Origin of the sequence: Klebsiella sp. BIGb0407, assembly GCF_024807845.1 — a bacterium.
GTDB lineage: Bacteria > Pseudomonadota > Gammaproteobacteria > Enterobacterales > Enterobacteriaceae > JGM124.
This window is the reverse complement of the sequence record NZ_JANUEQ010000003.1, coordinates 346,030-403,700: the sequence shown is the minus strand read 5'-3', so window position 1 is coordinate 403,700 and position 57,671 is coordinate 346,030. Positions and strand designations below refer to the sequence as shown.

The window sequence follows — 57,671 nt, the reverse complement described above, 5'->3', positions numbered from 1 at the left end:
CGTAACGTTTCGTCCAGTTTACGCCAGGTTGTTCCGCGCGTATTCAGTAACGCTTCCCAGCCGAGCTCGGCGATAAAGCTGTCCAGCAGCGCGGCATCAAGGCCATCAGCACGATAATCATGGAACTGATAAGGAAAATTCTGCTGTTCAAGAAAGCGACGGGCTTTCTTAATGGTGTCGCAGTTTTTAATACCATAAAGCACAGGTAAAGCGTTTTTAAGCTTATCTGACATAAAAATACCACTTTTATCGGCGAATGAGAGCCAGTCAGTCGTTATCCTGGCCGTTGAGAGCAATGATAATACTGATTAAAGGGGGCTGATAATAACCTAATCAGGCATCAGTTCGATAACATATCCCCCGTGATACTTCATTTTATTCACAAATTATTTGATTCTCTTCTTCAGAAAGTTTCATTTAACAATTACGCACATCACGATAACAGGTGCATTATTGTACTGGGTATTGTTTAATGTATTGTTTTATAGGTTTTTTATATAACTTCCGGTTTTGGGGACTTATTGCGCGGGATTGTGATGAATACGTGGGTGTTAAAAAATGTTTAAAATTCTGGTTGACTGTTAATCACCGGATGGCGTATTAATTAGCCACTGAGCTGACAAGGGATTATCCCGGATAGACCACTGAAACAGACTCAGAGTGACAAATTTGTAATACTTGAGGCGTTTATGATTGATACTGAATTAGGGCACTGGAAAGACTTTATTGAGCAGATGTTGCGCAAATAAAAATCCAGAATGTAATATAAAACGTGATATGACAATAAATTTACTGACCGGTAGATTGAACAAATAAAGCGCCCTCAACAGGCGCTTTATTTTTGGATATTATTCAGGACGCTTATGTACCGGGAAGCGCCTGCGGACCAGAACAAAGAACAGCGGCACAAAGAAAATCGCCAGGAATGTCGCTGAAATCATCCCGCCCATAACCCCTGTACCTACCGCATGCTGACTACTTGACCCGGCACCACTACTGATAACCAGCGGCAGGACGCCGAAAATAAAGGCCAGTGAGGTCATTAATATCGGACGCAGACGCTGACGACAGGCCATACGCGTGGCTGCGACTAAATCCTGCCCCCGGGTATTTAAGTCATTAGCAAATTCGACAATCAGAATCGCGTTTTTCGCCGACAGGCCAATAACGGTGAGTAGCCCGACCTGAAAATAGACGTCATTTTCCAGCCCGCGTAGCCAGGTGGCGACCAGTGCACCAATGACGCCCAACGGTACAATTAACATAACTGAGAAGGGGACAGACCAGCTTTCGTATAATGCCGCCAGACAGAGGAAAATAACCAGCAATGACAGAGCATACAGGGCAGGAGCCTGTGCACCCGATAAGCGTTCCTGATAAGAGATACCCGTCCATTCAAGGCCAAAGCCGGTTGGTAACTGGCTCACCAGCTGTTCCATAATATTCATTGCCGTCCCGCTACTGACGCCCGGGGCCGCTTCACCGACAATTTCCACAGAAGAGAAGCCGTTATAGCGCTCCAGGCGTGATGACCCGGTTTCCCAGTGAGAAGAGGCAAAGGCTGCGAATGGCACCATAGCGCCTTCATTGTTGCGCACATACCAGCGCTGAAGGTCATCGGGTTGCATACGATATTGAGCATCAGCCTGAACATAGACCTTTTTGACCCGGCCTCTATCCATAAAGTCATTCACATAGCTTGAACCCCATGCTGTCTGAAGAGTGTTATTAATATCATCCACCGAAACGCCCAGCGCCTGAGCTTTACGCTGATCGATATCGATTTGCAACTGAGGACTATCATCCAGACCATTATGGCGTACTCGCGTCAAATCGGGATTGGTACCTGCCAGATTCAGTAACTGGTTACGCGCTTCCATCAGGCCTTGATGCCCGATACCTGCGTTGTCCTGTAATTCAAGAACAAACCCTGCCGCAGCGCCCAGACCACTGATCGCGGGAGGACTGCTGGCAAATACGCGAGCCTCCTTAATTTTCGATAGTTCTTTGGTCGCCCGGTCAATAATCGCCTGAGCACTTGCCGTGTTACTGTCACGCAGGTCCCAGTCCTTGAGGCGTACAAACAGGCGGGCAACGTTTTGCCCGTTCCCACCAGGGCCTGAACCAATAGTGGCGAAAACAGAGACGACATTATCCTTTTCCTGGGTGAGATAATACTGCTCTATTTTTTCAACCACTTTCAGGGTCTGCTGCTGCGTTGAGCCGCTGGGCAATTGCACTGAAGTGGAAAAAACGCCCCGATCCTCTATCGGTAAAAATGAGGTCGGCAGACGCATAAACAGGATGACCATTCCGACGATGAGTAACCCGTAAATCACCAGCCAGCGCAGGCTACGGCCAAGGATTTTACCCACCATGCCTTCATAACCGTGAGCCGCTTTATCAAAGTGACGGTTAAACCAGCCAAAGAACCCTCTCTGACCGTGTAATTCACCTTTACGCAGAGGTTTTAATAAGGTGGCACAAAGCGCCGGGGTTAAAATCAGCGCCACCAGGACTGAAAGCACCATCGCCGAGACAATGGTGATGGAGAACTGCCGATAGATAGCCCCGGTTGTGCCGCCAAAAAAGGCCATAGGGACAAAAACGGCTGACAGGACAAGGCCGATACCCACCAGTGCGCCCTGGATTTGCCCCATTGACTTCCGGGTGGCTTCTGCGGGGGAAAGACCTTCCTCACTCATTATTCGTTCGACGTTCTCAACCACCACGATAGCGTCATCGACCAGCAGTCCGATAGCCAGTACCATCGCGAACATCGTCAAGGTATTAACACTAAAACCAAAGGCATACAGCACCGCAAAGGTACCGAGTAGCACCACCGGGACGGCAATCGTCGGAATTAAAGTGGCACGGAAATTTTGTAAGAACAGGTACATCACCAGAAAGACTAGCAGAATGGCTTCCAGCAATGTTTTAACAACATCCTTGATGGATGCTTTCACAAAGGGGGTCGTTTCAAAGGCGACTTTTGCTTCCAGCCCGTGCGGGAAATAGCGTGACAGCTCGGTAATTTTATCTCTGACCAGTTTATCGGTGGCTATTTCATTGGCACCCGCGGCGAGCTTCACGCCGAGCCCTGAGGCCGGCTGGCCATTAAAGCGACTCAGAAAATCATAGCGTTCAGCGCCCAATTCCACCATAGCGACATCACCTAGCGTAATGACTGAGCCATTTTGATTAACCCGTAAGGCAATATCGCGGAATTGTTGTGGGGTCTGTAACAGCGACTGAGAATTAATGGTGGCGTTCAGCATCTGGCTGTCTATAGCGGGTGTTGCTCCTAACTGGCCGACAGCAATTTGCGCGTTCTGTGACTTAATCTTTTCAACCACATCCTGGGGGGTGAGCTGGTAACTGGTTAGCTTTATCGGATCAAGCCAAATACGCATTGCATACTGGGAGCCATAGGCATCCACATCACCCACACCCTCGATACGGCTTATCGGATCCTGGAGCTGGCTGGCGACATAGTCAGCAATATCTTGTTTATCCATGCTGCCGTCGGTTGAGACAAAGGCAATCATCAGGATATTACTGTCCCCGGTTTTACGCACATTGACCCCCTGTGCCTGAACCGGTTGTGGGAGTCTTCGGAGCGCGGATTGCAGCTGATTTTGAACCTGCTGCACCGCTTCGTTCGGATTGGTACCTGCTTTAAAACTTAAGGTGATTGATGTCTGACCCACCGCACTGCTCTGGGATGACATATACATCAGGTTATCAAGGCCAGTCATGCTTTGTTCAATGACCTGGGTAACGGTATTTTCGAGTGTCTGGGCAGAGGCTCCAGGATAGTTTGCTGTTATACGCACATTGGGCGGTGCCAGATCGGGATATTGCTCAACGGGAAGCGAAAAAATAGCCAGTGTTCCGGTCAGACATAAGACTATCGCCAGCACCCAGGCAAAGATTGGGCGTGAGATAAAAAAATTCGCCATGCGATGGAACCCCTTAAAAACACTTCTTTTTTATTAAAAACTATCCCACTGTAATCGCTCTTTAAGCTACAAACGTGGGGAAATTACGAAGATAATGTAAATTATTTCCATTCAGTCGACCTGTAGCGTGGTTATCTTTACATACAGGTCAGACATCAGTGGTACAAAATAAACCACACAATATCTGCCTGGCTGATGATGTTAATATGAAATAGGGTGTGATATCTGACCGGGTAACCTTATTTTCTCAGAACTTCAGCCACGTTGCTGATAGCAGAAACCACGTCATTAGAGCTGGAGTTTACCTCGGTCATGATCTTACCGGTATTTTCCGCCAGAGAAACACAATTGGCGACTTCGGTAAGGTTAAATTCTATAGTTTTTAATGCATTATCGGTAAGTGAATGGTTGTGTTTAACCTTGGTTTCTATCTCACTGGTGGCGATATTGATATCTTTTGATAAAGTCCGAACCTCATTCGCGACGACCGCAAAACCGCGACCATGCTGTCCGGCACGTGCTGCTTCAATAGCGGCATTCAGTGCCAGTAGGTTCGTCTGGTTAGCTATGCGACGAATATCATCAACTAAATCGCCAATACTGTCTGATACCTCGTTCAGTTCATTGATATCCGTAGAAATACCCTGAAGTTCATCGGCCAGTTTATTGATGGTTTGAATGCTTTTTTCTGTTACTGTTGCACCAAATTCAGTACGTTCACTGGTCTGCAAAGCAACCTGATAAGCGTGTTGTGCTGCCTCATGTTCATGCTGACTTTTTTCTACCTGAGCGGTGACATCAGCAGCCAGCTTCATCACCTTATACAACTCACCTGACTCATTGAAGACCGGGTTATAGGTCGCTCTTAACCACACCGAGTTACCCTGTTTAGTCAGACGCTCAAATTGCCCGGAAACAAATTCGCCTCTATTTAATTCTTGCCAGAACCGTTGATACGCTTCGCTATTCTTGAACTCGGGTAAACAGAACAAACTGTGGTGACGGCCCGTAATTTCGTCAGCACGGTAACCCATTAGATTGAGAAAATTGCTGTTAGCATCCAGAATTTCACCTTGTAGATTAAAAGTTATCTGTGCCATTGAACGATTGATTGCTGTTGCCATAGCCCGCTGTTCCTGGGCATCTGTGATATGACTGGTAATATCCTGGCCAAGTTTAACGATTTTAACGACCTGACCGCTGGCAGATTTTACCGGAACATAATGTGCTTCAAGCCACACGGCACGGCCATTTTTAGCCAGCCGCAAAAATTTGTCGCTAAAGCTTTCGCCGCGTCGCAGTCGCTGCCAAAACTCACGATACTGTGGGGAGTTAACATAGTCCGGAGTACAGAATATCTGATGATGCTGCCCGACTACTTCCGCGAGATCATAGCCCATGCGGTCAAGAAATAAGCTATTGGCAGTCAGTATTTCACCTTGCGGTGAAAATTCGATGGTTGCTATCGCATCATGTAATGAATTGAGCGTGATAGCGCTGTGCTGACGAAAACGTAACAAGAAATTTTTGAATAGCATTTTTGATGATCTTTTCTTTTTATGTGGTCAGAAAAACCGCAGGAGAGCCTGCATGCTATCATTGTTTTTTAAAAGCTATCGCCCTGTAAGTGGCGAAAAATGCCCGTAAATAAGCGTTACAATGTGAGTTAATCGTTTTGGGAAATTGCTCTTTTTCCATACTGAGGAAATGTTATGTCATTGGGTATTAACGTTATTAAGAATCAGCTTCTTTCTGATAACTATTTTATTTTGCGTAATGTCACTTATGAGCTTTTGCGTCGTAATGGGGAAACGATTCGTCACAAACGTGAAGTGTATGACCGCGGCAATGGCGCCACTATTCTGCTGTATAACAGTGAGAAGAAAACCGTTGTTCTGACCCGACAGTTTCGTGTCGCAACCTGGATGAACGGCAATGCTGACGGCATGCTGATAGAGACCTGTGCCGGATTACTGGATGCGGATGAGCCCGAACAGTGTGTACGCAAAGAGGCTATGGAAGAAACCGGTTATGAGGTGGGAGAGCTGGAAAAAGTGTTTGAACTCTATATGTCGCCGGGCGGAGTGACCGAGATGGTCTATTTTTACCTTGCGCCCTACACCGACTTACAGCGTAAAGATAGCGGCGGCGGAGTCGAGGATGAAGATATAGAAGTGCTGGAGATCCCCTTTAATGAAGCGCTGGATAGGGTTGCGCGCGGGGAAATCTGCGACGGGAAAACGGTGATTTTGCTGCAACAACTCCAGCTACGAAACATTATGTAAGTTGTCACCCAAAGTATGAGTCGTGAATACTTTGGATGGGCAGGGCAACAGGTGGGTATTACCCCACCTGCCGTAGCGCTATTTTTTACTCAGAACAATTTTCGCCTGTTTAACCACGTTTTCCACCGTGAAACCATACAGCGGGAACAGCTGTTCTGCAGGCGCTGAGGCACCAAAAGTCGTCATGCCGACAATTTTTCCTTTCAGCCCGGTGTATTTATACCAGTAGTCAGCAATCCCCGCCTCGACGGCAACGCGGGCGCTGATATCTGACGGCAGGACAGACTCACGATAGGCTTCATCCTGGGCATCAAATACATCCGTTGATGGCAGAGAGACGACGCGAACCTTGTGTCCTTCCTGAGTAAGCTGCTCTGCCGCATTGACGGTAATCTCGACTTCAGACCCGGTAGCTATCAGAATGATATCCGGCGTGCCCTGACTGTCTTTCAGAATATAACCGCCACGCGCAATCGCCGCTAACTGTTCGGGTGTTCTTGGCATCTGTGCCAGTCCCTGACGGGTGAGAATTAAGGCGGTTGGGCCATCGTGACGTTCAATCGCAGCTTTCCATGCCACCGCGGTTTCTACCTGATCGCAAGGGCGCCAGCTGCTGAAATTAGGTGTCAGACGTAAGCTGGCAAGCTGCTCCACCGGCTGGTGGGTTGGCCCGTCTTCACCCAGACCTATCGAGTCATGGGTATAAACCATAATTTGGTGGGCTTTCATCAACGCCGCCATACGCGCGGCATTACGGGCATATTCAACGAACATCAGGAAGGTCGCGGTATAAGGAATAAAACCGCCATGCAGCGCAATCCCGTTGCCAATCGCGGTCATACCGAATTCGCGCACACCATAGTGAATATAGTTTCCTGCCAGATCGTCCTTAATCGATTTTGAGCCTTTCCAGATAGTCAGGTTACTCGGTGCCAGGTCGGCTGAACCGCCAAGAAATTCAGGTAACAGGGGGCCAAAGGCATCAAGGGTATTTTGTGACGCTTTACGGGTTGCCACTTTTGCAGGGTTAGCCTGTAGCTGTTCAATATATTGTTGGGCCGCATCGTGCCAGGTTTCAGGTAGTTTACCGCCAAGGCGACGCGTGAATTCGGCACTCAGTTCCGGATAAGCCGCCGTATAGTCAGCGAATTGTTTATTCCAGCGAGTCTCTGCCTGGTTTCCTGCCTCTTTAGCATCCCAGCCGCGATAGATGTCGGCTGGAATTTCAAAAGGTGGATAGTTCCAGCCCAGTTCTTTACGCGCCAGCGCTATTTCTGCGTCACCCAATGGGGATCCGTGGGCTTTTTCAGTACCTTCTTTATTCGGGGAACCAAAGCCGATAATGGTTTTGCAGATGATAAGCGAAGGTTTATCGGTGACGGCCTGGGCTTCAATAATCGCTTGTTTAATCGCTTGTGGGTTATGTCCGTCTATCTCATGCACCACGTGCCAGTGATAGGCTTCAAAGCGTTTGGCGGTATCATCGGTAAACCAGCCATGGGTATCACCGTCGATTGAAATACTGTTGTGGTCGTAGAAACCAATCAGTTTACCCAGGCCAAGAGTCCCGGCAAGAGAACAGGCTTCATGTGAAATACCCTCCATCAGACAACCATCCCCCATAAAAACATAGGTATGGTGATCGACAATGTCATGTCCGGGCTGATTAAATTGTGCCCCAAGGGTGCGTTCGGCTATTGCCATCCCTACGGCATTAGCGATGCCCTGGCCAAGTGGCCCGGTGGTAGTTTCAACCCCTTCAGTATCGGTCACTTCCGGGTGTCCTGGCGTTTTGGAATGTAGCTGGCGGAAGTTTTTTAAATCATCAATCGTCAGTTCATAGCCGGTCAGATGCAGCAAGCTGTAGAGCAGCATCGAGGCATGACCGTTCGAGAGTACAAAGCGATCGCGATTGTGCCAGTGTGGATTGCCCGGGTTATGGATCAAAAACTCATTCCACAGCACTTCAGCAATATCCGCCATTCCCATTGGCGCGCCCGGATGTCCTGAATTCGCTTTCTCTACCGCGTCCATACTCAGGGCACGAATAGCATTCGCGAGATCTTTACGTGATGACATGATTTCCTCCAGCAAGGGTGAAATACGGTCTGAATTCACTGACTCAGACCTTTAATCCTGGCCGGCACCAGCCGGTGCGACCATCAGTGACGGGATTTTCTCTTAGTAAGCATAGCGTTTATCTGGAATATGTATTGCGGCGAGTCGCTATTTTTCGGTGTATGAGAGAAGAGGTGGCGGAATCTGCTGGGAATACATAATTTTACCACACAGCATGTCAATAGTTTGGGCTAGCTCACCGTTTATCCACCAGAGCCAAGGGATACTGTTTGACTGAAGCAGTCATTAATCCCCCCCGCTATCAAGGAATAACCTGATGGATGAACAATTGAAGCAAAGTGCCCTCGACTTTCATGAGTTTCCCATTCCTGGCAAGATACAAGTTTCTCCTACCAAACCCTTAGCGACTCAGCGTGACCTGGCTCTGGCTTACTCTCCGGGTGTTGCTGCGCCTTGTCTGGAAATCGAAAAAGACCCTCTGGCGTCTTATAAGTATACCGCCCGGGGTAATCTGGTTGGCGTTATCTCTAACGGTACTGCGGTACTGGGGCTGGGTAATATTGGTGCCCTGGCAGGAAAACCGGTGATGGAAGGTAAAGGGGTATTATTTAAGAAATTCGCCAATATTGACGTTTTTGATATTGAAATTGATGAAATGGATCCGGATAAACTGATTGAAATTATCGCCTCTCTGGAACCGACTTTTGGTGGCATTAACCTGGAAGATATTAAAGCGCCGGAATGTTTTTACATTGAAAAAAAACTCCGTGAACGCATGAATATTCCGGTCTTCCATGATGACCAGCACGGCACCGCAATTATCTGTACTGCGGCAGTACTCAATGGCTTGCGCGTGGTGGATAAACATATTGCGGAGGTCAGACTGGTAGTTTCCGGGGCGGGCGCATCCGCGATAGCCTGTATGAACTTACTGGTCGCGCTCGGACTGCAGAAGCGCAATATTATTGTCTGTGATTCTAAGGGCGTGATTTACCAGGGCCGCGAAGAGCCGATGGCAGAAACTAAGGCGGCTTATGCGGTGCCTGATACCGGGAAGCGTACCCTTGATGATGTGATTGAAGGTGCGGATATTTTCCTCGGTTGTTCCGGACCGGGAGTACTGACCCAGGATATGGTCAAAAAAATGGCTAAAGCCCCGCTGATCCTGGCGCTGGCAAACCCGGAACCAGAGATATTACCGCCGCTGGCTAAAGAAGTGCGGCCCGATGCGATTATCTGTACCGGACGTTCTGACTTCCCGAACCAGGTCAACAACGTGCTGTGCTTCCCGTTTATTTTCCGTGGTGCGCTGGACGTCGGGGCGACGGCCATTAATGAGCAGATGAAGCTGGCAGCGGTGCATGCCATCGCCGCTCTGGCTCATGCTGAGCAAAGTGAAGAAGTGGCTTCTGCTTATGGTGAAGAAGAGCTGAGTTTCGGCCCCGAATACATTATTCCGAAACCCTTTGACCCAAGGCTAATCGTAAAAATTGCTCCGGCGGTTGCTAAAGCGGCGATGGACTCAGGCGTCGCAACCAGGCCCATTGCTGACTTTGAAGCCTATAAAGAAAAGCTGACGGAATTTGTCTATAAAACCAATCTGTTTATGAAACCTATTTTCTCCCAGGCACGTAAAGAGCCGAAACGCGTGGTACTGAGTGAAGGGGAGGAAATACGGGTCCTGCATGCCACTCAGGAACTGGTCAGTCTGGGACTCGCGAAACCGATTCTGATTGGTCGTCCCAGCGTTATCGAGATGCGGCTAAAAAAACTGGGCCTGCAAATTCAGCCGGGTGTTGATTTTGAAATAGTCAATAATGAGTCGGATCCACGCTTTAAAGAGTACTGGAAAGAGTACTACAACATCATGAAACGCCGCGGTATTACCCAGGAGCAGGCACAGCGAGCGGTGATCAGTAATACTACGGTCATTGGTGCCATCATGGTACATCGCGGTGAAGCTGACGCTTTAATTTGTGGCACCATCGGTGAGTATCACGAACATTTCGCGGTCGTCGAAAAAATCTTTGGCTATCGCGACAATGTGCGGGCGGCCGGGGCAATGAATGCACTGTTGCTGCCGAGCGGAAATACCTTTATTGCTGATACTTATGTCAATGATGACCCTTCGGTGGAGGAACTCACTGAAATCACGTTACTGGCTGCCGAAACGGTACGTCGATTCGGTATTGAACCGAAAGTGGCCTTATTATCGCATTCTAACTATGGCTCTTCTGACTCGAAAGCCGCCTGTAAAATGCGCCAGACTCTGGACAATGTCCGTAAGCGTGCACCGGGGCTGGAAATCGATGGCGAGATGCATGGAGATGCCGCGCTGGTGGAAAGTATCCGTCTGGAACGGATGCCGGATAGCCCGCTGAAAGGCTCGGCTAATATTCTGATTATGCCTGACGTTGAGGCGGCGCGTATAAGCTATAACTTGCTACGCGTGTCCAGTTCTGAGGGGGTTACGGTTGGGCCGGTACTGATGGGGGTGGCGAAGCCGGTGCATATCTTAACGCCGATAGCTTCTGTTCGTCGTATCGTTAATATGGTGGCACTGGCTGTGGTTGAGGCACAAACACAGCCATTGTAAGCCGCGTTTAAACCCACTCTTTAACGGGTAAGAAGTCACGATATAAGGCGGCCTCCGGGCTGCCTTCCTCAGGCTGGTAGCCATACTCCCACCGTACCAGTGGCGGCATTGACATCAGAATCGATTCGGTACGTCCCCCGGTTTGCAGCCCAAACAAGGTTCCACGATCCCAGACCAGATTAAACTCCACGTAGCGACCCCGGCGATAAAGCTGGAAATTACGCTCATGTTCGCTAAAAGGCGTTTCTTTACGGCGTTCAACAATCGGTAAGTAGGCATCAAGAAAACCGTCACCCACCGCCTGGATAAAGCGAAAGCTGGTGGCAAAATCAGGCAGATTCAGGTCATCAAAAAACAGTCCGCCAATACCGCGTTGTTCGTTGCGGTGTTTAATGAAAAAGTAGTCATCACACCACTTTTTATAGCGCGGATAAACCTCATCACCAAATGGCAGGCAAAGGTCTCGTGCGGTCTGATGCCAGTGAATAGCATCCTCTAATACCCCATAGTAGGGGGTTAAATCAAAACCACCGCCGAACCACCATACGGGATCCGCCCCCGGTTTTTCAGCGATAAAAAACCGCACATTCGCGTGGCTGGTGGGAACATGAGGATTATTGGGATGGATAACCAGCGATACTCCCATGGCTTCAAAGCTACGTCCGGCCAGTTCCGGACGGTGAGCGGTAGCAGAGGCGGGCATCGAGGCCCCCTGAATATGCGAGAAATTTACCCCTGCCTGCTCAAAGATACTGCCGTTACGCAGCACACGGCTTCGTCCGCCACCACCTTCCTGACGCTGCCAGGTATCCTCCTGGAAAACCGAACCGTCAAGAGCACTGAGCTGCTGACAAATACGTTCCTGCAAATCGAGCAGGAACTGTTTAACGGCCTGAAGATTAGGTTTATCTGTCACGTTAGCGTTTCTTACCATGAGTTTTGTGGTTATCGAACCAGTTAAAGTAACTGATGACGCCTGCGGCAATCGCATTGGCGATTTTCTGACGGAATGCCGTGGTTCCCAGCAGCCTTTCCTCACCCGGATTGGTAATAAATGAGGTTTCAACCAGCACTGAAGGAATCGAGGGGGATTTTAGCACCACAAAGGCCGCTTGCTCGGTATGCTTGCTGTGTAATTTATGGACAGCTTTAATATTTTTCAGGATATGCGAGCCCAACGTCAGGCTATTTTTGATGGTATCGGTCTGTACCAAATCGAATAACACCTGCTGCAAATACTGATCTTTGTTTTTTGCTCTCTTGCCCGCAACATCATCGGCGGCGTTTTCACGCTCTGATATATATTTTGCCATGGCGCTACTGGCTCCGCGATTAGACAGAGCAAAGACCGAGGCACCAGCGGCGCTTGGGTTGGTAAAGCCATCCGCGTGAATCGACATAAACAGGCTGGCATCATGTTTATGGGCGATTTCAATACGTTCATCAAGCGGAATAAACTGATCCGAGGATCGCGTTAACTGGGTCTCGATACCTTTGCTGCGCAGAATATTGCGTACATTTTTGGCGATAGCGAGGACGACATGCTTTTCTTTCGAGCCATTAGGTCCGATAGCACCGGTATCAATTCCGCCATGACCAGGATCCAGCACCACAATGCGTCGAGTCCTTTTTTTGGCAGCGGGCTTAGAGGAGGCTGATGATGTTTTTTTTGTCGCAGTATCACTGGCCAGGGCTTTATTTATACCTGCCAGCGTCATAGCGGCCAGTCCGGTGAGCAGAACCTGGCGGCGCGTTGTCAGTAGCGTTAGCGATTTAATTTTGCTCATACGGATGAAGTCGTTATCTTATGTGATTCAAAAAGCAGGTTATAGTGTAATAAAACCAAATTATTGCGCCGTAAATGTTTTTTCTTTCATTTAGTAGCTAATTATTGATTATGCCACTTTTTTAACAGTTTTGTGGCAGATATTGGTTTATAGGACGCTTATCGTCATAATTAGATTTTTCTGACTCAAGGTGGTTACCCTCATGGAAATTCGTGTTTTTCGCCAGGAAGACTTCGAAGAAGTGATTACTCTTTGGGAACGTTGCGATTTATTACGTCCCTGGAATGATCCTGAAATGGATATTGAACGTAAGCTACAACACTCTCCAGACCTGTTTCTGGTTGCCGAAGTGGCAGGTGAAGTGGTTGGCTCTGTGATGGGGGGCTATGACGGTCATCGCGGATCGGCCTACTACTTGGGAGTACACCCGGAGTATCGTGGCCGTGGTATCGCGAATGCGTTATTGAATCGGTTGGAAAAAAAACTGATAGCACGCGGCTGCCCGAAGATAAATATTTGTATCCGGGAAGAAAATGATCTGGTGATTGGCTTGTATGAAAAGCTTGAATATGAGCATCAGGATACTATTTTACTGGGAAAACGATTGATTGAAGACCAGGAGTATTGAGTAAAACCCGAACATGTACTCATATAATGATTATGACTCACAAGGGTATCTGAAAGCACCTGTTCTGCTGTGGGCTATCTTAATTTTTCAGGCCCGCACATGGGTATTACTGGTTATTGCCGGTGCTTCACGTGAGCAGGGCGAGGCTATCCTGAAAGGATTTTACCCTGATAGCGACTATTTCTGGCTCGGTTTATTACCCGGTATTCCGGCTGCCCTGACTTTCCTGCTCAGTGGTCGCCGTCGCTTATGGCCTCGTTTATGGCGGATGCTACGAGGGGTATTAATCCTGACCCAGCTACTCCTGCTGGCCTGGCAGTGTAGCGCGCTGGTTGAAGATACCATTAGCGGCATCACTATTGCGTTACTGGTTATGGACATCCTGGCACTCTGGTGGCTGGTGATGAACCCCAGACTGCGTGATTACTTCGCCTTGCATCATGAATCAAATGGCACTTTTCATCATTGATGTACTCCAAAGGCCGTAACTTCTTTTAAAAAGGATCCCTCATGAAATCTCTGCGCCTGATGATATTAGGGCTACCACTTATTTTAGCCGGCTGTTCAACGATGTCGTCTGTTCAGTGGTCTTCAGCACTTCCCTGGAACTGGTTTGGTTCGTCGCCTACCGTGAGCGAGCAGGGAGTAGCCGGTCTTAATGCCACTACGCCAATGAACGAAGAAGCCATCCGTGACGGACTCGATGATAATTATCGTCTGCGTAACGGTATGAAAGCCGCTAACGGGGAGATCGTTTCTTACTTTGAAGCCCTGAAAGATAAACAGGTGCTGCTTATCATTAACGGTAACAATGGCAAAGTCAGTCGTATCGAAGTGATGGATCCGAGTATTGAGAGCGAAAAGGGCGTTAAACTCGGCACGCCGTTCGGCGATTTATACGATAAAGCTTTCGGTGTTTGTGAGCAGGGCAGAGGGGACGATTCTGATTTAGTTGTCTGCAAAGCACCTGATAGCTCCCATATCAGTTATGCCTTTAAGGGCGAATGGAGCGGACCGGAAAGCCTGCTGCCATCAGATGACCAACTGAAAAAATGGACACTGTATAAAATTATCTGGCAACAATAATCCGGATATTCAAAATCATTCGTAATGAGTCATGCTACAGGTCAATACAGCTAAACCTAAAAACTCATAAATTGGTCGGACTCTATAACGACGCTTGGGTATGATATCTCCCAAGTGTCGTTATACCATTTATACCCTAAATAACTCGAGTTGCCTGCAACGCCCAGGCAACTTGAAGTGTGACGGTAAATCATAAAGCGTGGAAAACACGTATTTTCATATCATTAGCAATCTGAGGGCCGCTGTCGTGGCTACTATTTAGGAGATTCTATGTCCCGGACTCAAAGTGGCATTCTGCCTGAACATTGTCGTGCTGGTATTTGGTTAGAAGCCTCTTTCACTGGTGATTTTGCCGCCTTACGCGCAGGCTGCACTAAATTTATTACCGCTCTGGACGAACTCCAGCAGAAATTCCCTGATGCACAGCTCGGTGCCGTGGTGGCATTCGGAAACAAGTTATGGCGTGAGCTGCGTGGAAACGAAAGTGCCAAAGAGCTGAAAGACTTCACGCCATTAGGGCGCGGGCTGGCACCTGCTACACAGCATGATGTGATGATCCATATTCTTTCCCTGCGCCATGATGTGAACTTCACCTTAGCGCAGGCGGCATTAAACGCTTTTGGCAGTGCACTGAAGATTGAAGAGGAAACGCACGGTTTCCGTTGGGTTGAAGAGCGTGACCTGAGTGGTTTTGTCGACGGTACTGAAAACCCGCAGGGTGAGGAAGAACGCCGGAAAGTCGCTATTATCCAGGGCGGCATTGATGACGGGGGTAGCTATGTCCTGGTGCAGCGCTGGGAACATAACTTGCGTCAGCTCAACCGCATGAGTATCCATGACCAGGAAATGGCGATTGGTCGCACTAAAATTGAGAACGAAGAGATTGAGGCGGACGAGCGTCCTGTCACCTCACACTTAAGCCGGGTTGATTTGAAAGAAGATGGCAAAGGTTTAAAAATTCTGCGTCAGAGTCTGCCTTATGGCACCGCCAGTGGTGTACATGGCCTCTATTTCATTGCCTATTGCGCGCGTTTACACAACATTGAGCAACAGCTGCTGAGTATGTTTGGTGATACCGATGGTAAGCATGACGGCATGCTGCGTTTCACCAGAGCAGTAACTGGCGGTTATTATTTCGCCCCTTCACTTGATGTCCTGCTAAAAATCTAATTGCTGGCGCGGTATAAACCGCGCCACATCTGCTTATTCTCGTTTCTTATTGCAAATCGCTAAACGGTATATAAAAGCGTTATAGTTTTGACGTCCGTTATAAATAAACTGGTCGCCAGTTAACCATTACTTTCACCACTTGTAAGGGCAAAGCATGGCAATCTCAGCAGTTAAAAATGTATGGAACGCATTAGCAGTTTCTTTAGTACTTGCTGGCTCTGCTCAGGCGACAGAGTTACTGAATAGCTCTTACGATGTGTCTCGTGAGTTATTCTCAGCATTGAATCCACCGTTTGAAAAACAGTGGGCTGATGAAAATAACGGCGATAAGCTGACGATAAAACAATCTCATGCCGGGTCATCAAAACAGGCACTGGCTATTCTGCAAGGCTTAAAAGCTGACGTGGTGACTTATAACCAGGTGAGCGACGTACAAATTCTGCATGATAAAGGCAAGCTTATTCCGGCTGACTGGCAAAGTCGTCTTGGTAATAACAGCTCGCCGTTCTATTCCACCATGGCTTTCCTGGTGCGCAAAGGCAATCCTAAAAATATCAAAAGCTGGGATGATTTGGCGCGTTCAGATGTAAAACTGATTTTCCCTAACCCAAAAACTTCAGGTAATGCACGTTATACCTACCTGGCAGCATGGGGTGCGGCAGATAAAGCTGACGGCGGCGATAAAGCGAAAACTGAGCAGTTTATGACGAAGTTTTTAGGCAACGTTGAGGTCTTTGATACCGGTGGTCGCGGGGCAACAACCAGCTTTGTGGAGCGTGGTCTGGGTGATGTTTTAATCTCCTTTGAATCTGAAGTGAACAACATTCGTAACCAGTACGAGAAAGACGGCTACGAAGTTGTTGTACCTGAAGTTAACGTCCTGGCAGAATTCCCGGTTGCCTGGGTGGATAAAAATACCAAATCAAACGGTACTGAAAAAGCGGCTAAAGAGTACCTAGAGTATCTCTATAGCCCGAAAGCTCAGGAAATCATCACTGACTATTACTACCGGGTAAATAATCCACAGGTTATGGATAAACTGAAAGATAAGTTCCCACAAACTCAGCTGTTTACTGTTGAAGAGCAGTTTGGTGGCTGGCCTGAAGTGATGAAAACGCACTTCGCGACAGGCGGTGAACTGGACAAACTGTTAGCAGCGGGGCGTAGTTAATGTTTGCCCAGGCCTCAAAGCGTGTCCTTCCTGGCTTCACTTTAAGCCTGGGCACCAGTTTACTGTTTGTTTGTTTAATATTATTGCTGCCGTTAAGCGCGCTCGTGATGCAGTTGTCTGAAATGACATTAGCGCAGTACTGGGAAGTCATCACTAACCCGCAGGTCGTTGCGGCGTATAAAGTGACCCTGATTTCAGCTGCGGTGGCATCCGTCTTTAACGGCGTGTTTGGTCTGCTGATGGCCTGGATACTGACCCGGTATGAATTTCCCGGACGCAGTCTGCTTGATGCGCTGATGGACTTTCCTTTTGCCCTGCCCACCGCGGTGGCAGGCTTAACCCTCGCCGGGCTATTCTCAGTCAATGGCTGGTACGGTGAATGGCTGGCGCAGTTTGATATTAAGGTCACCTATACCTGGCTTGGTATTGCCGTGGCGATGGCATTTACCAGTATTCCATTTGTGGTGCGTACCGTACAGCCGGTACTGGAAGAACTGGGCCCGGAATATGAAGAAGCGGCGGAAACGCTCGGTGCAACACGCTGGCAAAGCTTTTGCCGGGTGATTATGCCTGAGCTCTCTCCGGCATTGATGGCGGGCGTGGCGTTATCCTTCACGCGTAGCCTGGGTGAGTTCGGGGCGGTTATCTTTATCGCCGGGAATATTGCCTGGAAGACAGAGGTCACCTCCTTGATGATTTTTGTGCGTTTACAGGAATTTGACTATCCGGCAGCCAGCGCGATTGCTTCGGTTATTCTTGCCGCTTCGCTATTACTGTTGTTCACGGTTAACACCATACAGAGTCGCTTTGGTCGACGCGTGGTAGGTCACTAATGGCGCATCAATCGGCAGTAAAAAATAACAACTCCGGGCGCATTAACTGGGGGAAATGGTCGCTGATTGCGATAGGTATGCTGGTCTCGTTTCTGATTCTGGTGGTACCGGTTATCTCTATTTTCTCCGAAGCCTTTTCGAAAGGGATAATGCCCGCTCTGAATAATATCAGTAACCCGGATATGCTCCATGCTATCTGGTTAACGGTATTAATCGCCCTGATAACGGTGCCGGTAAACCTGGTCTTTGGTATTTTGCTCGCCTGGCTGGTCACAAGGTTTGATTTCCCGGGACGTCAGTTGCTATTAACCTTGCTGGATATCCCTTTTGCGGTATCTCCGGTAGTCGCAGGCCTGGTGTATTTACTGTTTTATGGCTCTAACGGGCCGCTGAGTGGTTTCCTCGAAGCTTACGACTTACAAATTATGTTCGCCTGGCCGGGTATGGTTCTGGTTACTATTTTTGTCACCTGTCCTTTTGTGGTGCGCGAGCTGGTGCCGGTCATGCTTAGCCAGGGGAGCCAGGAAGACGAGGCGGCGATTTTACTCGGGGCGTCAGGCTGGCAGATGTTCCGCCGCGTAACGCTCCCTAATATTCGCTGGGCGCTGTTATACGGCGTAGTTCTGACTAATGCCCGTGCGATTGGTGAATTTGGTGCTGTCTCGGTGGTATCAGGTGCGATTCGAGGCGAAACCTTCTCACTACCGCTCCAAATTGAACTGTTGCAGCAAGATTATAATACTGTCGGAGCATTTACCGCGGCAGCCCTATTAACCGTGATGGCTATTTTGACATTGTTCTTAAAAAGTGCGCTGCAGTGGCGTCTGAATAACCAGGAAAAACGCCTCAAGCAGGAGGAAAATCATGAGCATTGATATTGCCGGCATTAATAAGTCATTTGGTAAAACACAGGTACTGAATGATATCTCGCTGGATATTCCTTCTGGTCAAATGGTGGCATTACTGGGCCCGTCTGGCTCAGGTAAAACCACTTTATTACGTATTATTGCCGGGCTTGAACACCAGAACAGCGGGCAGATCCGTTTTAATGGCACCGATGTAAGCCAGGTCCATGCCCGTGAGCGTAAAGTGGGCTTTGTATTCCAGCACTATGCTCTATTCCGCCATATGTCGGTATTCGACAATATCGCTTTCGGTTTGACAGTATTACCGCGTCGCGAACGTCCCTCAGCGGCAACTATCAAACAAAAAGTGACCAAATTACTGGAAATGGTTCAGCTATCTCATCTTGCGGACCGATATCCAGCTCAGCTTTCTGGCGGACAGAAGCAGCGTGTTGCCCTGGCGCGTGCGCTTGCGGTAGAGCCGCAAATTCTGCTGCTTGATGAACCTTTTGGTGCCCTGGATGCACAGGTACGTAAAGAGCTACGTCGCTGGTTGCGTGAACTTCATGAAGAACTTCGTTTTACCAGCGTCTTTGTTACCCATGACCAGGAAGAGGCCATGGAAGTGGCAGACAGGGTCGTGGTCATGAGTAATGGTAATATTGAACAGGTAGATACCCCTGAAGTGGTGTGGCGCGAACCAGAGACACGCTTTGTACTGGAGTTTCTGGGTGAGGTAAACCGGATCACAGGTACTATTCACGCCAGTCATTTCCAGGTGGGTGCCCATCGCTGGCCATTAGATTTCACCCCGGATTATCAAGGTGAAGTAGACCTGTTCCTGCGTCCATGGGAAGTGGATGTCAGCCGTCGGACAAACCTCGATTCACCGCTACCGGTACAGGTACTGGAGATAAGCCCCAGAGGCCACTTCACACAGCTGGTAGTACAGCCGCTGGGCTGGCATAACGAACCTATCACCTTGGTGCTTCGTGATAGCACGGCTCCGCAACGTGGTGAGCGCCTGTTTGTGGGTCTGCAGCATGCGCGAATTTATCAGGGTAATAACCGTATTTCGTAGCTAGACCTGAGGCAGTCAGCCTGATAGTTTAAATAATATATAACACCTAATAGCGGCCTGAGTGGCCGCTTTTTCATGTAATCAGGGAGTAGTAGTGGTCACTTTAGAAAATACAATTGGCAATACACCCTTGGTACGTCTGCAACGCACCGGGCTTAATAATGGCAGCGAGATTTGGGTCAAACTGGAAGGGAATAACCCGGCTGGTTCAGTCAAAGACAGGGCTGCACTGTCAATGATTGTTGAGGCTGAAAAACGCGGTGAAATTAAACCGGGTGACGTTCTTATTGAGTCGACAAGCGGTAATACCGGCATTGCTCTGGCGATGATAGCGGCATTGAAAGGCTATCGAATGAAGCTGCTGATGCCCGATAATATGAGCATGGAGCGTAAAGCGGCGATGCAGGCGTATGGTGCAGAGCTGATTCTGGTGACTAAAGCACAGGGAATGGAAGGTGCCCGTGAACTGGCGCAGGAAATGGCCGATCGCGGTGAAGGCAAGGTTCTCGATCAATTTAATAATCCTGATAATCCTCTGGCGCACTACCGGACTACCGGGCCTGAAATCTGGCAGCAGACCAAGGGGCGTATTACCCATTTTGTTTCCAGTATGGGAACCACCGGTACCATTACCGGAGTAGGGCGCTTTATGCGTGAGCAGAATAAATCTGTCAAGATTGTTGGTCTGCAACCTGAAGAAGGGAGTAGTATTCCCGGTATTCGGCGCTGGCCTGAAGAGTGGTTACCTAAAATTTACCAGCCCGCCTTGGTTGATGAAGTGATTGATATGTCACAAACTGAAGCGGAACAAACGATGCGCCGTCTGGCAGCAGAGGAAGGTATTTTTTGCGGAGTCAGTTCCGGTGGGGCTGTTGCTGGCGCACTTCGTGTGGCACGTACAAGGCCTGGCTCTGTCGTTGTAGCCATTATTTGCGATCGCGGCGATCGTTATTTATCTACTGGCGTGTTTGGTGAAGAAAGCTATGTTCAGGGTGCGGGGATTTAATCTATACCCGTCATACTTCAAGTTACAGGTGCGTTGGCTACGTTCACTCACCCGAATCACTTACTTTAGTAAGTTCATCGGGATTCGTTCTCTTGCCGCGTTACGAGACTCATAAATGAGTCTCGCCCTGGCGGGCCAACGCTTTGCGTTGTTCAAAACGTAAACGTTTTGTCCTGTAACTCGAATTATTTTGGGTATATACCCGTCATTCTTCAAGCAGGCAGGGTGTTTTTTATTTCTTCAGCCGAATCACATAGTTTGTCTATGCTTATCGTCTGAGGAAACTCAGTGCCTACAGGCAACTTGAATTATTCAGGATATCCAGGTGAGGGAATATGAGTCAGGATAACGACATTCAGTCGATACTGTTTAACAATACGCAGCGTGCATTGCAGGCTGATATCGTCGCAGTACAGTCCCAGGTTATCTATGGCAGCGTGGGGAACAGTATTGCCATGCCTGCGATAAAACAGCATGGCTGGCGCGCGATGGCGGTACCAACGGTACTGTTCAGTAACACACCACACTATGATACTTATTATGGTGGGGTGATCCCGGCAGACTGGTTTAACGGTTACTTACAGGCGCTGGAAGAACGCGATGCGCTGCGAGAGCTCAAAGCCGTTATGACGGGTTATATGGGTAGTGCTGAGCAAATTACGTTGCTGGCGACATGGCTACACTACATTCAGCAACGGCATCCCAATGTTGTGATTATGGTTGATCCGGTTATCGGTGATACCGACAGCGGTATCTATGTGAAAGCCGGGATACCAGATGCCTATCGTTCAGCATTGTTACCCGTGGCTCATGGTATTACGCCTAATCTGTTTGAGTTAAACGTTCTGACGGATATGCCCTGTGAAACACTGGAACAGGCCGTGGATGCGGCTAAAAGCCTGCTTTCAGAGACGCTAAAGTGGGTGGTTATCACCAGTGCACCGGGTGACACCTCAGAGATGATTTCGGTGGTGACGGTGACCGCCGAGTCGGTGGATATCATCAGCCATGAAAGAGTCATCATGAGTCTGAAAGGGACGGGGGATTTATTCTGTGCTGAACTGATGAGCCATGTGCTGAAAGGAATGCCGATTTCCGAGGCCGCCGCAAAGGCCGCAGAGCGCGTTTTCGCTGCGATATCCTGGACTCAGAGCCTTAAACTTGATGAACTGGTTCTTCCGCCACAGAGATAAAGAAAAAGGCACCTTAAAGGTGCCTTTTTAATCACTAAAGCTTGTTACTTTTTGATGCGAATAACCGGAGTTTCACCTACCGTCACGCTACCAGTCAGCTTAATTAACTCTTTGATTTCATCCATATTAGAGATGACAACAGGAGTCAAAGTTGATTTGGCTTTATCTTCAAGTAATTGCAAGTCGAATTCGATAACGACATCACCTTTCTTCACACGCTGGCCTTCTTCAGCGATACGCTTAAAGCCTTCGCCTTTGAGTTCAACGGTGTCAATACCGAAGTGGACAAACAGCTCAATGCCGCTGTCTGATTCGATAGAGAAAGCATGGTTCGTTTCGAAAATCTTACCGATAGTTCCGTCAACCGGAGCAACCATTTTGTTGCCAGATGGCTTAATAGCGATGCCATCACCAACAATTTTTTCTGCAAACACGACATCTGGCACATCTTCGATGTTCACGATTTCACCAGACAGTGGAGCAACGATCTCAATGGTTCCGGTATCGTTATTGCCTTTGTCACCGAAAAGTTTACTAAATAACCCCATTAGCCTTCTCTCCTAAGCAGTAATTTTTCTGTATTAGCAGATGGTTTTTTCTTCAATGAACTTGTTAACCAACGCCATCAAATCATCCGTTGTCGGTTGAGCAAGTGCTTGCTCTGCTAACACCTTCGCATCTTTGAAGTTTGTATTGCGAATGATTTTTTTAATCTGCGGAATAGAAATGGCGCTCATACTGAACTCATCCAGACCCATCCCCAACAACAGAAGTGTAGCACGTTCATCGCCCGCAAGCTCACCACACATACCAGTCCATTTACCTTCTGCATGAGAAGCATCAATAACTTGTTTAATAAGTATCAGTACAGACGGTGACATTGGCTGGTAAAGATGTGAAATCATATCATTACCGCGGTCAACTGCGAGAGTGTATTGTGTTAAATCGTTCGTTCCAATACTGAAGAAATCAACTTCTTTGGCTAAATGAGGCGCAATAACGGCAGCCGCAGGGGTTTCTACCATCACACCGACTTCAATTTCTTCGTCGAAGACTTTACCTTCTTCACGAAGTTGCGCCTTCATGATTTCAATTTCTGCTTTCAGTGCACGCACTTCTTCAACAGAAATAATCATCGGGAACATAATACGTAATTTGCCGAAAGCAGATGCACGAAGAATTGCACGTACCTGATCGCGTAAAATTTCTTTACGGTCCATCGCGATACGGATAGCACGCCAGCCGAGGAACGGGTTTTCTTCTTTCGGGAAATTCATATATGGCAGCTCTTTATCGCCACCAATGTCCATAGTACGGATAATCACTGCTTGAGAACCACAGGCCTCAGCAACTGCCTTATAAGCGCTGAACTGTTCTTCTTCTGTTGGCAGTGAGTCTCTGTCCATAAACAGGAATTCTGTACGGTACAGGCCGACACCTTCTGCACCATTACGCTCAGCACCTTCGATATCACGAACGGTACCAATGTTAGCGCAGACTTCTACCTGATGACCATCCAGCGTGATTGCAGGCAGGTCCTTCAGCTTAGCAAGTTCAGCTTTTTCGCTGGCTAATTGCTGCTGGGCTTCTTTCAGGGAGAGGATTGTTTCTTCAGACGGATTAACGTGAATTTCATTGTTAACCGCATCAAGAATCAGATAATCACCGGTCTTAACTTGCTGGGTGACGCTACCCGTGCCGACAATCGCTGGAAGCTCAAGAGAGCGAGCCATGATTGACGTATGGGAGGTGCGACCACCGATATCGGTGATAAACCCAAGCACTTTATCCAGATTTAACTGTGCTGTTTCTGACGGTGTTAAGTCTTTAGCAACCAGGATAACTTCATCCTGAATAGAACCTAAGTCGATAATCGTCAGGCCAAGAATATTGCGTAGCAGGCGCTTACCGATGTCACGAACGTCAGCTGCACGCTCTTTGAGATATTCGTCATCCAGCTCTTCCAGAGCAACAGCCTGACCTTCAATAATCTCATAGGCTGCCGCATCAGCGGTGACCAGCTTATCTTTAATCAGGGCTATGATTTCTTGCTCTAGCTCTTCGTCTTCCAGCAACATTATGTGGCCTTCGAAGATAGCTTCCTTTTCTTCACCAAACGTTTCACCGGCTTTAATCTTGATAGCCTCTAATTGAGTGGATGCTTTCGCACGACCACTCAAAAAACGCTCAACTTCCTGTTCAACGTTAGCGGCAGAAATTTTCTTCCGATCGATGACAACTTCATCTTCTTTCAGTAAAAGAGCTTTGCCGAAAGCGATACCGGGGGATGCTAAAATGCCTGAAATCATAACCCTACCTTACTTGTGACTGATGTTTTAAAGAAGAACCTGGAACTTACTCGAGTTCAGCCATCAGTTTTACTAAATGCTCTACCGCTTTTTGCTCATCTTCGCCTTCAGCAGAGATGGTAACAACGGTACCTTGGGTCAGACCCAGAGTTTGTAACTTGAACAGGCTTTTAGCGCTTGCGCTTTTGCCGTTGGAGGTTACAGAGATGTCAGATGCGAAGCCTTTAGCTTCTTTAACAAACTGAGCAGCTGGGCGAGTGTGCAAACCGTTTGGTGCAGTGATGGTAACTTCTTGCTGGAACATTTGCTTTCCTCAACTTATAGGTTAAGTGTTATGGAACTTAAGTTTAGCTCTAAGAGTAAACTTTAGCCTAAAGAGTTCTTACGCATTAAATGCGACATCGGGTATTTATAGAAACCATGAACAGCATGCTTTCTAATCAGCATTGATAAACGTTATAATGCCGCTGAAAGCAGATCTTTTGCAAACATGTAAAATCGATTCAGCCGCTATCTATTGCAGACCGAATAATTTCGCGCTTCAAAATAATTGCTCGTTAAATACCAGACCTGAAAGATTGGCGCAATGCCAGATAGGGCAAAAGTTTGACGTGAGCCACAAAAAAGCACCCTGACGGGTGCTTTTTTAGGCACTTTTAGGATTGTAATATTATTGTTGCAACTCTTTTTCGGTAAAAAGATCGGCGAACAATGCTGTGCTCAGATAGCGCTCTCCTGAGGATGGCAGAATCACTACGATATTCTTTTCAGAAAAAGCCGGGTCTTCCTGGAGCTTGAGCGCTGCGGCTACCGCTGCACCGGAAGAAATGCCTGCCAGGATACCTTCGTCTTCCATCAGGCGACGAGCAGTGGAAATAGCTTCGTCGTTGCTAATGGCAACGACTTTATCGATAAGCTTAAGGTCAAGGTTGCCTGGGATAAAACCAGCACCAATACCCTGAATTTTATGAGGGCCAGGTTTAATTTCTTCGCCAGCCAGTGCCTGAGCAATAACCGGAGAGTCTGTTGGCTCTACGGCGACGCTAATCAGCGCCTCTTTACCTTTGGTTTTCTTGATGTAACGGCTGACACCTGTCAGCGTGCCACCGGTGCCAACACCCGCAATAAATACATCAACTTCACCATCGGTATCTTCCCAGATTTCCGGGCCTGTGGTTTTTTCGTGAATTTCTGGGTTAGCAGGGTTACTGAACTGCTGGAGCAGCAGATATTTTGCCGGATCGCTGGCAACGATTTCTTCTGCTTTCTGAATCGCGCCTTTCATGCCTTTGGCGCCTTCAGTTAACACCAGGTTAGCGCCCAGTGCTTTGAGCAGCTTACGGCGTTCAATACTCATGGTTTCAGGCATAGTCAGAGTAAGCTTATAGCCACGTGCAGCGGCGACATAAGCCAGAGCAATACCGGTATTTCCACTGGTCGGCTCGACCAGTTCTACACCCGGTTTAAGCACGCCACGTTTTTCGGCATCCCAAATCATATTTGCGCCAATACGGCATTTAACGCTAAAGCTTGGATTACGGGACTCCACTTTTGCCAGAATGCGTCCATTGCCAATACGGTTCAAGCGGACCAGAGGTGTATGACCAATGGTCAGGGAGTTATCTTCATAAATTTTGCTCATTACTCATCCTTAATAGTCGAAATTTGAGATACCGGTTCAGCATACCTGCTCAGACAATATGCGGAAGTAAGGAAATAGCATATCTATATGTGTAACAGAAATAAGGCCTCGAAAATGGGAATAAGAGACGACACTCCAGACTTCAAGTGTCGCCGTGAGTTCGCTAAATTTATCGCCACTGGGCGTGCTGGTTACGATAACAATCCACCCACATAGCGGTTGCCCCACAAACCGCAACTGGCATGATAAACAGGTTCACAAAGGGTACCAGGGTACACAGATTTATCAGCGAGCCAAATTGCAGCTGAGTTGTTTTGTTGGTTCGTAATGCGGCGCGCATATCATTAAATGGAACTTTATGGTTATCAAAAGGATAATCACAGTATTGAAGCGCTAACATCCAGGCGCTAAACAAAAACCAGAGTATCGGGGCTACTGTCTGACCCACTCCGGGAATAAAATATAACACCAGCAGTAACAGCGCACGCGGCAGGTACCAGCGAAATTTCTGCCATTCGCGTTTCATTATTCTGGGGGTATCTTTTAGCACATCACTGATACCCGTATCGGGCGGAGTTGCTCCGGTTAAGCGTGCTTCCAGCTGTTCTGCCAGTAACCCGCAGAATGGCGCAGCAATCCAGTTAGCAATGGTCGAGAAAAGGTAACTGAACACCAGAAGCACGGAAATGACTGCTAGCGGCCAGATTAAGTAATTCAGCCACTGTAACCATGCAGGGACGTAAGACATAATGGCCGGGATCCAATCATTCAGGCGAGTAAATAACCACCAGAATGCACCTCCCATCAACAGGATATTGAGCAGCAACGGCAGAATGACGAAGCGTTTTATGCCCGGTTCGAGCACTAATTTGCAACCTTGTGTAAAATAGTGAACGCCATTACGTTGGCGGTTGTCAGAAGGTAATACCATGATTTAAACAGACTCCGTTATCAATGAGATCGGCTGGCATGCCTATCATAACCGAGCTCAAGAGAAGATATGTATCGGGATTTGGTCGAAAAAGAGACGAAAAGTGTCCTGGATCTATCTTTCTGTTGAGAAAAATGCGCTCACACTTGCACTTGTGCAGATGGGCAAATACTCTTAGTGTATAAATGTTTGCCATGTAGGCAAGGTGTTAGAACAACAGAGAATATAATGATGCAGGATTTGCGTCTGATATTAATCATTGTTGGCGCGATAGCCATAATAGCATTGTTGGTTCACGGACTGTGGACCAGCCGTAAGGAGCGTTCGTCTATTTTTCGCGATCGTCCACTGAAACGTATGAAGTCTAAGCGAGATGAAGACGAATACGATGACGAGGATGAAGATGAAGAGCAGGACAGTGTTGGAGAAGTACGCGTCCACCGTACAGCCCCTGCATCTGAACTGACATCACGTGAACAACAGAGCGCGACTTCACAGCCATCGCCCCAGCATAAGTATGAACCCCCTTATGCATCGGCCCAGCCGCGTCATGCAACACCGCCAGTTGAGCCTGCACCTAAGGTCTATGCTGAACCGGTTGCTCCTCGCGCTGAACCTGTTGCTTCACGTCCTGAGCCCGTCAGAGCTGCAGAGCCGGAACCTGTTGTGGTCGTACAGCCGGAACCTGAACCTGTAGTTGTTGCTGAACCTGTGCCAGTCGAAAAACCGCGTTTGAAAGAAACTGTCGTGGTGATGAATGTGGCTGCACATCCGGGCAATATGCTGAACGGCGAACTGTTGTTAGCCAGTATCCAGCAGGCGGGCTTTAAATTTGGTGAAATGAATATTTTCCATCGTCATTTGAGTCCGGATGGCAGTGGTTCTGTATTGTTTAGTCTGGCGAACATGGTGAAACCTGGCTCATTTGATCCTGATTTTATGACCGAGTTTTTGACCCCGGGCGTAACCATCTTTATGCAGGTCCCTTCTTATGGTGATCCGCAGCAAAACTTTAAGCTGATGCTACAGTCAGCTCAGCATATTGCTGATGAAGTGGGTGGAGTCGTATTAGATGACGGACGCCGGATGATGACGCCACAGAAAATGCGGGAGTATCAAGACCGTATTCGTGAAGTCATGGACGCAAACAACTAACAGGTTGTTGTTACGCTCTTATCACAATCAAGGGACGCAATGCCTCCCTCATTCAATTTGTAATCAATCAACCCCCGCATGTCGGGGGTTTTTTATCCTTGATGGTGCAATATGGACTCAATTGAAAAACAACTGACGAGGCTAAGGGCAACCCTTCGTCATCATGAGTATCTCTATCATGTCCTTGATAATCCTGAGATCCCCGATGCTGAATATGACCGTTTAATTCGTGAGCTGCGTGAGCTGGAGTCCCTTCATCCTGAACTTGTAACGCCTGACTCACCAACTCAACGCGTGGGTGCCGCGCCATTAAGTGAATTTACCCAAATACGTCATGAAGTTCCGATGCTGTCGCTGGATAACGTCTTTGATGAAACCAGCTATCTGGCCTTTAATAAGCGCCTTCAGGACAGATTAAAAACGACTGAAGCGGTAACCCTCTGCTGCGAGTTAAAACTGGATGGTTTGGCGGTAAGCCTGCTGTATGAAGAGGGTGTGCTGGTACGAGCGGCAACACGCGGTGACGGGACCACGGGTGAGAATATTACCGCGAATGTTCGTACTATCCGCGCTATCCCATTAAAACTTCGCGGCGAAAATATTCCTCGTCGTCTCGAAGTGCGGGGTGAGGTTTTTTTACCTCAGGCTGGCTTTGAGAAAATTAATGAGGAAGCGCGTCGTACCGGAGGCAAAATTTTTGCCAATCCACGTAATGCGGCCGCGGGTTCATTGCGTCAGCTTGATCCGCGTGTTACCGCTAAACGTCCGCTAACCTTTTTCTGTTACGGTGTAGGGCTGCTTGAAGGCGGTACTCTTCCCGGCAGTCACTACGCGCGTTTACAGCAGTTCAAAACCTGGGGGCTTCCGGTCAGTTCCCGAACGCGTTTATGCCACAGCCCAGAGGAAGTGTTGAGCTTTTACCAGCAGGTCGAAGCTGAGCGTCCGACACTGGGCTTTGATATTGACGGTGTGGTCATTAAAGTTGACTCACTAGAGCTGCAAGAGACGCTGGGATTTGTCGCCCGCGCACCACGCTGGGCGGTAGCCTTTAAGTTTCCGGCTCAGGAAGAGATGACTTGGGTCCGTGATGTGGAGTTCCAGGTTGGGCGGACAGGAGCGATAACACCTGTAGCACGTCTTGAACCTGTTCAGGTCGCAGGTGTTATGGTGAGCAACGCTACACTGCATAATGCTGATGAAATAGATCGTCTGGGACTGCGTATTGGTGACAAAGTGGTTATTCGCCGTGCTGGAGATGTTATCCCAAAGGTCGTTGGCGTGGTTGAGTCCGCACGTCCTGAGAATACGCAAGAGATTATCTTCCCGACCCATTGCCCGGTCTGTGGCTCTGATGTTGAGCGGGTTGAAGGTGAAGCGATTGCGCGCTGTACCGGAGGATTAATTTGTGGTGCGCAGCGCAAAGAGTCTTTGAAACACTTTGTCTCCCGTCGGGCACTGGATGTTGACGGAATGGGGGATAAAATTATCGACCAACTGGTGGATAAAGAGTATGTCCATACACCAGCGGACTTATTTGAGCTGACTCCGGGTAAACTGACCGTGCTTGAACGAATGGGGCCTAAATCAGCGCAAAACGTGGTTAACGCCCTGCAAAAAGCGAAAGAAACTACCTTTGCGCGCTTTTTATATGCGCTGGGTATTCGTGAGGTTGGCGAAGCTACCGCTGCAGGACTTGCCGCCCATTTTGGGACTCTCGACGCCTTGATCGCCGCTGATGTTGACCAGCTACAAACAGTGCCTGATGTGGGTATTGTGGTCGCCACTCACGTCTTCAATTTCTTCGCAGAAGAGAGTAACCGTGAGGTCATTCGTCAGTTAACGGAGAAAGCAGGAGTTCACTGGCCTGCGCCTGTGGTTGTCAATGCTGAAGAGATAGACAGCCCGTTTGCCGGTAAAACGGTTGTTCTGACGGGCTCATTAAGCCTGATGGCAAGGGATGAAGCTAAAGACAGGCTCGCGGCTCTGGGGGCTAAAGTTGCGGGAAGCGTGTCAAAGAAAACCGATCTGGTGATTGCCGGTGAAGCGGCCGGTTCTAAGCTTGCTAAAGCGCAGGAGCTGGGAATCACAGTGATTGATGAAGCGGAGATGATCCGCCTGCTGAGTGAACATGCTTGATAAAGAGAAACTGATAACGATAGCTAACACCACGATGCCATTTGGTAAATATAAAGGGAGAGTGCTGATAGCTCTTCCTGAAGAATATTTATTATGGTTTGCCCGCAAAGATGGCTTCCCGGCAGGGGAGCTAGGCGAGCTGATGGCGCTGACTCTGCTGATTAAAACCGAAGGGCTGGAAGGACTTGTCCAGCCCCTGCAACGGCGTTAGTTCTGACTGGCGGCTGCTTCAGCCGCGGCTTTAGCAGCAAGCGCCTGACGGTGGTAGCGCTTGGCCATTATGGCGCATACGATAAGCTGGATCTGATGGAAAATCATCAGCGGCAGCACCATGATACCGACTGCCGCTGCCGGAAACAGTATGTTAGCCATTGGGATACCATTGGCGAGGCTCTTTTTCGAGCCACAGAAGACAATGGTAATTTCATCAGCCTTGTTGAAACCCAGTTTCCGGGCAGCAACGATATTGACCCCGATAACGATAGCCAGCAGTATCAGGCTTATCAGCACAATATACAGCAATGCGCTGATACCGACTTTATTCCAGATACCGTGCGACACTGCTTCACTAAAAGCGGTATAGACGACTAACAGAATCGATGTCTGATCGGTTTTACCAATCATCTTCTTGTGTTTTGCCACAAAATTCCCAATCCACGGACGCATTAAATGCCCGAGGACAAAGGGGAGTAGCAGTTGCAGCATAATTCTGCCGACATCATGGAAGCTACCACTCGCACCTTGTACCTGCATCACGATACCCACCAAAACGGGTGACAGGAAAATACCTAATACGCTGGATGCAGAGGCGGAACAGACGGCTGCCGCGACATTTCCCCCGGCGATAGAGGTAAAGGCAATCGCTGACTGTACTGTCGCAGGTAAAATTGAGAGATAGAGGAAACCGTCATAAATATGCTGGCTAACTGCAAAAGGTTGCCACCAGTTTAAGAGCACACCTAATGCCGGAAACAGAATAAAGGTGCTGCACATCACCCATAAATGTAAACGCCAGTGACCCCCACCCGCAATAATCGCTTCACGTGATAACTTAGCGCCATGCATAAAAAAGAGCAGGGCAATTGCGGCGGTAGTCAGCCACTCAAAGAATACATAGACATCACCTACGGCTGGAAGAAAAGAAGCCAGTAAGACTGTTAAAACCAGGATGAGTGTAAAAGGATCTAAAACACGAAACAATTGCATAACCAGTTCTCCGCCGAAAGAGGCCTATTGTGTTCTTTCTGGTTTTAGAAATAAAATTGATTTATTTAATAGATTGATGAATTTTATAAATGAATTATTCGCTACGTCAGTTACGCATTTTTGTTGCTGTTGCTCGCAAAGGTAGTTTTAGTCAGGCGGGAGCGGCTATAGGGCTTAGTCAGTCGGCTGTAAGCCACAGTGTCAAAGATCTGGAAACCACCTTGAGCGTGAAGTTACTCGACAGAACGACACGCGAAGTGGTTCTGACGGCAGCGGGTGAGCAACTGGCTTCGAAACTGGAGCTGTTGCTGGAAGAGCTGAATACTACATTGCTTGATGCACGTAGCATCGGCCATCAACTGAGTGGTACGGTACGCGTCGCTGCCAGCCAGACTATCTCGGCCCATCTGATGCCACAGTCCATTGCGATGGCGGCACAAAACTATCCTGAAATTCAATTTATCCTTTATGACAGGCCCCAGCAGTGGGTACTGGAAAGTGTACGTCAGGGAGAGGTTGACCTGGCCATTGTTATCGATCCCGGAGAGGCGAGTGATTTACATTGTGAAGAAGTGTTGTCAGAACCTTTCTTCTTACTCTGTCGCAGTGATGATCCCCTGGCTAATACGCCTCAGGTTGCCTGGAAGCAATTACAGGGGGCTAAGCTGGTATTACAGGACTATGCGTCCGGTAGCCGTCCGTTAATCGATGAGGCGCTCTTTAAGCAAGAAATTGAGGCGCAGATTGTGCAGCAAATAGGACATCCGGCAACGCTCTATCCCATGGTTGAAGCCGGAATTGGCATCAGTATCCTGCCAGCGCTGGCTTTGCCTTTACCGGAAGGACAGTCACTGGTCGTCAAGCGATTGATTCCGACAGTTGACCGAACCATTATGCTGGTTCGCCGCAGGAATCGTTCGCTGTCCAGAGCCGCAGAGGTTATCTGGCAGGTGGTTCACCATCAGGCGCAGTTATTAACCGAAGCCCGTAAAGGCCACCCGCTCTTTGATGACACTCTTTATTCTCAGATATAGATATCAATTTTTTTGCCGTCAGCAGGATGATTAACGCCGACTTCAGGAACTGACTGAGACTGATTTTTTTGCGTGGCTTGTTCAGCCTGTTGACGTTGCAGCTGTGCCAGCTGTGTTTGCAGCATTTTTATCTGAGCCTGTATCAACTCCTGCTGCTGCTTTTTCTCTTCAACTGAACCGTCACCGGAAGATACATCTTTTAACTGTTTAGTGAGTTTAGTGATTTGGCTGGTCAGGCGACTGATTTGTCCTGCCAGACTGTTATCTGAACTACCTGATGCAGAAGAAGATGAGCTTGCTAAGCTGACTGTGGTATTAATTGTTGTCATTATTACACCTATATATAAGCCGTATCCCGGCCTGTTATCGGCATATATTTGAGAAAGTTGATATTGCAGGTAAGAAATCATAACGCAGATAGCAAAAAGGCGCCTTTAGGGCGCCTTAATACATTGGTGGGTCGTGCAGGATGACTCGGCCTGTGGCCTCGCCCTTCGGGCCGTTGCTGCGCAACGTTGTTTCGCTTCGCTTCACTCGAACCTGCAGCAGGTTCGAACCCCGCCCGAATTACGCATAGCAAAAAGGCGCCTTTAGGGCACCTTAATACATTGGTGGGTCGTGTAGGATGACTCGGCCTGCGGCCTCGCCCTTCGGGCCGTTGCTACGCAACGTTGTTTCGCTACGCTTCACTCGAACCTGCTGCAGGTTCGAACCCCGCCCGAATCGCGCATAGCAAAAAGGCGCCTTTAGGGCGCCTTCGTACATTGGTGGGTCGTGCAGGATGACTCGGCCTGCGGCCTCGCCCTTCGGGCCGTTGCTGCGCAACGTTGTTTCGCTTCGCTTCACTCGAACCTGCTGCAGGTTCGAACCCCGCCCGAATCGCGCATAGCAAAAAGGCGCCTTTAGGGCGCCTTCATACATTGGTGGGTCGTGCAGGATTCGAACCTGCGACCAATTGATTAAAAGTCAACTGCTCTACCAACTGAGCTAACGACCCGAAGTGGTGGGTGATGACGGGATCGAACCGCCGACCCCCTCCTTGTAAGGGAGGTGCTCTCCCAGCTGAGCTAATCACCCACTTCGGTACTTCTTAAAACTAACAAGAAACTTTCGCTGGTGAGAAAGTGGTGGGTGATGACGGGATCGAACCGCCGACCCCCTCCTTGTAAGGGAGGTGCTCTCCCAGCTGAGCTAATCACCCACTTCTCAAGTCTCTTGTCTACACTGCGGGATTCACTCATTAAGAGTGGTGGGTGATGACGGGATCGAACCGCCGACCCCCTCCTTGTAAGGGAGGTGCTCTCCCAGCTGAGCTAATCACCCCCGCTGTGTGGAGTCGCATTATAGGGATAGTTGAAACTGAGTCAACCTATTAGATAGTGATATCAATTCATTTGTTGTCATCTTGAGCGTTAGTGATGATTTACTGGGCAGTGGAGGCGTATTTTTAACCAAGTCGGCTTTGGTTTGCTGAGGTTGCGGTATTTTTCTTGAGACAGGCATCAGTTCTGACGAGTGATTTTTTCAGCAGTCAGCTTGGAATAGTGAGTATTGTTTATCACGAAATGGAAAAGAGGGAAGGGGGGAGTGACTGCAGCAGGTTCGAACCCCGCCCGAATCGCGCATAGCAAAAAGGCGCCTTTAGGGCGCCTTCGTACATTGGTGGGTCGTGCAGGATGACTCGGCCTGCGGCCTCGCCCTTCGGGCCGTTGCTGCGCAACGTTGTTTCGCTTCGCTTCACTCGAACCTGCTGCAGGTTCGAACCCCGCCCGAATCGCGCATAGCAAAAAGGCGCCTTTAGGGCGCCTTCATACATTGGTGGGTCGTGCAGGATTCGAACCTGCGACCAATTGATTAAAAGTCAACTGCTCTACCAACTGAGCTAACGACCCGAAGTGGTGGGTGATGACGGGATCGAACCGCCGACCCCCTCCTTGTAAGGGAGGTGCTCTCCCAGCTGAGCTAATCACCCACTTCGGTACTTCTTAAAACTAACAAGAAACTTTCGCTGGCGAGAAAGTGGTGGGTGATGACGGGATCGAACCGCCGACCCCCTCCTTGTAAGGGAGGTGCTCTCCCAGCTGAGCTAATCACCCACTTCTCAAGTCTCTTGTCTACACTGCGGGATTCACTCATTAAGAGTGGTGGGTGATGACGGGATCGAACCGCCGACCCCCTCCTTGTAAGGGAGGTGCTCTCCCAGCTGAGCTAATCACCCCCGCTGTGTGGAGTCGCATTATAGGGAGAGTTGAAAATGAGTCAACGCATTTTGTTAAGTTTTTTTCAGTTAGTCTTAAAAATAAACGATCCAGCCAAGAATGACTTACGTGTGTTTGATTTGCCATCAAATCATCAGGAATATGACTCTTGCCCGGCTGTAACATTGAGGAATTAGCCCACAGTGATAGAATGTTATTGTGAACTTTCTCTGGCAACTGCCGTTTTATCGGCATTTCTGCGTAATTAAGGCCTTTTAATGAAAATCAAAACTCGCTTTGCACCAAGCCCGACTGGCTATCTCCACGTCGGTGGTGCTCGTACCGCTCTTTATTCCTGGCTTTTTGCTCGTCACAACGGCGGCGAGTTTGTATTACGTATTGAAGATACAGATCTCGAACGCTCCACTCCAGAAGCCATCGAAGCCATTATGGATGGTATGAACTGGCTGAGCCTTGAGTGGGATGAGGGCCCTTATTTCCAGACTAAACGTTTTGACCGCTACAATGCAGCTATTGATGAAATGCTGGAAGCGGGAACCGCCTATAAGTGCTATTGCTCCAAAGAACGTCTGGATGAGCTGCGTGAAACACAAATGGCGAATCATGAAAAACCACGCTACGACGGTCGCTGTCGTCATGGGGCTCATGAACATGCCGCAGATGAGCCTTGTGTGGTTCGTTTTGCTAACCCGCAAGAAGGGTCAGTGATTTTTGACGACCAAATTCGTGGTCCTATCGAATTTAGCAATCAGGAACTTGATGACCTGATCATCCGTCGTACCGATGGCGCTCCAACCTATAACTTCTGTGTGGTTGTTGATGACTGGGATATGCAAATCACCCACGTTATTCGTGGTGAAGACCATATCAACAACACCCCACGTCAAATCAATATCCTGAAAGCACTGAATGCACCGGTTCCTCTTTACGCTCACGTATCGATGATTAACGGTGATGATGGCAAAAAACTATCCAAACGTCATGGTGCAGTCAGTGTGATGCAATACCGTGATGATGGCTATTTACCTGAGGCGCTGCTCAACTATCTGGTACGTCTGGGCTGGGCTCATGGCGATCAGGAAATCTTTACCCGTGAAGAGATGATTGAATTATTTGCTCTGAACTCGGTAAGTAAGTCAGCCAGTGCTTTCAATACAGAAAAATTACAGTGGCTTAACCATCATTATATTAACCACTTGCCACCAGAATATGTTGCTACCCAGCTTCAGTGGCATATTGAGCAAGAAAATATTGATACCCGCACCGGACCACAATTAGCTGATTTAGTTAAATTATTGGGTGAACGTTGCAAGACCCTGAAAGAAATGGCACAAACCTGCCGCTATTTCTATGAAGACTTCGCTGAATTCGATGCCGATGCGGCGAAAAAACATCTTCGTCCCGTTGCGCGTCAGCCACTGGAAGTGGTGCGTGACAAATTAGCGGCTATTACTGTCTGGAGTGCTGAAAATGTTCACCAGGCGATTCAGGCAACCGCGGATGAGCTTGAAGTAGGCATGGGCAAGGTCGGTATGCCACTACGTGTAGCTGTAACGGGCGGTGGTCAGTCTCCGGGCCTGGACGTGACGGTTCATGCCATTGGTAAAACGCGTGCAATAGAGCGCATTACAAAAGCTTTGGCGTTTATTAGTGAGCGTGAAGGGCAGTAACTGTTCGTTCTGTTCTGAAGAGCCGGTATTGATTACCGGCTTATAGAACTCTTTAAGTAACAGAGGGTAAATTTACCTCCCCCTGTTACTTTTTTATCTACAGCTTTATAACCTCAGTTCAATGGCTGAACGGGCTATTCATCTCTGATACCCAGTCGAGTCAACACGCCTGCAATACCATCTCGCAATAATATCGCAGCCATTCTTTGTTGCTCGCTATCGGACATTTGCTGGAGTGAATTTAACAGCAGATTTTCCAGTGGTGTATCATTGACGTTATAGCGGACCTGATTATCAGTGACGCGCCTGGCGCTATTGATAAACTCTCGAACCTGTTCATCAATATGGATAAGGCGAGCCTTACCACCCTGGACTCCCGGTTTTGGCGAGGTCGTCCAGCTTTGTCTGCGTACCCACTTGTTGATGGTTTGGCGGCTATAACCAGTAACTATAGCTAATTCCTCGGGTGTCATTCTTTCCTTGAGCACGGTGATTCCTTTTCATTTCCTGAAGGGAGGGGTTAGTGGTCCATTTTATTGAAGTATTTTACCTCAAACAGTGACAGAATTAACTACAACGCGATTTGATGCAATCAGGATTTAATCAGGGCGATGACTTTTTAGGCGATTGAGCGCGGAAAAACAATTTGCCGTTGACAGCGTATGATGGGTTTCATATTATGCCGCCCGTCAGCACGACAAGGTTATATGGTCTGGGGCTATAGCTCAGCTGGGAGAGCGCTTGCATGGCATGCAAGAGGTCAGCGGTTCGATCCCGCTTAGCTCCACCAAATCTTTACCAGCAAGATTTGGACCATAGTAAAACCGACAATGTGGGGCTATAGCTCAGCTGGGAGAGCGCTTGCATGGCATGCAAGAGGTCAGCGGTTCGATCCCGCTTAGCTCCACCACATTTTAAACCCTCGCAATTGCGGGGGTTTTTGCTTTTATATCTTTGGTATTTGAACGCTATCAGAAGTTATCCGCAGCCCATTCATTTTCCGAATTATCCCCTGTATGCGTTACACAAACCTTCCTGGCTATCAATAAAACGAAAAAAACCGGGCCAATCAGGTCCCGGTTTTTTAGGCCAAATCTCAGTCTCTGTATTATCAGAGAATGTCGGGTATTAGATTACCAATGCTGCAATAGACGCAGACAGGATACTCACCAGAGTCGAACCATAAAGCAGTTTCAGGCCGAAACGTGATACCACGTTACCTTGCTCTTCATTCAGGCCTTTAATCGCACCGGCGATGATACCAATTGACGAGAAGTTAGCGAAGGAAACCAGGAACACTGACAAGATGCCTTCAGCGCGTGGAGACAAGGTGCTGGCAATTTTCTGCAAGTCCATCATGGCAACAAATTCATTCGAAACCAGTTTGGTTGCCATAATACTGCCCACCTGCAACGCTTCACCCGCTGGAACGCCCATCACCCATGCAATTGGATAGAAGATATAACCCAGAATGCCTTGGAAAGAGATACCCAAGACAGTAGAGAATAGTGCGTTCAGTGCAGAAATTAGAGCGATAAAACCAATCAGCATTGCAGCAACGATAACGGCGACTTTAAAACCAGCCAGGATGTATTCACCCAGCATTTCAAAGAAGCTTTGTCCTTCATGTGCATTGGTCATTTCCAGCTTATCTTCTGTTTCGTCAACCTGATACGGGTTGATAAGTGAAACAATGATGAAGGTACTGAACATGTTCAATACCAGCGCTGCAACAACGTACTGCGGTTGTAACATCGTCATATAAGCACCAACAATCGACATGGAAACAGTCGACATCGCGGTTGCTGACATGGTGTACATACGGTTACGAGACATTTTGCCGAGAATATCTTTATAAGCGATAAAGTTCTCAGATTGTCCGAGGATCAGTGAGCTGACGGCGTTAAATGACTCCAGTTTACCCATGCCATTGACTTTAGAAAGCACGGTACCGATAGCGCGGATAACAATCGGCAGTACGCGTATATGTTGCAAAATACCGATAAGAGCAGAGATAAAGATAATCGGGCACAGTACTTTCAGGAAGAAGAATGCCAGGCCTTCATCATTCATTTTACCAAACACAAAATCAGTACCTTGGTTGGCAAAACCGAGTAGTTTCTCGAACATGCTTGAGAAACCTTGAACAAATCCTAAACCCACATCTGAAGTCAGGAAGAACCAGGCCAGTAACACTTCAATAACCAGTAACTGGATAATAAAGCGAATGCGTATTTGTTTGCGGTTAGGACTGACCAGGATAGCTAGCAGTGCAACAACAGCAAGCGCTAAAATGAAATGCAGAATATGGGACATATTTGCTCCGAATATGAGGCAAGTTTAGTTTCGTTGCACATTCTATGTAACGGCAAACAATAAAATGAGATCAGCGCCACAAAATAGGAATGTTCTATAATTGAAAATCAAAATAGTGATCTGTCATGCAATTTACATATACTCACAAAATGACGTATTTATGTTAGTGGATGTCAGTAAATGTTACCTGTCAGTCCGGTGACATTATATGAATTATCACGGTTTCTGTCCCCTTCCTGTTTAAATACTGTCTAACTCGTCCAGGTTAGACTTGCCTGCTCGCTCTAATTTGTTAGCATTAAACATAGCAAAGGCTATATCCCGGAGATACGCATTGAGTGAACGTCACATTAAACATAGCACCGGGCGAACAAGTCGCAAATTACGACTGGCGTTAATGGGGCCTGCCTTTATCGCGGCGATTGGCTACATTGATCCCGGGAACTTTGCAACCAATATCCAGGCTGGAGCCCGCTTTGGCTACCAGCTACTGTGGGTAGTGGTCTGGGCCAATATAATGGCAGCACTCATCCAGGTTTTATCGGCAAAACTCGGGATTGCTACAGGAAAAAATCTGGCAGAACACATCCGTGATAATTATCCGAAACCCATGGTGTGGTTCTACTGGATTCAGGCGGAAATCATTGCCATGGCGACCGACCTGGCAGAATTTATCGGCGCCGCCATCGGTTTTAAACTTCTTCTCGGTATCTCCCTGCTTCAAGGGGCTGTCCTTACCGCGGTAGCAACCTTTCTTATCTTAATGCTGCAAAACCGCGGGCAGAAGCCTCTTGAAGTGGTTATTGCCGGATTACTGCTGTTTGTGGCGGCGGCTTATCTGGTTGAACTGATTTTTTCCCGGCCTGATATGATGAAGTTAGGGCAGGGGATGCTAATGCCGAGTCTGCCAAACTCTGAAGCGATATTTCTGGCCGCCGGGGTGCTGGGCGCCACTATTATGCCGCACGTCATTTATCTCCATTCATCGCTGACACAAGGGCAGGGGACGGGTAGCCGGGCTGAACGCTATTCGGCGACCAAATGGGACGTGGGCATTGCCATGACCATCGCCGGGTTTGTTAATATTGCGATGATGGCGACCGCGGCCGCGGCATTTCACTTCAGCGGCTATTCTGGCGTTGCGGAGCTGGAAGATGCCTACAAAGCGCTGGAACCCTTATTGGGTCATGCAGCGGCGACTATCTTTGGTTTGAGCCTGGTGGCTGCCGGACTTTCTTCTACTGTGGTCGGAACGCTGGCCGGCCAGGTGGTGATGCAGGGGTTTGTGCATTTCTATATCCCGCTATGGTTACGCAGAGTCATCACCATGATCCCTTCTTTTGTCGTCATCCTGTTAGGGCTGGATCCCACTCGTATTCTGGTGATGAGCCAGGTATTGCTGAGTTTTGGTATCGCTCTGGCTCTGGTGCCATTGCTGCTATTTACCAATGATAGAAAATTGATGGGTGATCTAGTCAATACGCGTTATATGCGCATTATTGTCTGGATGATTGTGCTGATAGTGGTGGCTTTAAATCTCTGGCTTATCTTCGCGACGTTAATCAATTAACACGGCAGGGCATTGAATCCCTGCCGAAAAAATATCAATGGCGACGGTGATGGCGGTCTTTACTGTGTTTTCTATCCTGGTAGCCATCACGGTAGCCGCGCATGTAGCTATCACGGCCTCTGTCTCTGCCGCGTTCCCAGCCTCTGTTGTAACGATGCCAGCTATTTTTCTGCCAGCGATAATTATCATGCCAGTCCCGGCTGTTGAGCCATCTTCCGCCGTCCCAATAATTTCCGCGATAGTCCTTATCACCGATTTGTAGTTTTATCGAAGGAAGCAGCGTTATCTCAGCAGCATGAACCATAGAAGGTGCGCTGATGAGTAACGTTAACGCTAGCATCAGTGGCTTTAACATACTTATTACTCCTGGATATACATCGGCCCCCAATGGCCTGTAGCGTCATATTATCGGTAACAACAAGACGCGATATTGGCAAAATTCTTAATTTAACGTTCACCGGCACGTTTCGCTCAGTGCCAACAAGCAAACCTCGTGCCAGTAATTGGCTGAATCGAGTCGCCAGTAATGTGATCCAGTTCACTGTTTAAGTGGTTTCTGAATGATCGTCTTGTTGTTTAAGCGGGCAAAATCTACAGTGTCGAAAGAATATATTTCGACTTTACTGGAGTGATTAAACCATGACCAAATATGCGTTGGTGGGGGATGTCGGTGGCACTAATGCGCGTCTGGCGTTATGCAGCCTGGATAACGGCGATATTGAACAGATAAAGACCTTCTCCGGACTGGATTTTCCAAGCCTTGAAGCGGTTGTTGCTCACTATCTGACCACGATTGATGCCACAATAAAAGACGCCTCCATTGCCATCGCTTGTCCTATTACTGGCGATTGGGTGGCTATGACCAACCACACATGGGCTTTTTCTATCGAAGAGATGAGAAAGAACCTTGGTCTGGATACTCTGGAAATCATCAACGACTTCACTGCTGTGTCGATGGCTATTCCGATGATCAAACCTGAGCACTTGATTCAGTTTGGTGGCGGCCAACCTGTGGCAGATAAGCCTGTTGCTGTTTATGGCGCGGGTACAGGTCTGGGAGTCAGTCACTTGGTTCATGTTGATAAGCGCTGGGTAAGCCTGCCAGGTGAAGGCGGACACGTTGATTTTGCACCGAACAGCGAAGAAGAAAGTATTATTCTGGAAGTGCTGCGTGCCGAAATTGGCCATGTTTCAGCAGAACGTGTCCTGTCAGGTCCGGGGTTAGTTAACCTGTATCGCGCGATTGTTAAAGCAGATAACCGGGTACCGGAAAACTATCAGCCGAGTGATATTACTGAACGTGCTCTGGCGGATAGCTGCACTGATTGTCGTCGTGCACTGTCACTGTTCTGTGTGATTATGGGGCGTTTTGGTGGCAACCTGGCGCTGAACCTGGGTACTTTTGGCGGGGTTTATATCGCCGGGGGTATTGTGCCGCGCTTTATGGACTTCTTTAAAGCTTCCGGTTTCCGTGCTGCGTTTGAAGATAAAGGCCGTTTTAAAGAGTATGTCAAAGATATTCCGGTCTATTTGATTGCTCACGATCAGCCAGGTCTGTTAGGTGCGGGTGCCCATCTGCGCCAGGTACTGGGTAAAGTGCTGTAAGACCCCTCGATATACATTCGGAACGATAATTGATGCAGGCATTTCGGTGCCTGCTGTCGTATTGGTTCTATATATTATAAATGAAATATTCGAATCGGTAGATAAACACGCCATATAATATTCCACAGATAAAATATTATGCTTATCTTGTCAGCGCCTGATGAGTAAAAATATTTTTGATCCCCTCTCGACAGTCTCTTTTATTTCAGGCTATTGTCAGCGGTAGCCACCCCATGTGGCAGCGTCGCTCGGACGGTCCGGGCGCTCACGTAATCAGAGGAATTTATGGCTGACTCCAGTCCAAAACGTCATTTTTCGCGTATCGATCGTCTTCCCCCTTATGTTTTTAATATTACCGCTGAATTGAAAATGGCTGCGCGTCGGCGTGGCGAAGATATTATCGATTTCAGTATGGGTAACCCGGACGGTGCGACTCCTCCTCATATTGTTGAAAAACTCTGCACCGTGGCACAGCGTGACGATACCCATGGTTATTCAACCTCTCGTGGTATTCCGCGTTTACGCAGAGCGATCTCTGGCTGGTACAAGCAAAGATACGACGTTGATATCGATCCGGAAACGGAAGCGATTGTTACGATAGGCTCCAAAGAAGGTCTGGCTCATTTAATGCTGGCAACCCTGGATCACGGTGATACGGTACTGGTGCCTAATCCCAGTTATCCTATTCATATCTACGGAGCCGTTATCGCCGGGGCGCAGGTTCGTTCTGTTCCTCTGGTAGAAGGGATCGACTTTTTTGCTGAGCTGGAACGTGCTATTCGGGAAAGTTACCCGAAACCGAAAATGATGATCCTCGGTTTTCCTTCTAACCCGACAGCACAATGCGTGGAGCTGGAATTCTTCGAGAAAGTGGTCGCTCTGGCCAAACGTTATGATGTCCTGGTGATCCACGATTTAGCTTACGCTGATATTGTCTATGATGGCTGGAAAGCACCGTCCATTATGGAAGTTCCCGGTGCACGTGATGTCGCCGTAGAATTCTTCACGCTCTCTAAAAGCTATAATATGGCTGGCTGGCGTATTGGCTTTATGGTGGGAAATCAGGAACTGGTGAGTGCCCTGGCACGTATCAAAAGCTATCACGACTACGGTACTTTCACGCCTCTGCAAGTTGCCGCGATTGCCGCTCTTGAAGGGGACCAGCAATGTGTTCGCGATATCGCAGAGCAATATAAACGCCGTCGCGATGTGCTGGTAAAAGGGCTGCATGAAGCAGGCTGGATGGTTGAGTGCCCGAAAGCCTCGATGTATGTCTGGGCGAAAATTCCGGAAGCGTATCAGGAAATGGGATCGCTGGAATTTGCGAAAAAAATGCTCAAGGATGCGAAGGTTTGTGTTTCCCCGGGGATTGGTTTCGGTGAGTATGGCGACACGCATGTTCGTTTTGCGCTGATTGAAAACAGTGACCGTATCCGCCAGGCTGTCCGCGGGATAAAAACCATGTTCCGTAGCGATGGGTTATTGCCGAATAGTCCAAAAAATAACGCTGACCTGGCCGAGTAACTGAGTGCAGGATTTCTTTAAAACAACGACAGGTTAGCAAGCCTGTCGTTTTTTCTGTGCTTTGTCTGGTGTCCGTTATTCAATCATTAAGAAAAACGTGCCTGCCCATAACATCACCATGAACGAAGTGCCCATCAGAAAGTATTTCACTTAGAATCGCTCCGTGCTTTCGCACAAATATTAGACCAAAATGGGTCATCATTGCCCCGATGGCGCTAATGTACTCCCAAGCATAAATTAAAAACAAGTGTCTCAAAATTGTGACACTGATCGTTTTAAAGTGCGGATTAATCGACTAATGAGTCAGCTACAATGAAGTGAAATCTTTATAAATGAGAGTCACTCTCAGTAGCATGGTGATTATGGATGAACTTGCCTGATGGGTGCTGGTGAAAATTACTTATTTACTAATTGGTTAGAGTTAATATTACAGCGATGAAGTGATTTTTTACTGTACCTGTGACTGGCATTATTAACCCGACAGGCAGAGCCGTATTGCAGAGTAAATCGGGTATCTCGCGACATATTTTTTTATCATTTAACGCAAAGAAAAATCGATGCTGAAAAAAATAGATTTAAATAGTGATTTAGGTGAGAGCTTTGGCCAGTGGCAGCTGGGTGATGATGCTGCTATTTTACGCCTGGTCAGCAGTGCGAACGTTGCTTGCGGTTTCCATGCCGGCTCACCTGCCCATTTACTGAATACCCTGAAATCGGCTGCGGCGCAAAACGTTATTGTTGGCGCACACGTCAGTTACCCCGATTTGGTGGGCTTTGGTCGGCGTAATATGGATATCGCCAGCGAAGAGCTAACGGCGGACGTTATTTATCAGATAGGCGCATTACAAGGCCTGGCGTCTGCAGCCGGCACTCAAGTTCGTTATGTCAAACCGCATGGTGCGCTCTACAATACGATAGCTTATAACGAACGACAGGCACTGGCGGTGATTGATGCGATACTGGCGATTAATCCCGGGTTACCTTTAGTGGGGCTGGCAGGTTCGCCTTTATTAAACCTGGCACAACAAAAAGGCTTGAAAACAGTCGCTGAAGCCTTTGCTGACCGCGCTTATCACTCTGATGGCACCCTGGTTTCTCGCAAGCTGGCGGGGGCCGTGATTCACGATGCCCGACAGGCCGCAGAACGTATGCTGCAATGGGTGAGTGAAGGGGGGCTTATCTCCATTGAAGGTCACTTTACGCCGATTGAGGCTCAGTCTATCTGTGTACATGGTGATACACCTGAAGCGATAGCGATGGCGACACAAATTCGTCACTTACTGGAGTCACAAGGTATCGTGATTGACTCCTTTCTGTCTGAGTAATCGGCTATCGGAAAGGTAAGAATTGGAGGCAGTATTAGATGCGATTTATTCCGGTTAATTTGACCCACTTCCTGGTTGAACTGTCCTCCCTTGAAGAGACTCTTGCCCTGTTTGATTCGCTCACGGATACCCTCCCCTCAGGTATCGATGAAATTATCCCGGCAGCCCGAACGCTGCTGATTCGTTTTCAACCGTTGCAGACAAATATGCAGCGGCTGGCGACAGATATCGCTCTGCGCCCGAAAGTATCGGTATCCCGACCCCGGGGTCAGACAATCATTATCCCGGTTCATTATCAGGGTGAAGATCTTGGCACCCTGGCTGATTTATCAGGATTAACTGTACTTCAGGTTATTCAGCATCATCAGGAGTCGGTCTGGAAAGTCGCCTTTACCGGTTTTGCGCCGGGATTTGCTTATCTCACGTCCCCTGACTGGAAATGGCAAATACCCAGGCGCAGTACTCCACGCACGCGGATCCCGGCAGGTTCTGTGGCGGTGGCGGGGATATTTAGCGGCATTTATCCCCAAGCAAGCCCCGGTGGCTGGCAACTTCTGGGCCACACTGAACGCCCAATGTGGGATCTGAACCAAACCTCCCCGGCTTTACTGACCCCCGGTGCGCAAGTTCAATTTATTCCCCATGAAAACGGTAAAACGATTTCATTGCCGGCCCGGGCACCTTCAGTGCCTCATATTTCAGAAAAAGACGCGAGTCTGACGATTCTGGCAACCGGACTTCAGACGCTCTGGCAGGATGAAGGTCGGGCAGGTAAAGCGTCGATGGGGCTTTCTGCCTCAGGGGCGATGGATAAGCAGGCTCTGTATAGCGCTAACCGTATCGTCGGTAATCCACGAGAGGCTTGTTGCCTGGAAGTGACTCAGGGAGGATTACGGATTCGGGCGAATAAAGATCTCGTCCTTGCGGTGACAGGGGCACCTTGTCTGCTGACCCTGACAACCGCGGACGGGCAAGATTTTTTACTGGCAGGCTATCGTCCGCTTAATTTAGCCGCCGGAGATCAACTTGCACTCGGTACACCGCCTCGTGGACTGCGTAGTTATCTGGCGGTCAGGGGCGGTTTTGTCGTCCCGTCAGTATTGGGCAGTTGTTCCTGGGATTCACTGGCACAAACAGGGCCGCAGCCGTTATGTTCAGGTGACGCAATACAGACGGGGAGTCATGTGAGTTTTAGTGCGGTATTGCTTGATGAGCAGCCTGCAAATATTTTGCCAGCAGCGGGTGAAACCGTCACTCTGGATATTATGCCAGGGCCGCGTACCGACTGGTTTACGCCTGAATCCGCTACTTTGCTGACAACACAATGCTGGCAAGTCACCCCTCAGTCTAACCGCATTGGTTTAAGGCTGACAGGTATGGAACCTCTGACCCGCAGCCGTACTGAGGAGTTACCCAGCGAAGGAACCTGTAGCGGGGCGATTCAGGTTCCTGCGAACGGGCAACCGGTGCTTTTCCTGCGTGATAATCCGGTCACGGGGGGGTATCCGGTGATTGCGGTAGTGGCGGACTATCATCTCGATTTGGCGGGACAAATTCCGCCAGGTGTGTTTATCCGATTCAGGGTTGTTTCTTGATAGTAGTGATGAGTGGATTGTCATAGCCTCTGTGTATTATTTCAGAGCCAAAGCCTATGAAAAGAAAAAGCAGTACATCCACACCTCATGATGCAACATTCCAGCAGTTCCTGAGACAGCCGGATATTGCCCGTGACTTTATCGAACTTCATCTCCCGGTGGATCTCCGTGCTGTTTGTGATCTTAGCTCTCTGAAACTGGAGTGCAGCTCTTTTGTGGAAGAGAATCTGCGTCAGTACTTCAGTGATGTACTCTACAGCATGAAAACTTCGACCGGGGATGACGGCTATGTGCATATCCTGATTGAGCATCAGTCCACCCCCGACAAACATATGGCATTTCGTCTGATTCGCTATGCGGTAGCCGCGATGCAGCGTCACCTTGATGCAGGGCATAAAAAATTACCCCTGGTGGTACCGGTACTGTTCTATATGGGTAAGCGCTCGCCTTATCCCTACTCCACTAACTGGTTACAGGAATTTACCGATCCGGCCCAGGCTCAAAAACTCTACAGTAGCGACTTTCCGTTAGTGGATATCACTCTTATCCCGGACGACGAGATTATGCAGCACCGCAGTATGGCTGCGCTGACATTGCTTCAGAAACATATTCGCCGTCGGGATCTCGCAGAATTAACCGACAAACTCAGCACTATTCTACTGACGGACTCTCTCTCTTCATCTCAGATAGCTTCCCTTATTCACTACATTATTCATGCAGGTGATTCGGCAAACGCGGAAGTCTTCATCCGCAAACTGGCAAGCCGGGTACCAGCGCATGAGGAGGAACTTATGACAATCGCTCAAAAACTGGAACAAAACGGAATAGAGAAAGGAATAAAAAAAGGCCTGGAACAAGGGAAGCGGGATATTGCCCGTGATATGTTACAACACGGTATCGATCTCAATATCGTGATGAAAATAACCTCCCTGAGTGAAAAAGATCTGGCACAACTCTGCCATTGAAGATAAAAATGGTGGGCTAAGAGAGCGTTAACCTGTTCTTATTCAGTTATTTATTGAATTTCCAGGAGACTAAACCTGTGACCCACACTGCACATAAAGTTCTGATTGCCAACCGCGGCGAAATCGCTGTTCGTATTATTCGTGCCTGCCGGGACTATGGCGTGCAGTCCGTTGCGGTATACGCCAGGCCTGATTCAGATGCTTTACATGTCAAAATGGCTGATGAGGCCTGGTTGCTTGAAGGGGATTCCTCTGCAGACACCTATCTGAATATTGGTGCCCTGCTGGATATCGCTTCTCGCAGCGGGACTACCATGGTGCATCCTGGCTACGGTTTTCTCTCTGAACGAGCAGAATTTGCCCGTGCAGTACAGGCGGCCGGATTAATCTGGATTGGCCCTGCGCCTGAAACGATCGAACGGCTTGGCGATAAGGTTCAGGCGCGTAAAATTGCTTTAGCGGTGGGGGCTCCGTTAGTGACCGGAACGGCTGGGCCTGTCAGCGGCGCTGCTGAGGTAGTTGAATTTGCCACTCAGCATGGCCTGCCGATTGCAATTAAAGCGGCATTTGGTGGCGGTGGTCGCGGGCTTAAGATTGCCTGGAAACTCGATGAAGTGGCTGAACTCTATCATTCTGCAACCCGCGAAGCGCTGAGTGCTTTTGGGCGCGGAGAGTGTTATGTCGAGCAGTTTATTGACCGCCCGCGCCACATTGAAGCTCAGGTAATAGCCGATAATTACGGCAATATTGTCGTACTGGGTACGCGAGACTGTTCGCTACAACGGCGTAACCAAAAGCTGGTGGAAGAGGCCCCGGCACCCTTTACTAGCGATACCCAGCGTGAGCAAATTCACCGTGCAGCAGAGGATATCTGCCGCTATGCGGGTTACACCAGTGCCGGTACGGTAGAGTTTTTACTGGGCCAGGATGGCTTGCTCTCATTTCTGGAGGTCAATACCCGTTTACAGGTTGAACATCCGGTTACTGAGGAAGTCACCGGGCTGGATATTGTGGTGGAGCAATTACGCATAGCAGATGGTCAGCCTCTGAGTATCCAGAAAACCCCGGTATCCCGTGGTCATGCGTTTGAATTTCGTATCAACGCTGAAGATCCCGGGAAAGGATATTTGCCAACACCTGGAAAAATTACTGCTTTTCACGCACCTTCAGGTCCTGGCGTACGTCTGGATAGCGGCGTTGAAACGGGCTCCTCTGTTCCCGGGCATTATGATTCATTGATGGCCAAACTGATTATCACCGGACAAACCCGCGAGCAGGCGATTAGCCGTGCACGTCGTGCATTACGCGAGTTTCGTATTGAGGGTGTTGCCTCGGTATTGCCTTTCCATCGTGCCGTCATGGCAGACCCTGATTTTACTGAAAATTTTAATGTCCATACCCGCTGGATAGAAACTGATTTCACAGGTGATATCGCACCCGCAGAGCGTCAGAAACCTGCCAGCGATGACACTGTACTCCATAGCTGGATAGAGCTGGACGGTCGCCGGGTTTCATTAGGGCTACCGAGCCATTTATTCAGTGGACTTGCATCCCACCCCGGTTTACCCCAGGTCCCCGCCGCAGAGATTAACCAGCAGACTGTAAATAATGCTATCGATGCCCCCGTGACAGGGCAGTTATTCCGCTGGCTGGTCAGTGACGGTGAGTTGGTCCAGGCTGGGGATATCATCGCCATCATGGAAGCGATGAAAATGGAGGTTCAGGTTATCGCCGGGCATAGCGGGGAGCTTAAACATCTCGCGACTTCAGGTTCTCAGCTTCAGGCGGGGGATGTGTTAGGGGAGATTAATTAGAGTTATTCGCTAAAACCATTAACGTAAATGGAAATGCAAATTAAAATCATTATCATTTATTTCATAATTTATATATTCTCCTCACGTAACATTAACGTTTGCCGTGCACTGAAGCCTTCAGTTTCTGCTGCATAAAACGTTAATGTCTGACTTCTCAGACCATTTTTATTTGCTTTGGTCATGTTAACAGATTAACACAGTAATGCAGCGAAAGTCGTTGTTATTCAGTTTGTTACCGCGAGGTTTGGTTGATGTGGAACCTGAAAAGTTTGTTTCATAAACATGCTCAGGAAATTCAACGTTTTTTGCAGAAGCGCGGACATGGTCCCGATGTGGCTGCGGATTTAACCCAGGACGTATTTTTGCGTATCCTTGGCTCCAGTGGCCCAAAAAATGAGGATAATCCACGTGCTTATCTGCATATGGTCGCACGAAATATATCGGTAGACCTTTATCGTCGCGAGAAAATGGCCTCTATCGATTATTTATCCGAAGAGGAATACTGTGAGCTACCCGATGAATCACCCGATCCGGAAAAAATGATTTCAGATCGCCAGCAACTGGCGGTGCTGGAAAATGGTCTGACGGCATTGCCGGAACAAACCCGCCGGGCATTTGAACTCTATCGTCTGGGGGAGATGACTATTGCGGAAGTCGCTCAGGAGCTTGATCTCTCGGTGTCCTATACCTGGACTCTGGTTCGGCGTGCTTATCAGCACCTTCGTACCACGCTGGATGAAGACGTGAAAGACTGATAACGTTGCACCGCGACAGAAAGTCTATTTCCTTATAATCTATAGCTCCTTTATTTCTGTCGCGTCAGGGCAGCCGGAATTTGCCAATAATGACTGAAAAAATGTCGCAACATGACAAACTATTTGAAGAAGCTTTTGACCTGATTATCCGCCTGCACGGTGACCCGGCTAATCCGGCTGCGCGTGAACTGGCTGACCAATGGCGTGCTATTAGTACGCAGCATCAGGTGGTCTGGGCAGAAGCTATTAAGCTGCACAAGATGACCGGCAAAATGGTACAGGCTCGCAGTGAGGCCGTATTACAGCCAAAAGGACTCTCACGACGTCATTTTCTCTTGGGTAGTTCTGTTGCCGTTGCCGCGACAGCTGCAGGCATTATTTTTCTTCCCAACTCACTACTGCAATTAAAAGCCAGCCATCTGACCCTAACCGGTGAGCTACAGTCAGTCTCACTGGAGGATGGCTCACAGATTATTCTTGGCCCTGATAGCGCTATTGCCACGCACTACACGCCGAATGAACGTCGTATTGAACTCTTGCAAGGCATGGCATGGTTTGATGTTGCGGAAGATATTCGACGCCCATTTTTTGCCAGAGTAGAGGGCCTGGAAGTGACGACACGTAAAGGCGCATTTGATCTCAGTAGTGATGCCGGACGGTTGACGGTTGCTGTTGAGCAGGATGCCGTCGAAGCCGCTACTGTTGGATTACCACTATCATTAAATGAGTCTCTGGGAGCAGGCCACTGGCTGACCTTGAATGAAAAGGGAGAGCGGATCAAACGGGGAATTCGCCCTGTACAGCAACTGGCTTCATGGCGCAGCGGAATATTAGTGGCGGATGACGACCCTCTCGCTGTAGTCGTGGCCCGAATCGCTCGCTGGGTCCCCGGTAAAGTCGTGGTAGCAAGTAACGAGCTTGGCGCGCAGCGTATTAGCGGCGTTTATAATCTGTCCAATCCTCAACGCGCGCTGTCGCTGGCGATTCAATCTTCAGCCGGAAAAATGCGCGAAATCACCCCCTGGCTTACCGTTATTTCTCCGGTTTAAAATATTTTTTCTGTTTTTGAGAAAATTCTCAACTCCGGTGCGTTTTATTAACTGAGAACGGGTTCGCATTGCCTGCGGAAAACCTGCGTACTGATTAATAATACCTGCGGAGTTAACATGAAGTCTGTGATGTGCAAGCGCGCGCCGTCGCGCAATGATAAAAAATGGCTGGTGGCATCCGTATTCCGGATCAGCACGCTTTCTCTGGCATTGATGTCTTTTCAACAGGGGGCGTTTGCACAAACATCTCCAGTGACCTTCAATATTCCGGCAGGTCCTCTGTCTGGCGCTCTGGCTGAATTCGGGCGTCAGTCCGGCCTGCAAATCAGTTATCCATCCGAATATACAACGGGCAAGCAATCCGCGGGTGTCAGTGGGGCTGTGCCTGCTCAAGTGGCGCTGGGGCAGCTACTCCAGGGTTCCGGACTTTCATGGCAGTTTGTTAATAGTGATAGCATCACATTGACGCTAAATAGCGCAACGGCGTCATCGGCGGATGATTCTATGATGCTGGACACCATCGCAGTCTATGGCCATGTGGGTGATAATCCCGCGGATGCACCCTGGAGAGGAGCGGGTTCCAGGGCTCATCTTTCGGCGGCAGAAGTCGAACGCTTTAGCGGCACATCGGTAGGGGATTTTTTATCCGGGATCCCTGGTGTACTGAATGGTGATGGCCGAAATTCCGGGGCGCTTGACGTGAATATCCGTGGTTTACAGGGGCAGGGACGAGTACCCGTACTGGTGGACGGTGCTAGCCAGGAAACAACGGTTTATCAGGGCTATAACGGAGCGAATGCCAGAACTTACATCGATCCTGACTTTATTGGTTCGGTCGATATTGAAAAAGGCGCAAGCATGGGAGCCGATTCTGCAGGAGCTGTCGGCGGCATCGTGCGGATGAATACCATTGGCGTGCAGGATATTCTGCTGCCCGGGCATAAGATAGGCGTTCGGTTAAAGGGAAATTTTAACACCAACAGCCGTAGTGCTCCCGCTCCAGGAACCAGTGGTGGTGTGACAAATACCGGGACTTACTGGGAATGGGATGAGTTCCCGACCAGCTTTGGCCAGCCTCATGGTATGAACCGCCCGGCATTTCTGAAACCTACCGGGGGCTCCGGGAGCCTTGCTATCGCCGGAACTACCGACTCAATAGACTTGGTAGCCGCCTATGCCCAGCGTTATAACGGTAACTACTATGCGGGAAAAAACGGCAGCGGTGCCGCCCGTATCCAGATATCCGAGCCAGAGGACTGGGGAAAAGTAGTGGTTTCCGATAGCAATCCGCTGACGCCATACCGCGCAGGGGAGCAGGTGATGAATACCTCACGTGAAACCGAGTCCTGGCTGCTCAAAAGCAAATTTCGCATGGATGGAGGCCACACTCTGGAGCTCGGTTATTCCCGCTATCTGAGCAATTACGGCAATATTCTGGGTTCCCAGGCACTGAGTTTCTTCGGTAACCCCCCTTATCAAAGCTTGCTGAGTACTATTGACCTTGCCACCTGGACCGGCCGTTATAGCTGGAAGCCCGAAGACAGTAATCTGATTGACGTCAAAGTGGATACTTTCTATTCCGATGTCGATAACCGTGTTAACTCCGTCTTTAACAGCAGCGGTGTACTTTACCCGCAGTATTTCTGGCTGGCGTCTAATCGCTGGGGAGGCAATGCCTCAAATACTTCACGTTTCTACAATGATATTGCCGATGTGAGCTGGCAGTATGGCGGATCCTTTACCCGGGAAAATGTTGGTCTGCCGGATGGCGTAGATCCTGCGACGATGCTTAACTCACGTTTTGGCTGGCGTAAAGAATACAGTGGCTTTACAACGCTGGAAGTGAAACCTCTGGACTGGGTGACCTTAAGCGGTAACCTGCGTTATAGCACGTTTGAAAGCCATGATCGTAGCCCGATGCTGACAGATGACATTAATCGCAAGGATCATGGTTGGTCACCTGTGATCAGTTTAACCCTGGAGCCACTGGAAGGTTTCCAGCTCTACAGTAAATATGGCAGTGTGCTGCGCTCACCAAGTATTTTTGAGTCTATTACCGGGCCGTCATTCAGTACTGTGCTGGCTGAAACCACGGTGGCTCCGGAACGTAATAATAGTCTCGAACTGGGCGCTAATTATCTGATGGATGGCGTGTTGTTACCTGAGGATAAACTGCGTTTCCACGGTGGATGGTTCAGCAACCATATCAATAACTATATTACCCGCGGCAACGTTAAATATATTACTGCCAGCGGCAGAGAGTCCTATCAACTGGGACGAATGAACCTCGACTACGCCGAAATGCGTGGTTTTGAACTGTCGGCTCAGTACGACAGCGGCAGAGTATTCGGTAGCCTGGCCTGGAACCACTACACCGATATGATGTTCTGTGCCAAAGAGGGTGTGCTGACACCGACCGCAGCCCGCTGTGCGCCGGGTGGTTTATATAACAGTTTCTCACAGCAACAGGTGCCGCCAAAAGATACTCTGACTCTGGATCTTGGGTCGCGTTTCCTTGACAGTGACCTGACCGTGGGGACGCGTATTAGCTATGTCGGTAGCCGATTTGTCGATGGGATGGGCGTCACGGATGAGAGCGGACAAGTTTCCGGGCAGTATTCCATTGCTCCTTCTAAATGGAATCCGTACACCCTGGTTGATCTCTACGCCAGCTACAAACTGAATCAGAATGCCAGCTTCGATATGACAGTGGATAACCTTACTGACCGCTATTACGTTGATGCCTTGAACACGATACCGGTTCCGGCACCAGGCCGTACTCTACGCGGTGGATTTACTCTGAAGTTCTAATACAGTATTCCGGCGTATTTGTGATTAAGCAGGTACGTCGGAACATTATTATAAGTTCTGTGGTTTTTCGCGGCGAAAACCGAGGCCAATAATCCAGCCAAAAATATAGGGTAGAAAACGATAGCGTTTAATGATTCCGGGCAGGGGGCTGATCTGGCCCGGTTCGCGTTTTTTTCCACTCATTTTAATTTGAATAAACTGCGTGGCGCGAGTAGGAAACTGGCGACGACGTTGTACTTTATTTAAGTGCTCAAGCCCGACTTTACCCCGTAACAAAGGCCGGGTCAGAAGATTCGCTGTGGCAACTGCATCCTGAATCGCCAGGTTTACCCCAACGCCACCAATTGGTGACATGGCATGTGCGGCATCGCCAATACAGAGTACGCCTTGTTTTGCCCAATGGTCGAGACGGTCGATGCGAATATCCAGCAACCGCAACTGACTCCATTGCTTCAATTCTTCCATACGTGATTCCGGGAACGGAGCGACAGTCGCGACCTGCTGCTTAAATGCTTCAATACCGGCCAGGGCAAGCTCGGGGTATTGCCCTTTAATAATGGAATAGCCGCACTGCCAGAAGTGACCGCGATCGATCATAATAAAATTCTGTTTTGGGCCTTTATGCCCCATCCCCCATTGAGGGTCTGAATCGTGTTTATCCAACTGGAACCAGACCACATCACGCGGTGCGCCAAATGACTGGCCGCTGAACCCGGCTTTTTTACGAACGCTTGAGTGGCGTCCATCACAACCGATAACCAGGCTCGTGTGTATATCAAGCGGCTTACCCTCCATCATCAGGCGCGCGCCTGTAACCTGCTGGCCTTGATAGATAAAATCATCAAACTCACAGGATCGCAGCAAAGTGAAATCTGGATATTCAGCAGCCCGACTGGCAAGAAAATTGAGAAAATCCCACTGAGGCATAAAAGCGATAAATTTACATTTGACCGGGAGGCGGGAAAAATCAGCCAGGGTGACTTCTTCCCCGCCAATTTCTGCTTTCAGGCGTTCAGCTCGCTGGTGGGGGAGCTTGAGCAGGTCATTCAGTAGCCCGAGCTGATGCATGACCTGTAAAGTTGAAGGATGGATAGTATCGCCGCGAAAATCACGCAAAAAATCCGCGTGTTTCTCGGCGACAATAACCTTCACCCCTGCGCGTGCCAGCAAGTACCCCAGCATTAAACCGGCTGGCCCACCACCGACGATACAGCAGTCGGCGGTCAGCAAATCTGTGGTCTGAGCCATAACCATTCTCCCGGTAAGATAAACGATACGCCTATATAATAATGCTTATCATTCTCTTTATCGAGCCGGGAGAAAAATTTGTTCGGGGACTATTTTACCTCAACCGCATATTTTTCAACCGGGGTGATATGTTTAATCAGTTTATTATCAAACAGAAATTGTTCGTAGGCCTGATAACGGGCGGTATCCAGATAAGCAGGGTCGCTGGCGAAGAAGGGTAATGTCTTCAGCCAGGCCTGGCGGTTAAGTTCGGTATTTAACTCCGGATGGCTGGTGGCAAAAGCCTTCCAGGTTTCTTCCGGGTGAGCCTGTAAATAGTCATTCCCTTTTTTTAACGCCGCGAGGAGTTTGGCTACTTTCGGCTGGGCTGTATCATCCTTGTTGGCCACTATAATCAGTTCGTCATAAGCCGGGATCCCGTAATCTTCAATGTTAAATACCACCGGCTCTTTGCCTTGAAGCTGCAATTCCAGCGCTTCAATATTGCGATAGCCGCCGATAACGGCATCGACTTGTCCCGCCAGCAGTGCTCCGCTGAGCTGGAAGTTGACATTTACTGGCGAAACATCACTCAGTGTGAGTCCCTGAGTTTTTAGCATAGTGCCGAGCGTGACTTCTTCAATTCCTGAAACGGAATAACCGATTTTTTTTCCCTTTAATCCTGCTGGAGAGGTGATATTTTTATCCAGGGTGATAATCGTATTTAGCGGGGTGTTCACCAGGGTGCCTATACGCACTAATGGGAGTCCCTGGTCGGCAAAAAAGTGTAGCTGTGGCTGATAGGTAATCGCAAAATCCGTTTTTTTAGCTGCCACCAGTCGCGGTGGCAGTGAAGGGTCGGATGGCGGTACGATTTCGACCTCAAGACCTTCATCTTTAAAGGCCCCGATTTGTTCGGCAACGATAATCGGGGCGTGATCCGGGTTGAGATACCAGTCCAGCATCAGCGAGACTTTTTCCGCCGCAGAGGCAGGGCTGACAATTATGGCTGTCAGTAGCAGAGCACAGAGATTTTTTTTCATCATTTTCTAATCCTTGAGTTAAAAAATAAAATTATTCAGCTGCCCAGTTCACCAGGCGATTTAGCAGGCTATCAACCAGAATCCAAAGCAGTACCGTCATGAGGATGAGGATAAACAGCGCGGCAAAGAGCTGGTCGGTTTGCATACGCGCGTTAGCATTGAGCATCAAATAGCCCAGCCCTTCGGCAGAACCGACCCACTCGCCGATAATGGCGCCGATAGGCGCAATCGCCGCAGCCATTCGCAGGCCTGTGCCAAAGGCCGGAAGGGCCGCCATCAGCCGGACATGACGCAGTTGTGCCCAGGGTGAAGCCCCCAGAGTTCTGGCGAGATCGAGATAGTCAGCGTTGACGCGTCTTAGTCCATCAAAAAAGGCAGAGGTTACGGGGAAAAAGATGACCAGCACCGCCATCGCAACCTTGGCGCTCATGCCAAAGCCGAACCACAGCACCAGCAGTGGCGCGAGTGCAAATACCGGTATTGCCTGGCTTGTCAGTACCAGCGGCATTAGCCAGCGTTGCAGTCGAGGAGAGTAGATCATCCCCAGGGCCAGCAACACGCCGAGCAAAACCCCCAGCACCAGGCCACTCAACACTTCCGAGGCCGTCACTAACGTGTGATAAGCCAGATAACCTTGCCCTTGCCATAACGCCTGTGCCACGGCAATTGGGGAAGGGAGTAGAAACGCGGGTATCGAGCCTAAGGTTGCCAGCCACCAGAGTACTAACAAACCGGTAAAGACCACCGCACCACGCACCCAGCGAGCCAGACGGCCGTCTGGTTGAGCCATCATGTAGCCCCTCTTACTAGCTGTTGGAGTAACTCTGCCTGGCTTTTCAGCAAGTCAGGATCATCGGGGGAACGCGGTGGCAGACCATTGATATGGTGACTGTCATCAATGCCAGCCGGGTATTGCGATAAAACTAACAGGCGGTGGCTAAGGCGGCAGGCCTCCATAGGGTCATGGGTGATAAGCAATACGGTGTGGTCAGTCAAAAGCTCAGCAGCCAGCGTCTGAATCGTTGTGCGGGTGATGGTATCCAGTGCAGAAAAAGGCTCATCCATCAGCACAATAGGCTGACGCTCATAGAGCGTGCGTGCAATAGCCGCCCGCTGCCGCATCCCTCCTGAAAGCGCCGCCGGGCGATCGCCGCCGTGACCGCTGAGCCCGACGCGCTCCAGTAAGTGTGTTGCCCACTCCAGGTCAGCTTTTTCGCCGCGCAGACGAGGGCCGAGCGTGATATTTTCTATGACGGTCAACCAGGGATACAGCAAGTCTTGCTGACCCATATAGGCAATCCGCCCCGCGACCGGCAGACCGTCGCTGGCAGTGACTTTGCCTGAAGTAGCGGTCGTCAGCCCGGCGATAATTTTCAGCAAACTGGTTTTTCCCGCACCGCTGGCACCCAGCATACCTACAAAGGTTCCGCCTTTAATTTGGAAATTTAACTTTTCAAAAATAACCCTCGATCCAAAACGGAGTGTTAAATCACGGACTTCAATTCCCGGTCGTGGCGAGATTCCGTTCACCCTATGAGCCCCGATTTTTCAGCTGCGTTCAGCCCCATCTGCCAGAAGGCAGATTCCAGGCGGGTCGCGGTGGTGAAGATTTCACTTAATCGTGTAAAACGCGCGCTTGCCCCACGTTCCTGACCTACACGATCGAGCATCTCTATCGCCGCTTGAACGCCATTCAAATAACCCGGATCGCTGTAGTTCTGCATCCAGGAAGCATAAGGGTTACCTTCCATAACGGTATTCGGGCAATTGAGCAATTTCAGACCGACTTCGGCATAACCTGCCACACAAGGAAGCAGCGCAACCAGTAACTCAAGTGCATCTCCGGTGTGGCCAATATCCAGGACATAGCGGGTATAGTTGACGGTTTCACTGGCTTCCGGTTCAGCAGCCATCTGCTCTTCACTGAGTCCCCATCCGGCGCAGTAACCCACATGTAGCGGTAATTCAGCCACGATATTATTCAACGACCCGACAGCTGCGCGGATTTCAGGCAGGGTATGAAATTTGGTGGCCAGTAAAGCGTAGGC

50 protein-coding genes, 10 tRNA genes and 4 other RNA genes (2 of these 64 only partly in view) are annotated in these 57,671 nt (G+C 49.0%); 30 read left to right on the top strand and 34 right to left on the bottom strand.

What is annotated here, in order from left to right:
- Positions 1-233 carry the 5' portion of an ArsC family reductase gene (locus M2387_RS11900; RefSeq protein ID WP_259049490.1) on the bottom strand. The gene continues 148 nt to the left of window position 1, outside the view, so 233 of the gene's 381 nt are visible here — the first part of the coding sequence; it begins with the start codon at positions 231-233; its stop codon lies off the left edge, out of view.
- Positions 234-689: 456 nt separating this feature from the next.
- Here M2387_RS11900 and ypfM point away from each other — a divergent pair, with 456 nt between their 5' ends.
- Positions 690-749: a protein YpfM gene (gene ypfM, locus M2387_RS25905; RefSeq protein ID WP_409039903.1), complete on the top strand. Its 60-nt coding sequence runs from the start codon at positions 690-692 to the stop codon at positions 747-749.
- Positions 750-848: 99 nt separating this feature from the next.
- Here the strand turns inward: ypfM and acrD are convergent, their stop codons facing one another.
- Both acrD and M2387_RS25820 read right to left on the bottom strand, forming a co-directional pair.
- Entirely contained in the window at positions 849-3,962 is a 3,114-nt protein-coding gene (acrD, locus tag M2387_RS11895) for a multidrug efflux RND transporter permease AcrD (RefSeq protein ID WP_259049488.1), read from the bottom strand.
- A 239-nt stretch (positions 3,963-4,201) separates the two neighbouring features.
- A complete protein-coding gene (locus M2387_RS25820; protein WP_310572774.1) occupies positions 4,202-5,500 on the bottom strand; it encodes a methyl-accepting chemotaxis protein in 1,299 nt (432 codons plus the stop codon).
- A 174-nt stretch (positions 5,501-5,674) separates the two neighbouring features.
- Here M2387_RS25820 and nudK point away from each other — a divergent pair, with 174 nt between their 5' ends.
- Entirely contained in the window at positions 5,675-6,247 is a 573-nt protein-coding gene (gene nudK, locus M2387_RS11880) for a GDP-mannose pyrophosphatase NudK (protein WP_259049486.1), read from the top strand.
- 78 nt (positions 6,248-6,325) lie between these two features.
- Here nudK and tkt read toward each other — a convergent pair whose 3' ends face one another.
- Entirely contained in the window at positions 6,326-8,326 is a 2,001-nt protein-coding gene (gene tkt / locus M2387_RS11875) for a transketolase (RefSeq protein ID WP_259049485.1), read from the bottom strand.
- A gap of 316 nt (positions 8,327-8,642) precedes the next feature.
- Between tkt and maeB the strand changes: the two genes are divergently transcribed.
- The gene (gene maeB, locus M2387_RS11870; RefSeq protein ID WP_259049484.1) at positions 8,643-10,922 is read left to right on the top strand and encodes an NADP-dependent oxaloacetate-decarboxylating malate dehydrogenase; all 2,280 of its coding nucleotides are present in this window, start codon (positions 8,643-8,645) and stop codon (positions 10,920-10,922) included.
- 7 nt (positions 10,923-10,929) lie between these two features.
- On the opposite strand, the gene hemF is transcribed toward maeB, so the two are convergent.
- Both hemF and amiA read right to left on the bottom strand, forming a co-directional pair.
- Complete coding sequence (gene hemF / locus M2387_RS11865; protein ID WP_259049483.1) at positions 10,930-11,838, bottom strand: oxygen-dependent coproporphyrinogen oxidase; 909 nt, start codon at positions 11,836-11,838, stop codon at positions 10,930-10,932.
- Between the two features lies 1 nt (position 11,839).
- A complete protein-coding gene (gene amiA, locus M2387_RS11860) occupies positions 11,840-12,709 on the bottom strand; it encodes an N-acetylmuramoyl-L-alanine amidase AmiA (protein ID WP_259049482.1) in 870 nt (289 codons plus the stop codon).
- 202 nt (positions 12,710-12,911) lie between these two features.
- Between amiA and M2387_RS11855 the strand changes: the two genes are divergently transcribed.
- The 10 genes from M2387_RS11855 to pdxK all read left to right on the top strand — a co-directional run bounded on the left by M2387_RS11855 (position 12,912) and on the right by pdxK (position 21,722).
- Entirely contained in the window at positions 12,912-13,337 is a 426-nt protein-coding gene (locus M2387_RS11855; protein ID WP_259049481.1) for a GNAT family acetyltransferase, read from the top strand.
- Between the two features lie 13 nt (positions 13,338-13,350).
- Positions 13,351-13,806, top strand: coding sequence for a DUF2919 domain-containing protein (locus M2387_RS11850; RefSeq protein ID WP_259049479.1), 456 nt, complete (start codon positions 13,351-13,353; stop codon positions 13,804-13,806).
- Positions 13,807-13,847: 41 nt separating this feature from the next.
- Positions 13,848-14,423 (top strand): RpoE-regulated lipoprotein, encoded by a 576-nt coding sequence (locus M2387_RS11845; RefSeq protein WP_259049478.1) that lies wholly within the window; start codon positions 13,848-13,850, stop codon positions 14,421-14,423.
- Positions 14,424-14,693: 270 nt separating this feature from the next.
- On the top strand, positions 14,694-15,593 hold the full coding sequence (locus M2387_RS11840; protein ID WP_259049474.1) for a Dyp-type peroxidase: 900 nt from the start codon (positions 14,694-14,696) through the stop codon (positions 15,591-15,593).
- A gap of 154 nt (positions 15,594-15,747) precedes the next feature.
- Complete coding sequence (locus M2387_RS11835) at positions 15,748-16,764, top strand: sulfate ABC transporter substrate-binding protein (RefSeq protein ID WP_259049472.1); 1,017 nt, start codon at positions 15,748-15,750, stop codon at positions 16,762-16,764.
- Complete coding sequence (gene cysT, locus M2387_RS11830) at positions 16,764-17,597, top strand: sulfate/thiosulfate ABC transporter permease CysT (protein ID WP_259049470.1); 834 nt, start codon at positions 16,764-16,766, stop codon at positions 17,595-17,597. Before M2387_RS11835 ends, cysT begins: the two co-directional genes overlap by 1 nt.
- A complete protein-coding gene (gene cysW, locus M2387_RS11825) occupies positions 17,597-18,472 on the top strand; it encodes a sulfate/thiosulfate ABC transporter permease CysW (protein ID WP_259049468.1) in 876 nt (291 codons plus the stop codon). The genes cysT and cysW overlap by 1 nt, the downstream gene beginning before the upstream one ends.
- Positions 18,462-19,523, top strand: a complete 1,062-nt coding sequence (gene cysA, locus M2387_RS11820; protein ID WP_259049467.1) for a sulfate/thiosulfate ABC transporter ATP-binding protein CysA — start codon at positions 18,462-18,464, stop codon at positions 19,521-19,523. Before cysW ends, cysA begins: the two co-directional genes overlap by 11 nt.
- A gap of 94 nt (positions 19,524-19,617) precedes the next feature.
- Entirely contained in the window at positions 19,618-20,529 is a 912-nt protein-coding gene (gene cysM / locus M2387_RS11815) for a cysteine synthase CysM (protein ID WP_259049466.1), read from the top strand.
- Between the two features lie 335 nt (positions 20,530-20,864).
- Complete coding sequence (gene pdxK / locus M2387_RS11810; protein ID WP_259049464.1) at positions 20,865-21,722, top strand: pyridoxine/pyridoxal/pyridoxamine kinase; 858 nt, start codon at positions 20,865-20,867, stop codon at positions 21,720-21,722.
- Between the two features lie 44 nt (positions 21,723-21,766).
- Here the strand turns inward: pdxK and crr are convergent, their stop codons facing one another.
- The 5 genes from crr to cysZ all read right to left on the bottom strand — a co-directional run bounded on the left by crr (position 21,767) and on the right by cysZ (position 26,604).
- Positions 21,767-22,270: a PTS glucose transporter subunit IIA gene (gene crr / locus M2387_RS11805; protein WP_259049460.1), complete on the bottom strand. Its 504-nt coding sequence runs from the start codon at positions 22,268-22,270 to the stop codon at positions 21,767-21,769.
- Positions 22,271-22,303: 33 nt separating this feature from the next.
- A complete protein-coding gene (ptsI, locus tag M2387_RS11800; RefSeq protein ID WP_259049459.1) occupies positions 22,304-24,031 on the bottom strand; it encodes a phosphoenolpyruvate-protein phosphotransferase PtsI in 1,728 nt (575 codons plus the stop codon).
- Positions 24,032-24,077: 46 nt separating this feature from the next.
- Positions 24,078-24,335 carry a phosphocarrier protein Hpr gene (gene ptsH, locus M2387_RS11795; RefSeq protein WP_259049456.1) on the bottom strand — a complete coding sequence of 86 codons (258 nt, stop codon included), beginning with the start codon at positions 24,333-24,335 and terminating at the stop codon, positions 24,078-24,080.
- 366 nt (positions 24,336-24,701) lie between these two features.
- Positions 24,702-25,673: a cysteine synthase A gene (cysK, locus tag M2387_RS11790; protein ID WP_259049455.1), complete on the bottom strand. Its 972-nt coding sequence runs from the start codon at positions 25,671-25,673 to the stop codon at positions 24,702-24,704.
- Positions 25,674-25,842: 169 nt separating this feature from the next.
- Positions 25,843-26,604, bottom strand: coding sequence for a sulfate transporter CysZ (cysZ, locus tag M2387_RS11785; protein ID WP_259049453.1), 762 nt, complete (start codon positions 26,602-26,604; stop codon positions 25,843-25,845).
- A 228-nt stretch (positions 26,605-26,832) separates the two neighbouring features.
- Between cysZ and zipA the strand changes: the two genes are divergently transcribed.
- From zipA to M2387_RS11770, 3 genes are all read left to right on the top strand, one after another.
- Positions 26,833-27,759 carry a cell division protein ZipA gene (gene zipA, locus M2387_RS11780; protein ID WP_259049451.1) on the top strand — a complete coding sequence of 309 codons (927 nt, stop codon included), beginning with the start codon at positions 26,833-26,835 and terminating at the stop codon, positions 27,757-27,759.
- A gap of 111 nt (positions 27,760-27,870) precedes the next feature.
- The gene (ligA, locus tag M2387_RS11775) at positions 27,871-29,895 is read left to right on the top strand and encodes an NAD-dependent DNA ligase LigA (RefSeq protein ID WP_259049450.1); all 2,025 of its coding nucleotides are present in this window, start codon (positions 27,871-27,873) and stop codon (positions 29,893-29,895) included.
- The gene (locus tag M2387_RS11770; RefSeq protein ID WP_259049449.1) at positions 29,888-30,106 is read left to right on the top strand and encodes a DUF3820 family protein; all 219 of its coding nucleotides are present in this window, start codon (positions 29,888-29,890) and stop codon (positions 30,104-30,106) included. The genes ligA and M2387_RS11770 overlap by 8 nt, the downstream gene beginning before the upstream one ends.
- Here the strand turns inward: M2387_RS11770 and M2387_RS11765 are convergent.
- The gene (locus M2387_RS11765; RefSeq protein ID WP_259049448.1) at positions 30,103-31,101 is read right to left on the bottom strand and encodes a bile acid:sodium symporter family protein; all 999 of its coding nucleotides are present in this window, start codon (positions 31,099-31,101) and stop codon (positions 30,103-30,105) included. The genes M2387_RS11770 and M2387_RS11765 overlap by 4 nt on opposite strands.
- A gap of 89 nt (positions 31,102-31,190) precedes the next feature.
- Here M2387_RS11765 and M2387_RS11760 point away from each other — a divergent pair, with 89 nt between their 5' ends.
- On the top strand, positions 31,191-32,135 hold the full coding sequence (locus M2387_RS11760; protein ID WP_259049447.1) for a LysR family transcriptional regulator: 945 nt from the start codon (positions 31,191-31,193) through the stop codon (positions 32,133-32,135).
- On the opposite strand, the gene M2387_RS11755 is transcribed toward M2387_RS11760, so the two are convergent.
- The 13 genes from M2387_RS11755 to M2387_RS11695 form a co-directional block, all read right to left on the bottom strand.
- Positions 32,126-32,464, bottom strand: a complete 339-nt coding sequence (locus M2387_RS11755) for a FlxA-like family protein (protein WP_259049446.1) — start codon at positions 32,462-32,464, stop codon at positions 32,126-32,128. The two genes, M2387_RS11760 and M2387_RS11755, sit on opposite strands and share 10 nt — an antisense overlap.
- Before the next feature lie 124 nt (positions 32,465-32,588).
- Positions 32,589-32,713: non-coding RNA, RtT sRNA (locus M2387_RS11750), on the bottom strand.
- A gap of 31 nt (positions 32,714-32,744) precedes the next feature.
- Positions 32,745-32,869: non-coding RNA, RtT sRNA (locus M2387_RS11745), on the bottom strand.
- Between the two features lie 31 nt (positions 32,870-32,900).
- Positions 32,901-33,025, bottom strand: a non-coding RNA gene (locus M2387_RS11740) — RtT sRNA.
- A gap of 31 nt (positions 33,026-33,056) precedes the next feature.
- Positions 33,057-33,132: transfer RNA gene (locus M2387_RS11735), tRNA-Lys, on the bottom strand.
- A 4-nt stretch (positions 33,133-33,136) separates the two neighbouring features.
- Positions 33,137-33,212 (bottom strand) — tRNA-Val (locus tag M2387_RS11730).
- Between the two features lie 48 nt (positions 33,213-33,260).
- Positions 33,261-33,336: transfer RNA gene (locus M2387_RS11725), tRNA-Val, on the bottom strand.
- A 46-nt stretch (positions 33,337-33,382) separates the two neighbouring features.
- Positions 33,383-33,458: transfer RNA gene (locus M2387_RS11720), tRNA-Val, on the bottom strand.
- 337 nt (positions 33,459-33,795) lie between these two features.
- Positions 33,796-33,920, bottom strand: a non-coding RNA gene (locus M2387_RS11715) — RtT sRNA.
- 31 nt (positions 33,921-33,951) lie between these two features.
- Positions 33,952-34,027, bottom strand: a tRNA-Lys gene (locus M2387_RS11710).
- A gap of 4 nt (positions 34,028-34,031) precedes the next feature.
- Positions 34,032-34,107: transfer RNA gene (locus M2387_RS11705), tRNA-Val, on the bottom strand.
- A gap of 48 nt (positions 34,108-34,155) precedes the next feature.
- Positions 34,156-34,231, bottom strand: a tRNA-Val gene (locus tag M2387_RS11700).
- A 46-nt stretch (positions 34,232-34,277) separates the two neighbouring features.
- Positions 34,278-34,353: transfer RNA gene (locus M2387_RS11695), tRNA-Val, on the bottom strand.
- A gap of 258 nt (positions 34,354-34,611) precedes the next feature.
- Between M2387_RS11695 and gltX the strand changes: the two genes are divergently transcribed.
- Positions 34,612-36,024: a glutamate--tRNA ligase gene (gene gltX, locus M2387_RS11690; protein WP_259049445.1), complete on the top strand. Its 1,413-nt coding sequence runs from the start codon at positions 34,612-34,614 to the stop codon at positions 36,022-36,024.
- Positions 36,025-36,158: 134 nt separating this feature from the next.
- On the opposite strand, the gene M2387_RS11685 is transcribed toward gltX, so the two are convergent.
- Complete coding sequence (locus tag M2387_RS11685) at positions 36,159-36,512, bottom strand: YfeC-like transcriptional regulator (protein WP_259049444.1); 354 nt, start codon at positions 36,510-36,512, stop codon at positions 36,159-36,161.
- 226 nt (positions 36,513-36,738) lie between these two features.
- On the opposite strand from M2387_RS11685, the gene M2387_RS11680 reads away from it, so the two are divergent.
- Positions 36,739-36,814: transfer RNA gene (locus M2387_RS11680), tRNA-Ala, on the top strand.
- Between the two features lie 44 nt (positions 36,815-36,858).
- Positions 36,859-36,934, top strand: a tRNA-Ala gene (locus M2387_RS11675).
- Between the two features lie 218 nt (positions 36,935-37,152).
- Here the strand turns inward: M2387_RS11675 and M2387_RS11670 are convergent.
- A complete protein-coding gene (locus tag M2387_RS11670; protein WP_259049443.1) occupies positions 37,153-38,340 on the bottom strand; it encodes a NupC/NupG family nucleoside CNT transporter in 1,188 nt (395 codons plus the stop codon).
- Between the two features lie 334 nt (positions 38,341-38,674).
- On the opposite strand from M2387_RS11670, the gene M2387_RS11665 reads away from it, so the two are divergent.
- Positions 38,675-39,910 (top strand): Nramp family divalent metal transporter, encoded by a 1,236-nt coding sequence (locus M2387_RS11665; RefSeq protein ID WP_259049441.1) that lies wholly within the window; start codon positions 38,675-38,677, stop codon positions 39,908-39,910.
- Between the two features lie 34 nt (positions 39,911-39,944).
- On the opposite strand, the gene M2387_RS11660 is transcribed toward M2387_RS11665, so the two are convergent.
- Positions 39,945-40,265, bottom strand: coding sequence for a DUF2502 domain-containing protein (locus tag M2387_RS11660; RefSeq protein ID WP_259049439.1), 321 nt, complete (start codon positions 40,263-40,265; stop codon positions 39,945-39,947).
- 284 nt (positions 40,266-40,549) lie between these two features.
- On the opposite strand from M2387_RS11660, the gene glk reads away from it, so the two are divergent.
- Together glk and alaC are read left to right on the top strand one after the other, a co-directional pair.
- Entirely contained in the window at positions 40,550-41,515 is a 966-nt protein-coding gene (gene glk / locus M2387_RS11655; RefSeq protein WP_259049437.1) for a glucokinase, read from the top strand.
- A gap of 285 nt (positions 41,516-41,800) precedes the next feature.
- The gene (gene alaC / locus M2387_RS11650) at positions 41,801-43,039 is read left to right on the top strand and encodes an alanine transaminase (RefSeq protein ID WP_259049435.1); all 1,239 of its coding nucleotides are present in this window, start codon (positions 41,801-41,803) and stop codon (positions 43,037-43,039) included.
- 75 nt (positions 43,040-43,114) lie between these two features.
- Here the strand turns inward: alaC and ypdK are convergent, their stop codons facing one another.
- Positions 43,115-43,189, bottom strand: a complete 75-nt coding sequence (gene ypdK / locus M2387_RS11645) for a membrane protein YpdK (RefSeq protein WP_259049859.1) — start codon at positions 43,187-43,189, stop codon at positions 43,115-43,117.
- 407 nt (positions 43,190-43,596) lie between these two features.
- Between ypdK and M2387_RS11640 the strand changes: the two genes are divergently transcribed.
- The 7 genes from M2387_RS11640 (at position 43,597) to M2387_RS11610 (ending at position 53,353) form a co-directional block, all read left to right on the top strand.
- The gene (locus tag M2387_RS11640; protein ID WP_259049432.1) at positions 43,597-44,364 is read left to right on the top strand and encodes a LamB/YcsF family protein; all 768 of its coding nucleotides are present in this window, start codon (positions 43,597-43,599) and stop codon (positions 44,362-44,364) included.
- Between the two features lie 38 nt (positions 44,365-44,402).
- Complete coding sequence (locus M2387_RS11635; RefSeq protein ID WP_259049430.1) at positions 44,403-45,959, top strand: 5-oxoprolinase subunit B/C family protein; 1,557 nt, start codon at positions 44,403-44,405, stop codon at positions 45,957-45,959.
- Between the two features lie 56 nt (positions 45,960-46,015).
- Positions 46,016-46,924, top strand: coding sequence for an Rpn family recombination-promoting nuclease/putative transposase (locus M2387_RS11630; RefSeq protein ID WP_259049428.1), 909 nt, complete (start codon positions 46,016-46,018; stop codon positions 46,922-46,924).
- A gap of 77 nt (positions 46,925-47,001) precedes the next feature.
- Positions 47,002-48,738 carry an acetyl/propionyl/methylcrotonyl-CoA carboxylase subunit alpha gene (locus tag M2387_RS11625; protein ID WP_259049427.1) on the top strand — a complete coding sequence of 579 codons (1,737 nt, stop codon included), beginning with the start codon at positions 47,002-47,004 and terminating at the stop codon, positions 48,736-48,738.
- Between the two features lie 251 nt (positions 48,739-48,989).
- Positions 48,990-49,493 carry an RNA polymerase sigma factor gene (locus tag M2387_RS11620; protein ID WP_259049425.1) on the top strand — a complete coding sequence of 168 codons (504 nt, stop codon included), beginning with the start codon at positions 48,990-48,992 and terminating at the stop codon, positions 49,491-49,493.
- 89 nt (positions 49,494-49,582) lie between these two features.
- Positions 49,583-50,542: a FecR family protein gene (locus tag M2387_RS11615; protein WP_259049423.1), complete on the top strand. Its 960-nt coding sequence runs from the start codon at positions 49,583-49,585 to the stop codon at positions 50,540-50,542.
- A 117-nt stretch (positions 50,543-50,659) separates the two neighbouring features.
- The gene (locus M2387_RS11610; RefSeq protein WP_259049421.1) at positions 50,660-53,353 is read left to right on the top strand and encodes a TonB-dependent receptor; all 2,694 of its coding nucleotides are present in this window, start codon (positions 50,660-50,662) and stop codon (positions 53,351-53,353) included.
- Positions 53,354-53,401: 48 nt separating this feature from the next.
- Here the strand turns inward: M2387_RS11610 and M2387_RS11605 are convergent, their stop codons facing one another.
- From M2387_RS11605 to M2387_RS11585, 5 genes are all read right to left on the bottom strand, one after another.
- A complete protein-coding gene (locus M2387_RS11605) occupies positions 53,402-54,601 on the bottom strand; it encodes an FAD-dependent oxidoreductase (RefSeq protein ID WP_259049418.1) in 1,200 nt (399 codons plus the stop codon).
- An 89-nt stretch (positions 54,602-54,690) separates the two neighbouring features.
- The gene (locus tag M2387_RS11600) at positions 54,691-55,626 is read right to left on the bottom strand and encodes an ABC transporter substrate-binding protein (RefSeq protein ID WP_259049416.1); all 936 of its coding nucleotides are present in this window, start codon (positions 55,624-55,626) and stop codon (positions 54,691-54,693) included.
- Positions 55,627-55,654: 28 nt separating this feature from the next.
- Complete coding sequence (locus M2387_RS11595; RefSeq protein ID WP_409039901.1) at positions 55,655-56,413, bottom strand: ABC transporter permease; 759 nt, start codon at positions 56,411-56,413, stop codon at positions 55,655-55,657.
- Entirely contained in the window at positions 56,413-57,153 is a 741-nt protein-coding gene (locus M2387_RS11590; RefSeq protein WP_259049413.1) for an ABC transporter ATP-binding protein, read from the bottom strand. Before M2387_RS11590 ends, M2387_RS11595 begins: the two co-directional genes overlap by 1 nt.
- On the bottom strand, positions 57,150-57,671 hold the 3' portion of the coding sequence (locus M2387_RS11585) for a TenA family protein (protein ID WP_259049411.1). The gene runs 180 nt beyond the window's last position; only the last 522 of its 702 coding nucleotides appear in the window; its start codon lies beyond the right edge, outside the window; the stop codon is at positions 57,150-57,152. Before M2387_RS11585 ends, M2387_RS11590 begins: the two co-directional genes overlap by 4 nt.

Excerpts from the sequence above, each read along its gene's own strand:
- acrD (WP_259049488.1), bottom strand. The coding sequence starts at position 3,962 with ATGGCGAATTTTTTTATCTCACGCCCAATCTTTGCCTGGGTGCTGGCG.
- M2387_RS25820 (WP_310572774.1), bottom strand. The coding sequence starts at position 5,500 with ATGCTATTCAAAAATTTCTTGTTACGTTTTCGTCAGCACAGCGCTATC.
- nudK (WP_259049486.1), top strand. The coding sequence starts at position 5,675 with ATGTCATTGGGTATTAACGTTATTAAGAATCAGCTTCTTTCTGATAAC.
- tkt (WP_259049485.1), bottom strand. The coding sequence starts at position 8,326 with ATGTCATCACGTAAAGATCTCGCGAATGCTATTCGTGCCCTGAGTATG.
- maeB (WP_259049484.1), top strand. The coding sequence starts at position 8,643 with ATGGATGAACAATTGAAGCAAAGTGCCCTCGACTTTCATGAGTTTCCC.
- amiA (WP_259049482.1), bottom strand. The coding sequence starts at position 12,709 with ATGAGCAAAATTAAATCGCTAACGCTACTGACAACGCGCCGCCAGGTT.
- M2387_RS11855 (WP_259049481.1), top strand. The coding sequence starts at position 12,912 with ATGGAAATTCGTGTTTTTCGCCAGGAAGACTTCGAAGAAGTGATTACT.
- M2387_RS11850 (WP_259049479.1), top strand. The coding sequence starts at position 13,351 with ATGTACTCATATAATGATTATGACTCACAAGGGTATCTGAAAGCACCT.
- M2387_RS11845 (WP_259049478.1), top strand. The coding sequence starts at position 13,848 with ATGAAATCTCTGCGCCTGATGATATTAGGGCTACCACTTATTTTAGCC.
- M2387_RS11840 (WP_259049474.1), top strand. The coding sequence starts at position 14,694 with ATGTCCCGGACTCAAAGTGGCATTCTGCCTGAACATTGTCGTGCTGGT.
- M2387_RS11835 (WP_259049472.1), top strand. The coding sequence starts at position 15,748 with ATGGCAATCTCAGCAGTTAAAAATGTATGGAACGCATTAGCAGTTTCT.
- cysT (WP_259049470.1), top strand. The coding sequence starts at position 16,764 with ATGTTTGCCCAGGCCTCAAAGCGTGTCCTTCCTGGCTTCACTTTAAGC.
- cysW (WP_259049468.1), top strand. The coding sequence starts at position 17,597 with ATGGCGCATCAATCGGCAGTAAAAAATAACAACTCCGGGCGCATTAAC.
- cysA (WP_259049467.1), top strand. The coding sequence starts at position 18,462 with ATGAGCATTGATATTGCCGGCATTAATAAGTCATTTGGTAAAACACAG.
- pdxK (WP_259049464.1), top strand. The coding sequence starts at position 20,865 with ATGAGTCAGGATAACGACATTCAGTCGATACTGTTTAACAATACGCAG.
- crr (WP_259049460.1), bottom strand. The coding sequence starts at position 22,270 with ATGGGGTTATTTAGTAAACTTTTCGGTGACAAAGGCAATAACGATACC.
- ptsI (WP_259049459.1), bottom strand. The coding sequence starts at position 24,031 with ATGATTTCAGGCATTTTAGCATCCCCCGGTATCGCTTTCGGCAAAGCT.
- ptsH (WP_259049456.1), bottom strand. The coding sequence starts at position 24,335 with ATGTTCCAGCAAGAAGTTACCATCACTGCACCAAACGGTTTGCACACT.
- cysK (WP_259049455.1), bottom strand. The coding sequence starts at position 25,673 with ATGAGCAAAATTTATGAAGATAACTCCCTGACCATTGGTCATACACCT.
- cysZ (WP_259049453.1), bottom strand. The coding sequence starts at position 26,604 with ATGGTATTACCTTCTGACAACCGCCAACGTAATGGCGTTCACTATTTT.
- zipA (WP_259049451.1), top strand. The coding sequence starts at position 26,833 with ATGATGCAGGATTTGCGTCTGATATTAATCATTGTTGGCGCGATAGCC.
- ligA (WP_259049450.1), top strand. The coding sequence starts at position 27,871 with ATGGACTCAATTGAAAAACAACTGACGAGGCTAAGGGCAACCCTTCGT.
- M2387_RS11770 (WP_259049449.1), top strand. The coding sequence starts at position 29,888 with ATGCTTGATAAAGAGAAACTGATAACGATAGCTAACACCACGATGCCA.
- M2387_RS11765 (WP_259049448.1), bottom strand. The coding sequence starts at position 31,101 with ATGCAATTGTTTCGTGTTTTAGATCCTTTTACACTCATCCTGGTTTTA.
- M2387_RS11760 (WP_259049447.1), top strand. The coding sequence starts at position 31,191 with ATGAATTATTCGCTACGTCAGTTACGCATTTTTGTTGCTGTTGCTCGC.
- M2387_RS11755 (WP_259049446.1), bottom strand. The coding sequence starts at position 32,464 with ATGACAACAATTAATACCACAGTCAGCTTAGCAAGCTCATCTTCTTCT.
- gltX (WP_259049445.1), top strand. The coding sequence starts at position 34,612 with ATGAAAATCAAAACTCGCTTTGCACCAAGCCCGACTGGCTATCTCCAC.
- M2387_RS11670 (WP_259049443.1), bottom strand. The coding sequence starts at position 38,340 with ATGTCCCATATTCTGCATTTCATTTTAGCGCTTGCTGTTGTTGCACTG.
- M2387_RS11660 (WP_259049439.1), bottom strand. The coding sequence starts at position 40,265 with ATGTTAAAGCCACTGATGCTAGCGTTAACGTTACTCATCAGCGCACCT.
- glk (WP_259049437.1), top strand. The coding sequence starts at position 40,550 with ATGACCAAATATGCGTTGGTGGGGGATGTCGGTGGCACTAATGCGCGT.
- alaC (WP_259049435.1), top strand. The coding sequence starts at position 41,801 with ATGGCTGACTCCAGTCCAAAACGTCATTTTTCGCGTATCGATCGTCTT.
- M2387_RS11640 (WP_259049432.1), top strand. The coding sequence starts at position 43,597 with ATGCTGAAAAAAATAGATTTAAATAGTGATTTAGGTGAGAGCTTTGGC.
- M2387_RS11635 (WP_259049430.1), top strand. The coding sequence starts at position 44,403 with ATGCGATTTATTCCGGTTAATTTGACCCACTTCCTGGTTGAACTGTCC.
- M2387_RS11630 (WP_259049428.1), top strand. The coding sequence starts at position 46,016 with ATGAAAAGAAAAAGCAGTACATCCACACCTCATGATGCAACATTCCAG.
- M2387_RS11620 (WP_259049425.1), top strand. The coding sequence starts at position 48,990 with ATGTGGAACCTGAAAAGTTTGTTTCATAAACATGCTCAGGAAATTCAA.
- M2387_RS11615 (WP_259049423.1), top strand. The coding sequence starts at position 49,583 with ATGACTGAAAAAATGTCGCAACATGACAAACTATTTGAAGAAGCTTTT.
- M2387_RS11610 (WP_259049421.1), top strand. The coding sequence starts at position 50,660 with ATGAAGTCTGTGATGTGCAAGCGCGCGCCGTCGCGCAATGATAAAAAA.
- M2387_RS11605 (WP_259049418.1), bottom strand. The coding sequence starts at position 54,601 with ATGGCTCAGACCACAGATTTGCTGACCGCCGACTGCTGTATCGTCGGT.
- M2387_RS11600 (WP_259049416.1), bottom strand. The coding sequence starts at position 55,626 with ATGATGAAAAAAAATCTCTGTGCTCTGCTACTGACAGCCATAATTGTC.
- M2387_RS11595 (WP_409039901.1), bottom strand. The coding sequence starts at position 56,413 with ATGGCTCAACCAGACGGCCGTCTGGCTCGCTGGGTGCGTGGTGCGGTG.